This window comes from Streptomyces argenteolus, from assembly GCF_042902585.1.
GTDB lineage: Bacteria > Actinomycetota > Actinomycetes > Streptomycetales > Streptomycetaceae > Streptomyces > Streptomyces argenteolus.
On the sequence record NZ_JBIBEG010000011.1, the window covers coordinates 57,672 to 115,342 of the forward strand.

General features: G+C 70.5%; 32 protein-coding genes and 3 pseudogenes (2 of these 35 cut by a window edge). 12 read left to right on the forward strand and 23 right to left on the reverse strand.

Annotation, left to right across the window (positions count from 1 at the left end; translation table 11 throughout):
* The 5 genes and pseudogenes from ACFY8O_RS30110 to ACFY8O_RS30130 form a co-directional block, all read right to left on the reverse strand.
* Nucleotides 1-1,770, reverse strand: the 5' end (the start) of a protein-coding gene (locus ACFY8O_RS30110) for an amino acid adenylation domain-containing protein (RefSeq protein ID WP_387907914.1). It extends 5,805 nt beyond the left edge of the window; 1,770 of the gene's 7,575 nt are visible here — the first part of the coding sequence; its start codon is at nucleotides 1,768-1,770; its stop codon lies off the left edge, out of view.
* Entirely contained in the window at nucleotides 1,767-16,289 is a 14,523-nt protein-coding gene (locus tag ACFY8O_RS30115; RefSeq protein ID WP_387907917.1) for an amino acid adenylation domain-containing protein, read from the reverse strand. Before ACFY8O_RS30115 ends, ACFY8O_RS30110 begins: the two co-directional genes overlap by 4 nt.
* Nucleotides 16,290-16,683: 394 nt before the next feature.
* Complete coding sequence (locus ACFY8O_RS30120; RefSeq protein ID WP_387907920.1) at nucleotides 16,684-16,902, reverse strand: MbtH family protein; 219 nt, start codon at nucleotides 16,900-16,902, stop codon at nucleotides 16,684-16,686.
* A gap of 1,133 nt (nucleotides 16,903-18,035) precedes the next feature.
* Nucleotides 18,036-18,868, reverse strand: a pseudogene (locus ACFY8O_RS30125) (IS5 family transposase).
* Nucleotides 18,869-19,201: 333 nt separating this feature from the next.
* A complete protein-coding gene (locus ACFY8O_RS30130; RefSeq protein ID WP_387907922.1) occupies nucleotides 19,202-19,879 on the reverse strand; it encodes a hypothetical protein in 678 nt (225 codons plus the stop codon).
* 773 nt (nucleotides 19,880-20,652) lie between these two features.
* Here ACFY8O_RS30130 and ACFY8O_RS30135 point away from each other — a divergent pair.
* From ACFY8O_RS30135 to ACFY8O_RS30145, 3 genes and pseudogenes are all read left to right on the forward strand, one after another.
* Entirely contained in the window at nucleotides 20,653-21,816 is a 1,164-nt protein-coding gene (locus tag ACFY8O_RS30135; protein ID WP_387907924.1) for an amidase family protein, read from the forward strand.
* A gap of 101 nt (nucleotides 21,817-21,917) precedes the next feature.
* Nucleotides 21,918-22,199 (forward strand): annotated as a pseudogene (locus tag ACFY8O_RS30140) (hypothetical protein); the annotation flags it as partial.
* A 543-nt stretch (nucleotides 22,200-22,742) separates the two neighbouring features.
* Entirely contained in the window at nucleotides 22,743-25,031 is a 2,289-nt protein-coding gene (locus ACFY8O_RS30145) for a glycoside hydrolase family 9 protein (protein ID WP_387907927.1), read from the forward strand.
* Between the two features lie 723 nt (nucleotides 25,032-25,754).
* Here the strand turns inward: ACFY8O_RS30145 and ACFY8O_RS30150 are convergent.
* The 6 genes from ACFY8O_RS30150 to ACFY8O_RS30175 form a co-directional block, all read right to left on the reverse strand.
* The gene (locus ACFY8O_RS30150) at nucleotides 25,755-26,717 is read right to left on the reverse strand and encodes a class I SAM-dependent methyltransferase (protein ID WP_387907929.1); all 963 of its coding nucleotides are present in this window, start codon (nucleotides 26,715-26,717) and stop codon (nucleotides 25,755-25,757) included.
* Entirely contained in the window at nucleotides 26,714-27,820 is a 1,107-nt protein-coding gene (locus tag ACFY8O_RS30155) for an NAD(P)-dependent alcohol dehydrogenase (RefSeq protein ID WP_387907932.1), read from the reverse strand. Before ACFY8O_RS30155 ends, ACFY8O_RS30150 begins: the two co-directional genes overlap by 4 nt.
* Entirely contained in the window at nucleotides 27,817-29,226 is a 1,410-nt protein-coding gene (locus tag ACFY8O_RS30160; RefSeq protein WP_387907934.1) for an aldehyde dehydrogenase family protein, read from the reverse strand. Before ACFY8O_RS30160 ends, ACFY8O_RS30155 begins: the two co-directional genes overlap by 4 nt.
* Before the next feature lie 8 nt (nucleotides 29,227-29,234).
* A complete protein-coding gene (locus ACFY8O_RS30165) occupies nucleotides 29,235-29,990 on the reverse strand; it encodes a (5-formylfuran-3-yl)methyl phosphate synthase (RefSeq protein WP_387907937.1) in 756 nt (251 codons plus the stop codon).
* A 612-nt stretch (nucleotides 29,991-30,602) separates the two neighbouring features.
* On the reverse strand, nucleotides 30,603-31,466 hold the full coding sequence (locus ACFY8O_RS30170) for a DNA alkylation repair protein (protein WP_387907940.1): 864 nt from the start codon (nucleotides 31,464-31,466) through the stop codon (nucleotides 30,603-30,605).
* A 309-nt stretch (nucleotides 31,467-31,775) separates the two neighbouring features.
* Nucleotides 31,776-32,297, reverse strand: a complete 522-nt coding sequence (locus ACFY8O_RS30175) for a winged helix-turn-helix transcriptional regulator (protein ID WP_387907942.1) — start codon at nucleotides 32,295-32,297, stop codon at nucleotides 31,776-31,778.
* A gap of 111 nt (nucleotides 32,298-32,408) precedes the next feature.
* Between ACFY8O_RS30175 and ACFY8O_RS30180 the strand changes: the two genes are divergently transcribed.
* The 3 genes from ACFY8O_RS30180 to ACFY8O_RS30190 all read left to right on the forward strand — a co-directional run bounded on the left by ACFY8O_RS30180 (nucleotide 32,409) and on the right by ACFY8O_RS30190 (nucleotide 34,205).
* Nucleotides 32,409-33,203, forward strand: a complete 795-nt coding sequence (locus ACFY8O_RS30180) for an SDR family oxidoreductase (RefSeq protein WP_387907945.1) — start codon at nucleotides 32,409-32,411, stop codon at nucleotides 33,201-33,203.
* Nucleotides 33,204-33,226: 23 nt separating this feature from the next.
* The gene (locus ACFY8O_RS30185; protein ID WP_387907947.1) at nucleotides 33,227-33,586 is read left to right on the forward strand and encodes a nuclear transport factor 2 family protein; all 360 of its coding nucleotides are present in this window, start codon (nucleotides 33,227-33,229) and stop codon (nucleotides 33,584-33,586) included.
* A gap of 445 nt (nucleotides 33,587-34,031) precedes the next feature.
* Entirely contained in the window at nucleotides 34,032-34,205 is a 174-nt protein-coding gene (locus ACFY8O_RS30190) for a hypothetical protein (protein ID WP_387907949.1), read from the forward strand.
* A gap of 288 nt (nucleotides 34,206-34,493) precedes the next feature.
* Here the strand turns inward: ACFY8O_RS30190 and ACFY8O_RS30195 are convergent, their stop codons facing one another.
* Together ACFY8O_RS30195 and ACFY8O_RS30200 are read right to left on the reverse strand one after the other, a co-directional pair.
* The gene (locus ACFY8O_RS30195; protein WP_387907951.1) at nucleotides 34,494-37,748 is read right to left on the reverse strand and encodes a GH92 family glycosyl hydrolase; all 3,255 of its coding nucleotides are present in this window, start codon (nucleotides 37,746-37,748) and stop codon (nucleotides 34,494-34,496) included.
* A 454-nt stretch (nucleotides 37,749-38,202) separates the two neighbouring features.
* Nucleotides 38,203-38,772, reverse strand: a complete 570-nt coding sequence (locus tag ACFY8O_RS30200; protein ID WP_145811017.1) for a hypothetical protein — start codon at nucleotides 38,770-38,772, stop codon at nucleotides 38,203-38,205.
* Between the two features lie 102 nt (nucleotides 38,773-38,874).
* Between ACFY8O_RS30200 and ACFY8O_RS30205 the strand changes: the two are divergent.
* Nucleotides 38,875-39,109 (forward strand): annotated as a pseudogene (locus ACFY8O_RS30205) (hypothetical protein); the annotation flags it as partial.
* Here ACFY8O_RS30205 and ACFY8O_RS30210 read toward each other — a convergent pair.
* From ACFY8O_RS30210 to ACFY8O_RS30240, 7 genes are all read right to left on the reverse strand, one after another.
* Entirely contained in the window at nucleotides 39,087-40,310 is a 1,224-nt protein-coding gene (locus tag ACFY8O_RS30210) for a serine hydrolase domain-containing protein (RefSeq protein ID WP_387907953.1), read from the reverse strand. The pseudogene ACFY8O_RS30205 and the gene ACFY8O_RS30210 sit on opposite strands and share 23 nt — an antisense overlap.
* Nucleotides 40,311-40,908: 598 nt before the next feature.
* Nucleotides 40,909-41,496 carry a hypothetical protein gene (locus tag ACFY8O_RS30215; RefSeq protein WP_387907956.1) on the reverse strand — a complete coding sequence of 196 codons (588 nt, stop codon included), beginning with the start codon at nucleotides 41,494-41,496 and terminating at the stop codon, nucleotides 40,909-40,911.
* Nucleotides 41,497-41,978: 482 nt separating this feature from the next.
* The gene (locus tag ACFY8O_RS30220) at nucleotides 41,979-42,959 is read right to left on the reverse strand and encodes a hydroxyacid dehydrogenase (protein WP_387908155.1); all 981 of its coding nucleotides are present in this window, start codon (nucleotides 42,957-42,959) and stop codon (nucleotides 41,979-41,981) included.
* 95 nt (nucleotides 42,960-43,054) lie between these two features.
* On the reverse strand, nucleotides 43,055-44,011 hold the full coding sequence (locus ACFY8O_RS30225; protein ID WP_387907958.1) for a carbohydrate ABC transporter permease: 957 nt from the start codon (nucleotides 44,009-44,011) through the stop codon (nucleotides 43,055-43,057).
* Complete coding sequence (locus ACFY8O_RS30230) at nucleotides 44,008-44,928, reverse strand: carbohydrate ABC transporter permease (protein WP_387907961.1); 921 nt, start codon at nucleotides 44,926-44,928, stop codon at nucleotides 44,008-44,010. The genes ACFY8O_RS30225 and ACFY8O_RS30230 overlap by 4 nt, the downstream gene beginning before the upstream one ends.
* Nucleotides 44,929-45,204: 276 nt before the next feature.
* Entirely contained in the window at nucleotides 45,205-46,518 is a 1,314-nt protein-coding gene (locus ACFY8O_RS30235) for an ABC transporter substrate-binding protein (protein ID WP_387907964.1), read from the reverse strand.
* A gap of 132 nt (nucleotides 46,519-46,650) precedes the next feature.
* Nucleotides 46,651-47,754 (reverse strand): substrate-binding domain-containing protein, encoded by a 1,104-nt coding sequence (locus ACFY8O_RS30240; RefSeq protein WP_387907967.1) that lies wholly within the window; start codon nucleotides 47,752-47,754, stop codon nucleotides 46,651-46,653.
* A 188-nt stretch (nucleotides 47,755-47,942) separates the two neighbouring features.
* Between ACFY8O_RS30240 and ACFY8O_RS30245 the strand changes: the two genes are divergently transcribed.
* From ACFY8O_RS30245 to ACFY8O_RS30255, 3 genes are read left to right on the forward strand one after another with little or no spacing between them, the layout of a single operon-like run.
* A complete protein-coding gene (locus ACFY8O_RS30245) occupies nucleotides 47,943-50,411 on the forward strand; it encodes a polysaccharide lyase 8 family protein (RefSeq protein ID WP_387907970.1) in 2,469 nt (822 codons plus the stop codon).
* Complete coding sequence (locus ACFY8O_RS30250) at nucleotides 50,408-51,130, forward strand: heparin lyase I family protein (protein ID WP_387907972.1); 723 nt, start codon at nucleotides 50,408-50,410, stop codon at nucleotides 51,128-51,130. Before ACFY8O_RS30245 ends, ACFY8O_RS30250 begins: the two co-directional genes overlap by 4 nt.
* A gap of 39 nt (nucleotides 51,131-51,169) precedes the next feature.
* The gene (locus ACFY8O_RS30255; protein WP_387907975.1) at nucleotides 51,170-52,912 is read left to right on the forward strand and encodes a glycoside hydrolase family 35 protein; all 1,743 of its coding nucleotides are present in this window, start codon (nucleotides 51,170-51,172) and stop codon (nucleotides 52,910-52,912) included.
* A 974-nt stretch (nucleotides 52,913-53,886) separates the two neighbouring features.
* On the opposite strand, the gene ACFY8O_RS30260 is transcribed toward ACFY8O_RS30255, so the two are convergent.
* Entirely contained in the window at nucleotides 53,887-54,321 is a 435-nt protein-coding gene (locus ACFY8O_RS30260) for an Rrf2 family transcriptional regulator (RefSeq protein ID WP_387907978.1), read from the reverse strand.
* A 130-nt stretch (nucleotides 54,322-54,451) separates the two neighbouring features.
* On the opposite strand from ACFY8O_RS30260, the gene ACFY8O_RS30265 reads away from it, so the two are divergent.
* The gene (locus ACFY8O_RS30265) at nucleotides 54,452-55,201 is read left to right on the forward strand and encodes an SDR family NAD(P)-dependent oxidoreductase (protein ID WP_387907981.1); all 750 of its coding nucleotides are present in this window, start codon (nucleotides 54,452-54,454) and stop codon (nucleotides 55,199-55,201) included.
* 544 nt (nucleotides 55,202-55,745) lie between these two features.
* Here ACFY8O_RS30265 and ACFY8O_RS30270 read toward each other — a convergent pair.
* Both ACFY8O_RS30270 and ACFY8O_RS30275 read right to left on the reverse strand, forming a co-directional pair.
* Nucleotides 55,746-56,246, reverse strand: a complete 501-nt coding sequence (locus ACFY8O_RS30270) for a hypothetical protein (RefSeq protein ID WP_387907983.1) — start codon at nucleotides 56,244-56,246, stop codon at nucleotides 55,746-55,748.
* 601 nt (nucleotides 56,247-56,847) lie between these two features.
* The gene (locus ACFY8O_RS30275) at nucleotides 56,848-57,210 is read right to left on the reverse strand and encodes a hypothetical protein (protein WP_387907985.1); all 363 of its coding nucleotides are present in this window, start codon (nucleotides 57,208-57,210) and stop codon (nucleotides 56,848-56,850) included.
* A 450-nt stretch (nucleotides 57,211-57,660) separates the two neighbouring features.
* Here ACFY8O_RS30275 and ACFY8O_RS30280 point away from each other — a divergent pair, with 450 nt between their 5' ends.
* Nucleotides 57,661-57,671 carry the start of a hypothetical protein gene (locus ACFY8O_RS30280; RefSeq protein WP_387907987.1) on the forward strand. The gene runs 343 nt beyond the window's last position, so 11 of the gene's 354 nt are visible here — the first part of the coding sequence; the start codon lies at nucleotides 57,661-57,663; its stop codon lies off the right edge, out of view.

Sequence of the window (57,671 nt, forward strand, 5' to 3'; positions counted from 1 at the left end):
CAGCACACGTATGTCCGGCGTGAGTTGGCGTACCCAGGGGTGCGTGCGCGTGCTGTCGTCGACGATCAGGACGCGCAGGCCGGCCACTTCGGCCACGCTGTTGAGCCGCTCAAGGGGCCAGCGCGGATCGAGCGGCACATAGGCGGCTCCTGCGCGCAGGACGCCCAGGGAGGAGGTGACCGTGGCGGTCGAGCGGGCCACGAGGATGCCGACGCCGTCCTCGAAGCCGGTTCCGAGCCCGGTCAGCGCCCCGGCCAGGTCGTCCGACAGGTCACGGAGCTGCCGGTAGGTCAGGTGCTCGCCCGCACCGGACACGGCTACCGCGTCCGGGTGGCGGGCCGTGCGTTCCGCCACCGCGTCCGGGATGCTCCTCCCCTCCGGCTCGCCGCGCAGTTCGAGGCCGGCTCCCTGGGCGAGCAGCCTCTCGTACTCACCGTCCGGGAGGAGGGAGATGGTGTCGGCGCGGCAGTCCAGTCCCTGCGCCATCACTGCCAGCAGGCGCCGCATGCGGTCGACGGTGCGCGTGACCGCTTCGCGGTCCAGGACGGCAGCCCGGTATCCGAAGGTGATCCTCAGGCTGTCCCCCGGCGCGATGGTGAGGGTGAGGGGGTAGTGGGCCGCGTCCGTGCCGCTGAAGCCGGTGATGGCCAGGCCGGGCAGTCGCTGTTGCGCGGTGCGCAGGGCCTCGTCGTCCAAGGGGTAGTTCTCGAAGACGGTGAGGGTGTCGAAGAGTTCGTCGAGACCGGTGACGCCCCGTATCTCGGTCAGTCCCAGGTGCTGACTGCCGAGGAGACCGCCCTGTTCCTCCTGAAGCCGGTTCAGGAGGGCTGCCAGGGTCTCACCGGGTATCGGGCGCAGCCGTACCGGCACGGTGTTGATGAACAGGCCGACCATCGACTCGATGCCGGGAATCTCCGGCGGGCGGCCGGAAACGGTGGCGCCGAACACGACGTCGGAACGTCCGGTGAGGTGCCCGAGTACCAGGCCCCAGGCCCCCTGGACCAGGGTGTTGAGCGTGAGCCGGTGGGCGCGGGCCGCGTCTCGCAGCCGGTGCGTCGTGGCGGCGTCCAGGTCGAGGACGAGGGTCTCGGGCAGTTCGGCGGAGGCCGAGGCGCCCGTCCTGCCGGGTCCCGCGAGCAGGGTGGGTGCCTCGATCCCGGCCAGGGCCGTGGACCAGGCCGCCAGAGCGCTGTCGCGGTCCTGCTGGGCCAGCCACTGGAGGTAGGTGCGGTAGGGGGTGACGCGCGGCAGGGCGCTGTCATCACCCTCCGACGCGTACAGCTCGAACAGTTCCCGCACCAGGAGGGGCATCGACCAGCCGTCGAAGAGGAGGTGATGGCTCGTCATGACGAGTCTGTGGTGCCGGGGTCCGGTGTGCAGCAGCGTGAACCGCATCAGGGGCGGGGTGGTCAGGTCGAAGCGGCGGGTGCGGTCGGCTGCGAGGAAGGCCGTGAGACGCTCCTCCGTCGTACCGGGGCCCCCCGTTTCGGTCAGGTCCAGTTCCTCCAGCGGAACGGGGACCTCGGCGGCGACGGCCTGTACGGCTTCGTCCAGATCCTCGTGGAGGAAGCCGACCCGCAGGTTGGCGTGCCGGCGCAGCAGGCTGGCGATGGCGGCCCTCAGGGCCCGGACGCCGACGGTTCCCCGCAGTTCGAAGACGAACTGCGCGGTGTAGACGTCGACGGCGTGGGAGTCGTACAGCGCATGGAAGTGCATGCCGGCCTGGAGCGGCGTCAGCGGTAGTACGTCCTCGAGTCGGAACCCGGTCACTTGCGTCCACCCCACTTGTTCTGCAGTCGGTCGATCTGTGCCTGGTCGAGAGAGACCAGGGGAAGGTCGGAGGGCGTGTAGCCGCCCGCATCGGGTCGTTGCGCGTATTCCGTGATGGTGCGCAGCGCGCGGACGAACGCCTCGGACAGGGCGCCGACGTCCTCCTCCTTGAGGAGGTCGCTGGGCCAGGTCCAGCGCGTCACCAGGCGCGGACCGTCGGGACGGTCCTCGGTGTGCGCGTTGATGTCGATGACGTGGTGCACGGGCATGTCCGGGTCCTGGCTCCGTGGTCGGCCGCCGTCCAGCAGGACGTCCCAGTCGGCTCCCTCGCCGTCGCCCGCCTCCTCCTGCGAGGAGACGTACCGTCCCAGGTAGTTGAAGCCGATCTGGGGTGCGGCCGCCGTGGCCAGCCGGGAGCGCGTCGCCGGGTTGAGGTGGCGCAGCATTCCGTGGCCGACGCCGTGGTCGGGCACCGTGCGCAACTGCTCCTTGACGTGCTTGACGGCGCGTTCCACGAGAGCGGCGTCGAAGCGCCGGGGGTCGCGGGCGTCGAGAGGGCCGGGATCGAGCCGGACCGGGTAGAGGCTGGTGAACCAGCCGACCGTGCGGGAGAGGTCGAGGTGGTCCGCGATCTGCTCGCGGCCGTGTCCCTCCAGGTCGAGGAGGACCGCGGTGCCGTGCGGCCGGGGCTCCCCCAGGCGCGCGGCACGTTCCGTCCGCCAGGAGCAGACGGCGAGGGCCAGGCCGGTGAGCAGGACGTCTTCCACGCCGGCGTGGAAGACGCCGGGGACCGTGGTGAGCAGAGACGTCGCCCATGTGGCGGGCAGGTGCGTGACCAGGGTGCGTGTCCGGTCGGCGGTATCCAGGTGGGGGTCGAGCGGCCGGTACCCCAGCTGGGGATCCGGCGTGCTCAGCACGTCCTGCCACAGCGGGAGTTCGGCCTCGCGTGCGGCACCGCGCGCCTGGGACGCGAGGAGGTGCGCCCACGCTCGGTACGGGGTCGTGGCGGCGGGCAGCGCGGTGGCCGGGGCGGGGCGCCCGCCGTCGGCTGCGGCTTGCGTGACCGTCTGCCACGCGCGGGCCAGGTCGGCGGCGAGGATGCGCCAGGACACCGCGTCGACGGCCAGGTGGTGCACGACGAGCAGCAAGCGCCCGCGGTTGTGCGGTCCGGCGTCCCCCCACACGGCCTCGATCACGTTCCCGTCCACGGGCCTCAGACGGCCGCGTGCCTGTTCGCCCGCCTCGGTGACGGCGGCACGGGCGGCCTCCGCGTCCAGGCCGGCGATGCCGACGCGGGCGAAGCGGTGGCGGGCCTGAACGGCGCCGGCCGGCTGGGCTTCGAGGACGGGTTCACCGTCGGCGGAGCGTCCGACCCGCAGCCGGAGCATGTCGTGGTGGTCGATGAGCAGTTGAAGGGCGGCGACGAGTGTGTCCGCGTCGGCCCCGGCGGGTGTGCGCAGTACCCCGGACTGGTTGTAGCCGTCCGTACTGCCGGGCCGTTCGAGGAGCCAGGCGGCGATGGGAGTCGGCGGCATCTCGCCGGTGCCCTGTTCGGCCGGCCCGCCGGAGTCCTCGCCGAGAGCGGTGGCGACGGCGGCCAGGGCCTCGGGGGTGCGGTGGACGAAGACATCGCGCGGAGTGATCCCGATTCCCGCCTCGCGGACACGGCTGACGAGCTGGATGGAGAGGATGCTGTCGCCGCCGAGCGCGAAGAAGTCGTCGTCCGTGCGGACGGCCGGGCCGTGCAGGACGGAGGCGAACACGTCGCACAGCACGCGTTCCTGTGGGGTGCGCGGCTCCCCGCCGGGCCGGGTGACGGCGGAGCGCTTCGGGGCGGGCAGGGCCCTCCGGTCGATCTTGCCGTTGGGCAGGAGCGGCAGCGCGTCCAGCGGTACGAAGACGGCGGGCACCATGTACGGCGGCAGTACCGATGCCAGCCGGGTGCGCAGTTCCCCGTCGGCCGGACCGGCGTCATTCCTGTCGGGGACCGTGTAGGCGACCAGGCGCCGCTCACCGGGCCGGTCCTCGCGTACGGCCGCGCAGGCTGCGGTGATGCCGTCGAGTGCGGTGAGGGCGGCTTCGATCTCGCCGAGTTCTATTCGGAAGCCGTGCAGCTTGACCTGGTCGTCGGCGCGGGAGACATAGGTGAGCAAGCCGTCGGCATCGCGGCGGACGAGGTCGCCCGTGCGGTACATGCGGCTGCCCGCAGGGCCGTACGGGTCGGCGACGAACCGGGCGGCGGTCAGACCGGGGCGCCCCAGGTAGCCGCGGGCCAGGCCGTCGCCCGCGACATGGAGCTCGCCGATGACACCCGGCGGCACCGGCCGGAGCCCGGCGTCCAGGACGTAGGCACGGGTGTTGTCGACGGGGCGGCCGAGCGGCACTCCCCCGTCCCCCACGACGGCGTCCGTCTCCTCGCTGCGGTGGTGGTGGGCGGTGGCGTCGATCGTCGTCTCGGTGGGGCCGTACAGGTTGTGCACCTCGACTCCCCAGTCCCGTCCGGCCCGCGCCGCCAGGGACCGGGGCAGGGGTTCTCCGCCGCACAGCACGGCTCGCAGGGCGGCGGGCGCCTCCTGCCCCTCGGTCTCGCTCAGGATGACCGAGAGGTGCGAGGGCACGAACTGCGCCAGGGTCGCCCCGGCTTCCCGCATGCGGGCCAGCAGCCCGGCCGGAGCGTGGTTGAGCGCGGGCGGCACGAGGCAGGTGGAGCCGCCGTGCAGGAGCGGCAGCCAGGTCTCCCAGACCGAGGCGTCGAAGCTCGGCGAGGTGCGGGCCAGGACGCGGTCCTCGTCGGTGAGGCCCAGGTGGCCGGCCATCCACGCCATGTGGTTGACCAGGGCCGCGTGGGTGACGACGACGCCCTTGGCCCGGCCGGTGGAACCCGAGGTGTAGATGACGTAAGCGGCGTCGAGCGGATCCGCCGCGGCGACGGGCGGCGCTGCGCGTCCGGTGGACCACGTGGCCCGGTCGTCCAGTGCGAGGCGGGGCACGGAGTCCGCGCAGCCCGCGGCGCGCTCGGTGCCGTGGGCGAGGAGCAGCGCCGGGCGGGCGTCGTCCAGCATGTGGGCGATCCGGGCCTCGGGGTATTCGAGGTCGACGGGCAGGTAGGCGGCGCCCGCCTTGACCACCGCCAGCATCGCGACGACGTGGTCGGCCGTGCCCTCCAGGGCCAGGGCGACGAGGCCGCCGCGTCCGATTCCCCGGTCGTGCAGGTGGTGCGCCAAGTCGTCGGAAAGGGCGTCCAGTTCACCGAACGTCAGCCGGTTCGATCCGTCCCGTACCGCGATCGCGGCGGGCGTTCTGGCGCACTGGGCACGGAACGCCTCGGCGGCCGTGCGCGCCTCCACGGGGCGGACCGGGCCGTGCGCGGCCCGGTCCAGGCTCTGTCGTTCCGTCTCGTCCAGGATGCCGACCGTGTGGACGCGCCGCCCGGGGTCGGCGGCGAGCGCGGCGAGCAGACGGGTGAGGCGTGTGGCCAGGGCGTGCGCAGTGGTGGGGGCGAACAGTTCGGTGGAGAACTCCAGGACTCCCCCGAGTCCCGCGGGCCGGCCCGCGCCGTCGCGGGTCTCGGTGAAGGTGAAGGTGAGGTCGAACTTGCTGATCCCGGTGTGTACGGGCTGTTCCGTCACCGTGAGGCCTCGGAGACCGAGGGTGGTGTCCGCCTGGTTCTGGAGGACGAGCATCGTCTGGAAGAGCGGGTGGTGGTTCTGTGCCCGCACCGGGCTGAGGGCATCCACCAGCCGTTCGAACGGCACGTCCTGGTGGGCGTAGGCATTCAGGTCGAACTCCCGCACCCGGTCGAGCACTTCGGTGAACGTGGGGTTCCCGCTCAGGTCGGTGCGCAGGACGAGTGTGTTGACGAAGAAGCCGACCAGGTCGTCGAGGGCTTCGTCGGTGCGCCCGGCCACGGCCGTGCCGAGCGGGATGTCCTCACCGGCTCCGTGCCGGGACAGGAGGACCGACAGGGCCGCCTGGAGCACCATGAACAGGCTGCATCCGCGGGCTCGGGCAAGTTCCGCGAGTGCGCGGTGGGTGTCCGCGTCCACGGGGAAGGCGAACGCGTCGCCGTGGTACCCGGTGACAGCGGGCCGCGGCCGGTCGTACGGCAGAGCGAGCAGGTCGGGGGCGCCGGCGAGTGCGGTGCGCCAGAAGTCCAGCTGGCGGGCGGCCTGGCTGGCCGGGTCGTCCTCGGATCCGAGCAGGGTGCGCTGCCAGAGGGTGTAGTCGGCGTACTGGACGGTGAGTTCCGTCCAGGAGGGCTCCTCGCCGTCGGCGCGCGCCCGGTAGGCGGCGCCGAGGTCACGGGCGAGGGGGGCGAGGGACCAGCCGTCGCCGGCTATGTGGTGGACGAGCAGCACGAGCACGTGGGCCTCGGCTCCGAGCCGCAGCAACCGGGCCCGTACGGGCAGGTCGGCACTCACGTCGAAGGTGTGCGCCACCTGGGCGCTCAGCTCTTCGTCGAGACGGCCGGGGTCGGTGTCGCGGGGCGTCAGGTCGAGGTCGGCCCTCCCCGCGTCGAGGACCAGCTGGCGCGGCACGCCGTCGGTCTCGGGGAAGACGGTACGCAGGCTCTCGTGGCGTTCCACGACATCCGCGAGGGCGCTCTCCAGGGCGTCCGCGTCGAGCGGCCCGTCCAGGCGGAGCACCATCGGCACGTTGTACGTGGCGCTGGGCCCTTCGAGCCGGTTGAGGAACCACAGACGCTGCTGGGCGAACGACAGAGGCAGCGGATCGGGCCTCCGCGCGGCCCGCTCCAGCGGAACCCGGGCCTCCTCGGCACCCTGCACCACAGCGGCGAGGGCTGCGGGAGTGGGGTGTTCGAAGACGGCCCTGACCTGGACCTCCACGGCCAGCGCGGCACGGATGCGTGCGGCGAGCCGGGTGGCGAGCAGGGAGTGGCCACCCAGGGCGAAAAAGTCGTCGTCGGCGCCCACTTCGTCCAGGCCCAGCACGTCGGTGAAGAGCCCGCACACGATTTCCTCGAGCGCGGTGCGGGCGGCACGCCCGCGGACCGGAGGACGCTGCGCGGGCACCGGCAGAGCGCGCTGGTCCACCTTGCCGTTGAGGGTCAGCGGAAGCGCCTCGATCAGGACGAACGCGGTGGGCACCATGTAGGCGGGCAGGGACCGGCCGAGAGCCCGCGCGAGTTCGGCGGCCTCGGGGCGCGCCCCGGCGGCGGGCACGACGTAGGCCACGAGCCGCCGGTCCCCGGGCGCGTCCTCACGGACGACGGCGAGGCAGTCGGCGACGCCGTCGCAGCAGGCCAGCACGGCCTCGATCTCACCGAGTTCGATACGGTATCCGCGCAGCTTCACCTGGTTGTCCGCGCGGGCCACGTAGGCTATCTGCCCGTCGCGCGTCCACCGGACGAGGTCCCCGGTGCGGTACATGCGCCCGCCCTGCGCGTCGAACGGGTCGGCCACGAAGCGTGCGGCGGTCAGGCCGGGAAGCCCCGTGTACCCCCGCGACACGCCGCGGCCGGCCAGGTAGAGCTCGCCCACCACGCCCGGCGGGACCGGGCTCAGGGACCCGTCGAGGACGTACCCCCGCATGCCGTCCAGGGGCCGCCCGATGGGCGGCGGGCCCGAGGGCAGGCCGGCGGTCACGTCGTAACGGGTGGCGAAGGTGGTCGTTTCGGTGGGTCCGTAGACGTGGAGGACGCGCACGCCCGGGGCCGCGCCGGCCACTCGCTGCATCGCGTCCGGGGAGGCCAGTTCACCCCCGGCGCAGACCAGCCGGAGGCCGGCGAAGGCGCCCGGATCGGTCTCGGCGATCACGTTGAACAGGGCTGTCGTCAGGAAGACCGCGGTCACACCGTGCTCCTGGACGGCATCGCCGAGGACGGCGGCCTCCAGGACGCCCTCCGGCGCGACCACGACCCTGCCGCCGCGCAGCAGGGGGGCCCAGATCTCGAACGTGGAGGCGTCGAAGACGTAGGCCGAGTGCATCAGCACCGCATCGGCGGCGCCGCCCTGCCAGGCCGAGTCTGCGGTCAGCGCCACCACGTCGGCGTGCGTGACGCCGACACCCTTGGGCAGACCGGTCGAGCCGGAGGTGAACATCACGTAGGCGAGGGTTCCGGGGCCCGGGACTGGGGCGGGGGCGGGGGCGGGGCGGACGCCTTCCGGCGCGCCCCTCAGGATCCGGCCGAGCCGGTCCACGACGACGACCGGAACCTTCCGCGCCATCGCGGTCACCCACGGGGAGGCGAAGGCGTCCTCGTCGACGACGAGGACGCGCACGGCCGCCACCCCGGCGACCTGTTCGAGCCGCTCGGCGGGCCAGCGCGCGTCCATCGGAACGTAGGCGCCGGCCGCCCGGACCGCACCGAGCGATACCGGGACGAGGGCGGGCGACCGGGTGAGCAGCACGCCGATCGCCGACTCGGGGGCGACGCCGAGGCCCGCCAGGGCGCGGGCGAGATCGGCGGAGATACGGTCGAGTTCGGCGTACGTGAGGGCCGTGCCGTCGCCTGACACGGCCACCGCCTGCGGAGTGCGGTGGGCCTGGGCCGCGAAGAGGGCGGGCAGCGTGGCGTCGTCGGCGGCGGGCAGTCCGCGGCCGGATCCCCACCGGGTGACACGGGCGTGCTCGCTCCGCGTCATGAGGTCGTAGCTCGCGACGGGCAGAGCGGGCTCGGCGGACGCCTGCTCCAGGAGCCGGATCAGGCGGTCCGCGAGTGCCTCGACGGTGGACCGGTCGAAGAGGGCCGTGGCGTACTCGATCCCGGCGGTGAGACCCGCCGCGCCCGGCGTCTCGCCGAAGGCGAAGGTCAGATCGAACTTGCTCAGCCCGTTGTGGACGAGCCGGTCCACGACCGTCAGGCCCGGCAGGTGCGGACGGACGGTCTGCTGGTTCTGAAGGACCAGCATGGTCTGGAACAGCGGATGGTGGTTGTGTGCCCGGACCGGGTTGAGGCTCTCCACGAGGCGCTCGAAGGGGACGTCCTGGTGCGCGTAGGCGGCGAGGTCGAACTCCCTCACCCGTGCGAGCAGGTCGAGGAAGGTCGGGTTGCCCGACAGGTCCGTGCGCAGGACGAGCGTGTTGACGAAGAACCCGACCAGGTCCTCCAGCGCCTCGTCCGTGCGGCCGGCGACGGGCGAGCCGAGCGGGATGTCGTCGCCCGCGCCGTGGCGGTGCAGCAGGGCGGCCACCGCCGCCTGCAGGACCATGAACAGGCTGCTGCCGGACTCCCGTGCCAGATGCAGGAGTTGGTCGTACAGGGCAGGTGGCACGTCGAAGGTGTGGACGGCTCCCCTCGGGTCGGTGAGGGCCGGGCGGGGCCGGTCCAGGGGCAGGTCGATCAAGCCGGGAAGGCCCGCCAGGGCGGTGTGCCAGTGGTCGAGCTGCCGGTGCAGGACGCTGTGCGGTGCGATCCCGTCGCCCAGGGCGGTGTGCTGCCAGAGGGTGTAGTCGGCGTACTGGAGCGGGGTGCCGGGCACGGATTCGCGCTCCCGGCCTGTGAGGCGGGCCTCGTAGGCCTCGCCGAGGTGTCGGGCGAGCGGGGCGAGGGACCAGCCGTCGCCCGCGATGTGGTGCAGGACGAGCACGAGCACATGGTGCCCGGGTGCGGAGCGCAGCAGCAGGGCCCGCAGCGGCGGGTCGGTGACGACGTCGAACGGTTCTCGCACGGCGTCCAGGACGGCCGCCTCCAGGTCGGCGGGCGCCGTGCTCACGACCGGGAGGTGAGGTGTCACGTCGTCGGCCGGAAGAATCATCTGGTGCGGGACGCCGTCGCGTTCCGGGAACACGGTGCGCAGCGCCTCGTGCCGCTCCAGGATGTCGCGCAGGGCGGCGCGCAGGGCGTCCGTGTCCAGGGCGCCGTCGAGTTCGAGGACGAGGGGGATGTTGTAGGCGGAGCTGGGTCCTTCGAGCCGGTTGAGGAACCACAGGCGCTGCTGGGCGAAGGAGAGCGGCATCGGATCGGGCCGCCGCGCGGCGGGCGACACCGGGGGGTGGGCGGGTCCCTGCAGGTCGAGGACGCGGGCCAGGCTCGCGACGGTCGGGTGCTCGAAGAGGGTGCGGACGGCGATCTCGACGCCCAGGACGGCCCGGACGCGGCTCACGACCCGCATGGCGAGGAGGGAGTGGCCGCCGAGGTCGAAGAAGCTCGCGTGCGGGTCCACCAGGGGCTGCTGCAGGACGTCGGCGAAGATGCCGGCGAGCAGGCTCTCCGGAAGGGAGTGCCGCTCCGCCGCGTCGACGGACGCGGGCCCCGCCGACGGCTCCGGGAGGGCCCGCCGGTCCACTTTGCCGTTGGGCAGGAGGGGAAGGGCCTCCAGGATGACGACGGTGCCGGGCACCATGTGGTGGGGCAGGGTCTCGGCGAGGGCGTCCCGCAGGGTGACGGGCCGCACGTCCGGGTCACCGGTGACCGCGTAGGCGACGAGGCGCCCGCCGGCCCCGGCCCCGTGGATCACGGCGCAGGCGGCCGTGACACCGGGGTGGGCCAGGAGTGCGGCCTCCACCTCGCCCAGCTCGATCCGGAAGCCGCGCAGTTTGACCTGGTCGTCGGCGCGCGCCACGTAGTCGAGCAGGCCTTGGCGGGTCCACCGCACGAGGTCGCCCGTGCGGTACATCCGGGTGCCCGCGCCGCGGAACGGGTCGGCGACGAACCGTGAGGCGGTCAGCCCCGGCCGCTCCAGGTAGCCGTGGGCCAGATTGGGGCCCGCCAGGTACAGCTCTCCGGTGACACCGAGCGGAACGGGACGCAGCCGGCTGTCGAGGACGTGGGCGCGCATGGTGTCGACCGGGCGGCCGATCGGCACGGTCTCGTACGGCGTGACCCCCGCCTGCCCGCTGTTCTCCCGGCCGGTCACGCGGTGGACGGTCGCGTCGATGGTCGCCTCGGTGGGCCCGTAGAGGTTGTGCACCTCGGTCCGCCACAGCTCGGCGACCTCGTCGGCGAGGGCGCGCGGCAGCGGCTCGCCGCCGCACAGCACGGCGCGCAGGCGGGGCAGCGGCGCGGCCTGGGCCGCTTCGGTGAGGACGAGGGCCAGGTGGGAGGGCACGAACTGGGCGAGGGAGACGCCGAAGCGGCTCATCCAGGTGACGAGGGTGAGGGGTTCCGTGTTCGCGCCCTCGGGCAGCACACAGACTTCCGCGCCGTGCATCAGCGGGAGCCACACCTCCCACACGGAGGCGTCGAAGCTGGAGGAGGTCCGTGCGAGGACCCGGTCCTCCGACGTGATGGCCAGGTGCCGTGCCATCCAGGCCATGTGGTTGGCCAGGGCCCCGTGCGAGACGATGACGCCCTTGGGGCGGCCGGTGGAACCTGACGTGTAGATGACGTAGGCGGGGTCCGCCGGGCCGGGTGGGCCGGGGAGCGGGCCGGCGGGGCCGGTGGACCGGGCCGCCCGGACGTCGAGGGCAAGCCACGGCAAGTCGTGGGCGGGCAGGCCGGCGTGGATCTCGCCGGTGGTGAGCAGCAGGACCGGACGGGCGTCGTCGAGCATATGGCGGATGCGGGCGGGCGGGTACTGCGGGTCGACGGGCACATAGGCGGCGCCGGCCCGAAGCACGGCCAGCATGGCGACGACGGTGTCCACGGAGGGCGGGGCGGCGATGGCCACCCTGGTACCGCGGCCCGCGCCGCGCTCGCGCAGGACGTGGGCGAGGGCGTCGGCGCGGGCGTCGAGCTCGGCGTAGGTGAGCCGTGCGTGCGCGTCGCGGACGGCGACGGCATCGGGAGTGCGCACGGACTGCTCCCGGACCTCTTCGGGAGCGGTGCGGGCGGGCAGCGGCACCTCCGCGCCGCTCCCCCGGGCCAGGAGGCTCTCCCGCTCCTGCGGGGACAGCGGGTCCAGGTCACTGACGGCCCGGCCGGGGTCGGTCACGGCCAGGGTGACGATGCGGGCGAGAGCGCCGCACAGGGCACGGGCGGTGGCGGCGTCGAAGAGGTCGGTGGCGTACTCCAGGTATCCGCCGATGCCTCCGGCGCCGTACCGGGTCTCCGTGGGTGCACACCCCGCAGGGTCACTGGTTGCGCCGGGTCCGGAAACCTCTGCGGGACTCCCGACCGGTCTCTCTGCGGCCCCGCTGACTTCGGTGAGATCGGTGAGCGAGAACGTGAGGTCGAACTTGCTTCCCCCACGGTGGCGGGACCTGTCGTGGACGGTGACACCGGGCAGATCGAGGACCGCCCGGTCCTGGTTCTGGAGCACCAGCATGGTCTGGAAGAGGGGGTGGTGGCTGCTGGACCGCTCGGGGTTCACGGCCTCCACGATCCGCTCGAACGGCAGGTCGCCATGGCTGAGGGCGGCGATGTCGAATGCCGTCACCTGGTCGACCAGCTCACGGAACGTCAGGTCGCCTGACAGGTCGGCACGCAGGACGACCGTGTTGACGAAGAACCCGACCAGATCGTCCAACGCCTCCTCGGTGCGCCCGGCCACGGCGGTCCCGATCGAGATGTCGGAGCCCGCTCCGTACGCCCGCAGCGTCACGGCGAGTGCGGCCTGGAGCACCATGAACGGGGTGCAGCCGGCAGTGCGGGCGAACTGGATGAGCGCGGCGTGCGTAGCGGCGGGCAGCTCGAAGGGAACGGCCGCACCACGATGACTGGGCACGGCCGGCCGGGGCCGGTCGAGAGGCAGGTCGAGCAGATCGGGAGCACCGTGCAGCGCACCCTCCCAGAACGCGAGCTGGGTCGCGGCCAGGCTGTCCGGGTCACCGTCGTCGCCGAGCAGTCCGCGCTGCCAGAGGGCGTAGTCGGCGTACTGCACGCGCAGCGGGGCCCAGTCGGGTGTACCCGTGCCCTCGCTTCTGGCGCGGTAGGCGGTGCCCAGATCACGGCAGAGCGGGCCGAGCGACCAGCCGTCGGCGACGACATGGTGGAGAACGAGGGCCAGGACGTGGCGGGCGGGGCCCAGGCGGAGCAGATGGGCGCGGACCGCGAGGTCGGCCGTGAGGTCGAAGGGCCTGGTGGTCAGGCGTCGCAGCGTTGCGCCGGCCCAGGTGTCGGCGGCCTCGTCGGCCGGGGGCTCCTCGACGACGAGAGGGGCGAGCGCTGCGGCTGCCTCCGCGTCGAGGATGACCTGACGGGCCACACCGTCGTGTTCGGCAAAGACGGTGCGCAGGCTCTCGTGGCGCGCCATCACGTCGGCCAGGGCACCGCGCAGCGCATCCGCGTCCAGAGGGCCGTCGAGTTCGAGGACGAGCGGAACGTTGTACGTCTCGCTGGGCCCCTCCACCCGGTTGAGGAACCAGAGGCGCTGCTGCGCGAAGGACAGGGGTACCGCTTCGGGCCGTTGCTGCGGGGAGAGGACGGGCCGGGTGCCCGCCGTGGAGTCCAGGACCGCGGCCAGTCGGGCGGCCGTGGGGTGGTCGAAGAGCGTGCGCAGGCCGACATCGGTGCCCAGGGCGGCCCGCACGCGGCCGATGAGACGCGTGGCAAGGAGCGAGTGACCGCCCAGGGAGAAGAAGTTGTCGTCGACTCCGACCGCGGTCACGCCCAGGATGTCCGCGAAGAGGCCGGCCAGGACCTCCTCGTGCGCGGTGCGCGGTGCCCGGCCCGTGGTCGCGACGGCGCGGGGGGCGGGCAGGGCGGGGCGATCGATCTTGCCGTTCGCGTTGAGGGGCAGGGCGTCAAGGGTGACGAACGCGGAGGGCACCATGTACGCGGGCAGCGTGCGCCCGGCGCGGCGGGCCAGGTCGGAGCCGTCCGGCCTGGCGCCCGGGGCGGGCACGACGTAGGCCACGAGCCGGCGGTCGCCGGGTATGTCCTCACGGACGACGACGCAGACGCCGTGCACCTCGGGTTCGGCGAGCAGAACCCTCTCGGTCTCGGCCGGTTCGATGCGGAATCCGCGGAGTTTGACCTGTCCGTCCGCACGCCCCACGTACTCGATGTGGCCGCTGCCGGTCCAGCGCACGAGGTCGCCGGTCCGGTACATGCGGCCGCCGCGTGTGCTGTACGGGTCGGCGACGAACCGGGCGGCGGTCGGCGCGGGGCTCCCCTGGTAGCCGCGGGCGACGCCGCGGCCGCTCACGTACAGCTCCCCCACCACGCCGGGCGGCACCAGGGCGAGGGAGTCGTCCAGCACGTACAGACTGGTCCCGTCGAGGGCCCGGCCGATGGGCGGCACGCCCTCGGTGCCGGCGGCGACCGGGTGACGGGCGGTGAACGTCGTGGTCTCCGTGGGCCCGTACACGTGCAGGACGAGCGTCGCGGGCGCCGCGGCGGCCACCCGCTGCATCAGCCCGGGAGATGCGGCCTCGCCGCCCGCGGCGACCATGCGCAGCCCGGCGAACGCCTTCGGATCCTCTTCGGCCACCACGTTGAACAGCGCCGTGGTCAGGAAGAGCGCGGTGACACCGTGCCGGTGCACCATGTCGTGGAGCGTCCGCGCCTCGACGACACCGCTGGGCGCGACCACCACGCGTCCGCCGTTCAGCAGCGGAACCCAGATCTCGAACGTGGAGGCGTCGAAGACGTACGCCGAGTGCATCAGCACCGCGTCGCAGACCCCGTTCTTCCAGGTGCTGTCGGCCGCCAGCGCCACCACGTCGGCGTGCGTGACGCCGACGCCCTTGGGCAGGCCGGTGGAGCCGGAGGTGAACATCACGTAGGCGAGCCGGTCCCCGCGTGTGAAGGAGGGCAGCGGGCCCGGCCGTGGCGGAGCGCCGCGTAAGACTCCGCCGAGAGCGTCGACGACGACCAGCGGCAGGCCGGCGGCCGCCTCTCGCACCCAGAGCTCATCGGCCGCCGCCTCATCGACCACGAGGGCACGGACGTGCGCAGCCTCGGCGACGCGGGCGAGCCGTTCGGCCGGCCAGCCGGGATCCATCGGTACGTACGCCGCTCCCGCACCGATGGCGCCGAGCGTGGCAGCCACCACCGCCGCCGAACGACCCACGAGGACGCCGACGCCGTCCTCGGCGCCGACACCCCAGCCGGCCAGCGCACCCGCCAGGGCCGTCGCCTTCCGCGCCACGTCCTGGTACGAGAGCGTGGTGGCGCCGTCCACCACCGCGGGGGCGTCCGGCGTCCGGCGTACCTGGGCGCCGAACGCCTCCGGCAGGGTCGCGGGCGCGCAGTCCGACGGGAGCGTGGCGCCACGCCCCTGCGCGAGGAGGGCCGTTGCGGTGGTCTCGTCGAGGTAGGGCAGGTCCCCCACGGCGGTGCTGGACTCCGCCTCGGCCAGAGCCGCCAGGAAGGAGAGGACGGCCTGCTGGTGCAACCGCACGTCCTCGGTGCGGTACAGCTCCGGGTTGGCGTCGAAGCCGATCAACGGACCCGTCCCCTCGGCCCGTTCGGAGACGAAGAAGGACAGGTCGTCGACGGGGCCGACGGACAGCACGCGGGAGGCTCCGGGGCTGCCGGCGAAATCGAGGTCGTAGTCGTAGCCCATGATGTTGACGACGACAGCGCTGAGGCGGGCCGGGTCGTCGGCCATGTTCAGTTCACGGGCGAGCTGTTCACGGGAGAAGCGACGGTGGCGCAGGGCCGCGCGCATCTCGGCCGCGACGGCGCGGACGAGGGTGCCGACGCTCATGTCGGAGGTGACGGTCAGGCGCAGCGGCAGGATGTTGGCGGTCATCCCGACGATGTGCCGCAGTCCGCCGTGCCGGCCGTTGGATGCCAGGCCCACGGTGACTTCCCGCATTCCGGTGACCCGGCCGACGTACGCGGCAACCGCGCTGACGAGGACGGCACTCCAGGTGGTGCGGTGGGCGGCGGCGAGGCGGCGCAGGCTGTCGAAGACGGCGACGGGCAGCGTCTCTCCGGTGTGGAGCTGGACCTCCGGCCCGCCCGGGGCCGCCGCGGACGGGGCATCGTTGCGCCGCCGGATGAGCGGCCGGCCGCCCTGCGGGTCCTCCTCGTCCCCGGCCTCGGCCGGGCCCTCTCCGCGGTCGGCGGCCCGGTCCGCGAACCGGCCGGTCCAGTAGGCACGGTCTGCCTCGTACCGGTCCGATCCGCGATAGGCGATCTCGTCGGCGACGAGATCGCGCAGAGGCGCGGCGGGCAGCTCGGCCTCGGCGAGGTTCTCGCCTCGCGCTGCACGCCCGTAGAGATCGGCCACGGTACGGGCGAAGACGGCACCACCGAGGCCGTCGACGACTATGTGGTGGAAGCGCACGTACCAGTAGTGCAGTCGGGGGCCGAGACGCAGCAGCGCGAAGTGGTGGTGCGGAGCATCGAGCCTGTGGACGGCGGCCATGTCGTCGGCCAGGTAGCGCTCGGCCTCAGCGACGGGGTCGTCGGCACGGGACAGGTCGACCAGGCGTAGCCGGCTGATTCCGGCCTGGGGGCGACGGACGACTCGCTGGCGAACGGTCTCGTCCCTGACCTCGAACTCCACGTTGAGGCTGTCGCACAGCGCCACGGCCCTGTCCAGGGCTGCGGCGAACAGCGCTTCGTCGAGGCCTCCGCGGATCTCGAAGCACTCTCCGATGTTGTATTTGGGACTGTCCGGATCGACCAGCAGTCCGTACCAGACGCCTTGTTGTGCCTCGGTGATCCCAAAGGACTCGTCGGGAACCGTGTGCGAGGAGGGGAGGGAGTCGTTTTCGCGCATTCCGAGTCACACCTTTGGGGAGAGGTTTTTCGGGGAGTGGGGAAGCGAGGAACGCCGGCCGGAGCGGGGCACGCCGAAGCAGCGCCCGGCCCCGGCAACGGGCCGACCTCATAACGGGGGTGTATCCGGCGCCCATGGCAGCGGGCATCACCGGAATCCCTGCCGGGTCAGGCGCCCGGCAGGATACTTGACCGTCTTCGCGAATCACCGACGAATGACGCAGCGGTCCGCCGATGAATCACGACAGCAGAACAATTCATGGCCAAGACATGACCGATTAACACTCCCGCCTGATCGGTTCTGCCCATTTGAGAGCGAACTCGATCAGACGGAAGCGTCCCAACCTGCATGTCAGCTCACGAGGAGTGGCACCCTCTCGACGAACCGGAAGCCCTTACCCGGTGCCGGATTCCATCGCCCGGACCAGGCTGGAGGGCCGCATGTCCGTCCACGCCGCCTCGATCGCATCCAGACACTCCTGGCGCGACCCCTCCGGCCCACCCACACTCCAGCCGCCAGGGATATCGATGTGCGCCGGCCACAGCGAGTACTGACCCTCGCCATTCACCAGCGTCACGAACTGCCCCGACTCGTCATCAAAAGGATTGCTCACGAACGCCCCCTGACTTGTTCTCACTCTATCTACGACATGTTCATCAGCGGTTTTCAGGCAGCTGGCGCACATTAATTCCCGACACTCCGACGCCGAGCCATCCGCGCCTCGCGGTGCCCTCTCGGCCACGTGGCGGAAATGCATCAGCCCTGAAGATCTTGAGATATCGACGTCACACCAGCGGACCTACCAAGCTTTCCCCGGATCCGCCCGACCACTCCAATCACAATAGAGGGCCCCGCCGACCAGAGATGCAACTTCAGCCCATTACTTGAAAGTAGCCAATGAGCCGACGAGGGAGCAAGTCGCCCGAGACATATGCCAACGCGACCAGAACAGATATATCCAGCCACCCCATGCCCCTATTGTGTGCGTATCACTGAATTCAACCCGCGAAAATCCGGATAGCACCGGCGCACGCCAGCAGAGTCTGAGGCATGGTCAGATCAGGAAATGCGCCCCCATGCGCCGGTCAAGCGCCCCACATCTACTGATGCGGGCCCTGCCTGTAACTGCCCGCGGTGGGCGGCGGGGGCGGGTCTGGGGAGAGTTGGATCCCGGCTGTTGGCCTGACTCGGCGCCGTGCCCGCCGCCCGCCTCGGCTCCTCCTGCACCAGGGGCGGCGTCGACTTCACGCCGGTGCGCGAGCAGGCCCGGACCGCCGCCGCCTCGGCAAGGCCGGCTGATACCGGCCGCAGATGCAGAGGGCGGCGTGGTGCCCGCTTCTCACCTGTTGTCGGCGTACACGTGATCGTGTCTCTGGCAAGATTCTCGTAGCCGATGCGGCCAGCTCAGCGCGTGGTGCCACAGCCGCTATGTACGGCACCTCTCCGACACCTCTCTCGGAGGACGGGCTCTACGCATCGACGTGTCCGTACGCCGCCTGTACTGCGAAATCCCGACTCGCCCGAAGGTGACTTTCGCCGAGCAAGTGCCAGGGTTGACCGTGCGCTGCCAGCGGCGCACCCCACAGTTGCAGCGCCTGGTGGAGGCTGTCGGTGTGATACCGGCCGGCCGAGGCGGTGCCCGATGCTGGATACTGAACATCACTCGCTCGCGGTGCACCGTCTTGTCCCAGCGCCTGGGGTGCTGGGGGGCGACTTCGCGCTCCACGGCGGCACTTAGACCGTGTCCTATGCGGTGAGTCGGAGGAGTCGTTTGTAGCAGCAGAGGGCGGCGGCGAGGCCGAGGAAGGCCAGGTAGTTGCGGGGCTGGCGTTCGTATCGGGGGTTGAGCCTGCGGTAGCCGGTCAGCCAGGACATGGTGCGTTCGACGGCCCATCGTCGGTGTCGTAAGCATTCGCTGGACTCGACTCCCTTGCGGGCGATGCGGCCGCCGATGTGCTTGCCGAATAGCCATTTCCACAGGTGGGGAACGTCGTATGCTTTGTCGGCGTGGAGTCGCTGGGGCGCGAAGTGGCGGCCGCGGTGGGGGTCGTGTCTCGTTTGGTTGCCCATGATCATGGGCTTCAGCGCGAGGCTGTCGTGGGTGTTGGCCGCGGAGAGGCCGACGAGGAGGGGCAGTCCGTTCGCGTCCGACAGGGCGTGCGTCTTGGAACCCGGCTCACCCCGGTCCACGGGGCTTGGACCTGTGAGTTCGCCCCCTTTTAGCCCTCACGTGAGCGGAGTCGAGCACGGCCCGCGGAGGTCGAGGAGGCCGGCATCGTCCGGGCGGTGCGGGATCTCCTCGTGCAGCCGGCCCCAGGCGCCGGCCCTGGACCAGATCAGGAACCTGCGGTGGGCCGTCGACTTCGATTCCCCGAGGCGCGATGGCAAGGCCCGGCAGCCGCATCCGCCGACCAGGACGTAGATGACCGCGGCGAACAGCGTCTCATCAGGCGTGTCCTGCGTCCCGCCGCCCTTCGGCCGCACCTTCGACGGCGGGATCAGCGGTCCGCGATCTCCCACAGCCCCTCCGGAACAACTCCACGCCCCCGCGCCCCATGACGAGCCCAACGAGCGAGCACCACATAGGACACAGCCTTAGCCTCGGACCGCGGCGACCGCCTCGTCGAAGGCGTCCTCCACGCCGATGGCGCCGTCGCTCTCGACCCAGGTCTCGAGAGCGACGTCCGAGCAGGCCAGGCATCCCGCGACCGCTCGGCCTGGAGCAGACGGACACCCCCGGCGGCCGTCCGCGGGGAGCTGCAGGCGGAGCTTGGTCGAGACCCACTCCCCCCACATACCGGCACTGCGCCTCCGGGGACGACGGCATCCAGTCGGCCAATCCTGGTCGGACTTCTGCCGGTCCATGGCGGCGCTTTCTGCCAGGGCCGCCCCTCGCGCTGCGGCCTGTGGGATCAGCGGCACCGCTCTCCTCCCTCGTCTTTGGGACGCCGTCTTTGGCCCTGCGGAGTGAAGGTGAGGCTGTCAGCGAGATCACCGTCACCGCATCGCACGGCCAACAGCAGTGGCTGTTGGTGGCTTGGCCAGTCGTCGAGTCCGGGGTCGGTGCCGTTCCACAGGTGGAAGGTCACCATCGGCTGGGTGAGATCATTGGTCAGGTAGCAAAGGGTCTTGCCGTAGCGCGGATTGGTTCCCCCGATCAGGATTGAAGGAGGGCCGAAGGCCGCCGTGACGTCTGCCCACGATCGGTCGTGTTCGGCCCACCGTCCGGCTTCGTCCCGAAGCGCGGAGTACGCCTCACCGTCCAGCACACGGTCGCGCTGCAACCAGCCTTCCCGACGTGCGAACTCGGCGTAGACGGAGGCCTCGCTGTACGTGTGATCGGCCGGGAAGTAGCGAGCGAACACGCCCCGTGTCGCCGTCGAACTCCACAGTCTTTGTCGTTGCCAGCGGTCCTTCTGCTCCTCCCACACCTCGGGTCGGCGCTCGAGGACGAGGAGATGGTTGATCAGGAACCACATACTCAGCCCCAGTTCCCCGTACATGCCCACCCTGCGGAGCGCGAGGTTCAGCTCGTCCACGAGATGGGTGTGCATGTCCTCGGATGTCGCGAGCGACCGGTCGGTAGTCATTCGAACAGTGTTGCGCAGCACGTCGAAGACCCTCGCGAAGATTCGAGCGAAGGGGACGGGAGAGTGCGACCGGGCATTTTCCGCTGCTACGGCAGGCGACATTCACTCCGGGGCGACGCCCGGCACGCACTCTCGTCGAGCCGGACGCCGCCGGCGACGTCAGCAACTGGTCAGCACTCCTCCAGGGCGGTCCAGTGCCTGGGCCGATCGCGCCGGCAGGATGGTCACCTCAGCCGCCAGGGCAACAGGAGCGCCTGCCCCCGAAGATGAGTACTCAGTCCCGGTCAAGGGCTTGTCGACCGGCCCCCACCCGATGCCGACGAATCGATCGAGCGGCTCTGCGCACTCGCCCGGCGGGGGCCGACCAAGCCCGAAAGAGCACGGGCCGGCGACACCGACGAAATGAACGACGCGTGCCGGTCCAGTGGGTGATGCCCCCGCGCTCGGGTGATGTCGAACATGGTGCGGCCCCCCGGGTGTCGTATACCGGTTCCGCCGATCAGACAGGTGACCTTTCCTGACCGGCCGGCCGTTTACCGGCCACCCACGACGATGAAACCGCGCCGATACACACCCCGCCTAGCGTCCATCACCGGCATACGAGATGAGGGGTGCGCCAGATGTGGACGAACCGGCGGTCGATTCTGGGACTCGCGGCGGCGGCAGGGGCAGGGGCACTGGTCTCTTCCGTAGGACAGCCGGCGTTCGCGGCGTCGCGAGCCGGCAGGGAGCCGGCACCGGAGACCCGTGCGTCCGGGGAGCCCGATCCCACGGTGTGGAGAGAGCTCGGCGACCCGCTGGTGCCCGCGACGGGATTCGGTCCGCTGGCCGGACTGACCGTGGCCGTCAAGGATCTGTTCGCCGTCGAGGGGCATCGGGTGGGCGCGGGCAACCCTGAGTGGCTGGCCGGGAGCCGTCCGGAACCCACCACCGCTCCGGCCGTTGCGGCGTTGCTCGCGGCGGGCGCGGCCGTCGTCGGAATCGCCCGTACCGATGAGTTCGCGTACAGCTTGGCGGGCACGAACGGGCATTACGGTACGCCGCCCAACCCGGCGGCTCCGGAGCGCATTTCGGGCGGCTCGACCTCAGGTCCCGCCAGTGCCGTCGCACTGGGACAGGCCGACATCGGTCTCGGCACCGACACCGGAGGCTCGATCCGCATCCCCTCCTCCTACCAGGGCCTGTACGGAATCCGCCCGAGCCACGGCGCGGTGTCCACCGAGGGCCTGCTGCCGCTCGCTCCGTCCTTCGACACGGTCGGCTGGATCACCCGTGAAGCCAGGGCCCTGCGCGCCGCGGGGCGTGTTCTGCTGCCCCCCGACGGCGGCCCGGCTCCGTCGGGTGTCGTACTCGCGCAGGAGATCATCGACGTGGCCTCACCGGAGGTCGCCGCCTCCGTGCGCCGGGCGGTGGGCGGCTGGCGCGCTGCCGGGCTGCCGCGCATCCGGGGCGTACGGTTCGACGCTGGTGTCCTGCCCGGCTGGGTGCGCGCCTTCCAGACCAAGCAGGGGGTGGAGGCCTGGCGCCAGTGGGGGCCGTGGGTCTCGCGGCACTGGGAGTCGCTCAACCCGGATGTCAGGTCCCGGTTCGAGACCGCGTCGAAGTACACCCCGGACGATCTCACGGCGGCCGAGCGGGTGCTGCGCGAGGCACGCGCCCGTGTCGACGACCTGCTCGGCAACCGCATACTCATCCTGCCGTCCGCGTCCTCGGTGGCTCCCACGCGTGAGGAGGCCGCACTCGGCGGCCCTGTCATCGAGCAGGCCAGGGCCCAGACCTTCCAGCTCACCTGTCTCGCCGGCCTCACGGGCCGCTGCGCTGTCAGCATCCCCGTCCGCAGCCGCACCGCCCCTGTGGGCCTGTGCCTGGTGGGCCCGCGCGGAAGCGACCGCCACCTTCTGGACCTCGCGGTCCGCTTGGAGGCGGCCCGCGTGTGAGCGTCGCCTCCTGCGGGCGCTGTCTCTCAGGTCCCGGGGCCGCGTGGGGTGAGATCCATTCGGCGCCGGCACGGGTTGCGCGGCCTGGCCACGAGGGGGACCTGCACCGCCGTGGGGGGCCGTCGGCCCCCCACGTCGACGGCCGCACTACGGCGTCGTGGGAACGTCCCAGAGATGACGCTCCCACCACCGGGCCCGCTCAGGCCCCTTCGCAGTCTCAGGCCGACGCCGAGCCCGTCAACTCGCGGTCCTACGTCCTGACCGCCGGCCTCATTGGCACGACGATCGAGTGCTACGACTTCTACGGCTACGCGACCGCTGCGGTCCTGGTCTTCCCGAAACTCTTCTTCCCGAGCAGCGACCCGGCCATGGCCCTGCTCTCCGTTGGTTCCGCCCAGGACGAGCACGGTGACGACCACGTCGTCGGAGGGATGCTGGGACGTCGAGCACCGTGACTGTGCTGGTCCATCCGGCCTGGTGCATAGCCAGGGCGACCGCGCCCTGCCCCGGCAATTCCCTTCTCTCCTTACGCGCCCCGTTGACAGGGCGGGCCCCGCGCTGGCTTCATGAGCACGTCCGTGGAAGCGCTCCCACGCCCGTCGCGCCGGACATCGCGCCGGGCTGCCGACGCTTCCGCGTGGGCCGGTGCCACCCCGCACCGGCCCGTCGCACGAGCCGCACTGTCTGCACCGCTCAGCACCCGCGCACGCCGCACTTCCGCACGAGCCGCCCCACCGCCCCGTCGGCCCGGTCCGGCATGCCATTCGCCGGTCCGGTACGACCACGGGCACCCCACGCCGCCCGCCGCCCCGAAGGACGATCCGTTGCGACTGCCCTCCCTCCCCCGCGCGTTCCACAGATCGATATCCCGCCACTCTCCGCCGAGCACGAACGGCCGCTCCCGCCTGGGAGTCACCCTCGCCGGCGTGGCCGCGCTGCTCGCCGCCGGACTCATGCCCCTGGCCGCCACCCCGGCCCAGGCAGCACCGGCGTTCGCCTACGGCGAGGCCTTGCAGAAGTCGCTCTTCTTCTACGAAGCCCAGCGCTCGGGCAAGCTTCCCGAGGACAACCGCGTCTCCTGGCGTGGCGACTCCGGCATGGACGACGGCAAGGACGTCGGGCTCGATCTGACCGGCGGCTGGTACGACGCCGGCGACCACGTGAAGTTCGGCCTCCCGATGGCCTACAGCGCCACGGTGCTCGCCTGGGGCGGTATCGAGCAGAAGGACGCCTACGCCGCGTCCGGGCAGCTGGCTCGCCTGAAGGACAACCTGCGCTTCGTCAACGACTACTTCGTCAAGGCCCACCCCTCCGCCAACGTGCTCTACGGGCAGGTCGGCAACGGCGGCGACGACCACAAGTGGTGGGGCCCCGCCGAAGTGATGTCCATGGCCCGGCCCGCGTACAAGATCGACGCTTCCTGCCCCGGCACCGACCTGGCCGGGCAGACGGCCGCCGCGATGGCGTCCTCCTCGATGCTCTTCGCCGACGACGACCCGGCGTACGCGGCGAAGCTCCTCACCCACGCGAAGCAGCTCTACTCGTTCGCCGACACCTACCGCGGCAAGTACAGCGACTGCATCACCGACGCGAAGTCGTACTACAACTCCTGGAGCGGCTACCAGGACGAGCTGGTGTGGGGCGCGATCTGGCTTCACAAGGCCACCGGTGACGCCTCCTACCTGGCCAAGGCGGAGACGTACTACGACGGGCTGTCGACGGAGCCGCAGACCTCCACACGCTCCTACCGATGGACGCTCTCCTGGGACGACACCTCGTACGGCTCGTACGTGATGCTCGCCAAGCTCACCGGGAAGCAGAGGTACATCGACGACTCCAACCGCTGGCTCGACTGGTGGACGACCGGGGTGAACGGCGCCAAGGTGAAGTACTCCCCCGGCGGCCAGGCCGTGCTGGACTCCTGGGGATCGCTGCGTTACGCGGCGAACACGGCCTTCGCCGCGCTCTCCTACAGCGACTGGCTCTCCGGTGACGCGACCCGCAAGGCCCGCTACCACGACTTCGCGGTACGCCAGATCAACTACGCCCTCGGGGACAACCCGCGCAAGGCCAGCTATGTCGTCGGCTTCGGCGCCACCCCGCCCACCAAGCCGCACCACCGGACCGCGCACGGGTCGTGGACCGACCAGATGACGAACCCCGTCGAGACCCGCCACGTCCTGTACGGCGCACTCGTCGGCGGGCCGGGCGCGGCGGACGACTCCTACACCGACGACCGGCAGAACTACGTCAACAACGAGGTCGCCACCGACTACAACGCCGCCTTCACCGGTGCCCTCGCCCGGCTCTACGCCGAATACGGCGGCGCCCCGCTCGCCTCGTTCCCCAAGGCCGAGACACCGGACGGGCCCGAGGTGCTGGCCCAGGCGTCGGTGAACGCGTCCGGGGCGAACTTCACCGAGATCAAGGCCTACCTGGTCAACAAGTCGGCCTGGCCGGCCAGGCCGCTGACCAAGGCCTCGCTGCGCTACTACTTCACCCTGGAGCCCGGGGTCTCGCCGGCGGACATCACCGTGACCACCAACTACAACCAGTGCGGCACGGCCTCCGGCGCCAAGCAGTACGAGGGGAACGTCCACTACATCAGCGTGGACTGCTCGAACACCGTGATCGCCCCGGCCGGTCAGTCGGCCTACCGCAAGGAGGTGCAGTTCCGGGTCGCCTCCTCGGGCGCCTGGGACCCGTCGAACGACTGGTCGTACGCGGGCCTGCCGACGACACCGGGCTCCACCCCGGTGGACGCGCCGAGGCTGGTACTGCTGGAGGGAACGTCACAGCAGTGGGGTGAGCTGCCCGACGGCGATACCGGTGAGTCCCCCTCCCCGACCCCGACCCCCACGCCGACCATGACTCCCACCCCCACGCCGACTCCGTCCGCCGGTGCCGCCTGCTCGGTGACCTACAAGGTCGGCTCGTCGTGGGGCAGCGGGTTCACCGCCGACGTGACCGTCAGGAACACCGGCAGCACATCTGTGGACGGCTGGCGGCTCAACTGGACCTTCAGCGGTTCCGAGAAGGTGACCGGCGCCTGGAACGCCACCGCCACCCAGTCCGGAGCTGTCGTGACCGCCACCGACGGCGGCCACAACGGGAAGGTCCCGCCCGGCGGTTCGGCCTCGTTCGGCTTCCAGGGATCGGGGACACCCGGTTCGGCGCCCACCGGGTTCGCACTGAACGGCGTCAGCTGCTCCTGACCGCCGGAAGCGTGCGGGGCGGAGGCCGTCGCCCTCCGCCCCGCACGATCGCAGTCTCCTGCGGCCGTCCTCCTTGGGTGGCGTGGAAAGCGGCGGGCCGCAAACGCCTGGAAGCTTCCGCCGACAGACGAGGTCCACGGCCTGGTGCACGGCAGAGGGGGAGAAGACCAGCTCGGCCCTGTCGGTGGCCTCGGTTCGCATGTCCGTCACCTGTCTCCTGCGGTCCGTGCATCCCGGACTCGGCTCAACGAGTGCTTCTACGTGCCCTCCTGGGGGGAGAGGCGTGACGGTGTGGAGGGCCTTCGCTACCAGAAGGAGTGACGTGCCGACAACCAGTTCGTACGGCCGGGCCCGGACACCTCGTGCGGCGAGACCCCGCCCGCTCTTCGTCTCGCTGATGGCGGCGATCGGCTTCGCCGAGGCGAACATCCACGCGCTCTTCGACGCATTCGGCCCGGACGCCGAGGACCGCATCATGGTGACCACGCGGGCCAGGGGCATCGAGGACTACCACGCCCCGGCTCCGAGCGGGATTCCGGCTGACCGACTGGTGGTGTCCGGGCCGTCTGACACGACCCGGACATGCGGCGTTCCGTGGCGGCACGTGCCACCACGGAACGCCGCGTGCCGGCACCGACACTCGGCTCTCCGCACGCGCACGGGCGTCGGCCCCGTACGGTCACGGCGGTGCCGGACCCGTGCGGACGTCGTCGTGGGTGGACGTCAGGGGCGGGGCTTGTGCGCGAACACCCACCGGTTCCCCTCCAGCGCGTCGTTCGGCTCGGGAAGAGGACCACGTCCCCGCAGCCGGGTGAACTCGAAGGGCGTGTGCATCGAGGTGGACCAGCCCTTCGCCGTCAGGTCACCCGCGGAGTCGGGGCGCGGCCCCCTGTCGAAGAGACCGAGCAGATCGATGCCGATCTGCTCCCGCGTCGCCACGTAGATCGGGCTGTCGCGGTATGCCAGCAGGTCTTTCTCCAGCTTGGCCTCGAAGGCCAGGGCACTGCCCCCGGTGGTGAGCCGGTCCACCGTGTCGATGAGGTACGTCTCGGCGGGACCCGGCAGGTAGAAGAGCAGTCCTTCGGCCAGCCAGACGCTCGGTGCGGCCGGATCGAAGCCTGCGGAGGTCAGCGCGGTGACCCAGTCCTCGCGCAGGTCGACCGGCACCTGGACCCGCTTCGCCCTCGGGGCGGCCGACAGGTCCTTGAGCACCTGTTGCTTGAAGGCCAGCACACCCGCCCTGTCGATCTCGAAGACGACGCAGTCGGACGGCAGGTCGAGCCGGAAGGCCCGCGTGTCCAGTCCCGCTCCCAGGAGGACCGCTTGCCGGACGCCCGTACCGACCGATCGCTGGAGGAACTCGTCGAGGACTGCGGTCCGCAGGCCGAAGTAGCGGGCGAACCTCCCCCACAACTGGTTGTCGTCCCCGTCCGGGACCTGCTGGATGCTTACCGGCCAGTCCGCGCAGGCGGGGGCCGCGCGTACGAAGTGTTCCGCGTAGACGTCCTGGGCCAGGCTGTCGGGGCGCCGGGTCTCGATCGCCCGTGCGGCGGCGACCAGGAGGGCGGTCAGTCCCACGCCTGCGTCCACGCCTTCCGCGCCGGTCGGCCGCGTCTCCGTGGCGGAGAACTCGGAAGGGTCGCTGCTGGGATGGCGGGGGTCTTCGGTGGTGGACGGTTCACTCATCGTTCTCTTCTCTCCGGCAGCAGGACAGGCTTGATCACGCGTCCGGCGTCACAGTCGCGTTCGGCCTCGTTGATGTCGGCCAGCGGGTAGGTGCGGATCAGTTGGTCGAAGGGGAAGCGGCCGGCCTGCCACAGACCGATCAGCCGGGGTATCAGCAGTTCGGGCACGGCATCCCCCTCGCAGATGTGCCGGATGCTGCGGCCTCCGTCGAGCGTGCCCGGTTCGAGCGACAGGGCCGAGTGCAGACGTGCCACGAGCCCGAGAGTGCCGGTGGGGCGCAGCGCGCGGAGCGCATCGTTGATGAGCGGGGCGGAGGCCGTGGTGTCCAGGGCGTACTGTGCGCCGCCGTCGGTGTGCCGGCGGATGCGTTCGGCCAACCCGGCCGTGGCGGAGGACAGCGGGACCGCTCCGAACCGCTCGGCCAGCTCCAGGCGCCCGGGATGCCTGTCGACGGCCACGGTCCGTACACCGACGGAGGTGGCCGCCATGAGCGCGGTCAGGCCCACCGCTCCCGCGCCGAGTACGACGAGGGTGTCACCGGGACCGGCACGGAAGGTGTTCAGTACGGCCCCGGCACCGGTGAGGGCGCCGCAGCCGAGCGGAGCGAGCAGTTCGAGCGGCAGGGCGGGGTCGACCCGGACGGCGTTGCGCGCCGGGACGAGGGCGTACTCGGCGAAGGAGGACTGTCCGAACCACCGGGAGGCCAGTGCTCCCCCGGCGACGTCGGTGAGCCGTGACGCGTTCTCCTCGCGTCCCCCGAAGAGGTTGAGTGAGGCGAAGGAGTCGCAGTAGGCGGGAGCCGCGCCACGGCAGTTCCTGCAGCCGCCGCAGGAATCGAAGCTCAGCACGACGTGGTCACCGACGCCGATCGCGCTGTCCAGGCTGTCGCCCGCCGCCACCACCACTCCGGTCCCCTCGTGGCCGAGGACGGCCGGCAGCGGAGGGCGGCCGGCTGATCGCCGGACCGCGAGATCGGTCCGGCACATTCCGCATCCCGCGATCTCGACGAGAATCTCACCGGCGGCCGGGCCGGTGCCCAGAACTACCTCCTCGACCGCGAACGGGGACTCGTACGAGCGCAGCACGGCGGCGCGGAACTTCATCGTTCTTCCTCCCGCGGCCGGTGCACTACGAACGGACGGAGGTTTCCGTAGAGGCCCCACGGCCCGCCCGCGACACCGACCCCGCTGTCCTTGACGCCTGCGAAGGGCTGGGCGAGGGAGAGTTCGGCGTGGTGGTTGATCCAGGCCGTGCCGCATTCGAGCCGGTCGGCTGTCGCCGCCGCCCGGTCGAGATCGGTGCCCCACACGGAGCCGCCCAGCCCGAAGCCGGTGCCGTTGGCCGCCTCGACGGCTTCGTCGAGGCGGCGGTACGGCAGCACCGGAAGAAGCGGTCCGAACTGTTCCTCCGTCACCACCGGGTCGTCGGGAGGGACGTCCGTGAGGATCGTGGGTGCGAAGAAGTAGCCCGGCCCGTCGAGCCGGTGACCGCCGGTCGCCGCGCGGGCGCCGGCGGCCAGGGCCTGTTGTGTGACCCGCTCGACCCGGGCCAGCTGGTGGGCGTTGTTGACGGGCCCGAGCCGGGTGTCCGGGTCCAGGCCGGGTCCGACGACGACGGTCTTCGCGCGGTGCGCGAGGGCCTCGACGACCTCGGCGTGGAGCCGGGCCGGTGCGTAGACGCGTTTGACCGCCATGCAGACCTGCCCGCAGTTGCGGAAGGCGGCCCAGAACAGCCGGTCCGCGATCCGGTCCACGTCGACGTCGTCCAGGAGGACGGCCGCGTCGTTGCCGCCCAGTTCCAGGGTGATCCGGGCGAGGGAGGTCGCCGCAGCTCCGGCGACAGCCCGTCCGGTCGGCACCGAGCCGGTGAAGGTGACGTGGCGGAAGCCCGGATGGGAGGCGAGGTGGGCACCGAGAGGTTCCCGCCCGGTGACGACGGTCAGGACGTCCTCAGGGAGAGCCGTGGCGAGGACGGCACCGAGCAGTCGGGTGGCGAGAGGGGTGTAGGGGGACGGTTTGAGAACCACGGTGTTACCGGCCGCGAGTGCGGGCGCGAACTTGGCCGACGCGAGCTGGAGGGGGAAGTTCCACGGCACGATCGCTGCAACAGGCCCAAGAGAGCGCCAGCGGATTTCGCTGTGCACGGGCCGGCCGTCGTCGATCCGGCGGGTCCGGGGGGCCAGATCGGCGAAGTACCGCAGCCGGGCCGCCGTACGGGCGACCTCGGCGTACGACTCGGCCAGAGGTTTGCCCTGTTCCCGGGTGAGGAGCGGAGCGAGGTCGTCCCCGGCGGCCTCCACGGCGTCGGCGGCGGCTTTCAGTCCGGTGGCACGGGCGGCCCGGTCGGCGCGCCATCCGGTCCAGGCGCGCCGGGCCCGGTCGACCGCGTCGTCCAGCTCCTCCGGTCGCTGGTCGGGGGTCTCGTCGAAGGTCTCCCCGGTGGCCGGGTCGATGACGGCGAGGCGTGGGGCACGGTGTCCGACGGCCCGTTCGGCTTCGGGCGCCGGCATCCAGGCGTTCAGTTCAGGGCCGGGGCGTCGGCGGCGTGCTCCTGGGCCTGCCGGTCCATCTCCGCCCGGAAGGCTGCGACCAGGTGCGGCTGGATCCTTCCGGCATTGCGGTCACCGCCCGAACAGACCGCTCCCCGCACGCCCACGATGTCCGTTCCGATACGGGTCAGGGGACCGAGGTCGGCCTGCTTGACGCTGCCTGCGAGGGCGGCGAGCAGACCGGCTGCGTGGGCGCGACGGACGAACTCGCCGCAGACGTCCGGTGGAACGTGGTCGAACAGCCGCGTCCCGTCCTTGATCGCGGTGTCCAGCATGGCCGCGTCGGCACCGGCGCGGGCCGCGATGTCGGGCAGGGCGAGCGGATTGACGCAGCCCACGCGGTGGGCGTCGGCATAGCCCGAGGCGACGACGAGCGCGTCCGGCCGGTGGTCCTTCACGGCCCGGACAACCGCCCGCATGACCTCGACGCCCTGTTCAGGAGTGGTACATCCGTACAGGCCCACCTTGATGTACGTGGCACCGGAGACGGCCGCGCCGAGCGCGGCCTGCGCCACGGTTCCCGGCTTGTACGGCACGTCGCCGACGGTGGCGGACACCGGTTTGTCGGCCGGAACCGCGGCGCGGATCTCCCGGATGACCCAGGGGAAGTTGGCGCCGAGAGATCCCTCGTCGGGCTTCTTGACGTCGACGATGTCAAGGTGTTCCGCCGCTTTCGCGCAAGCGAGCGCTTCCTCGACGCCGTCCGGGGAGATGAGAAGCAACACCGTGAACTCCTTCCGCCGCGAGTCCGCCCGGCCAGGGCACGGGGAACTGCGGATCACCTGGTTCATGTGCGGTGTGCTCATCATTTCCGCTGCTCGTGCGGGGCGGTAGGGCGTGCGGGGTTCCCCGGGCGGCGTGCGTGCGTACACGAATGACTCGGAGTGCACCGGCGCGATGAGCCTGAGGGCGCCTGTTCGACCGTGTACCTCCTGACCGTGCAAGCCGGAAGTGGCTGACTCCGGAGTCGGGCCCGGTGACAGCTCAAGTGCGGGTTCGAGTGGGGCGAGCGCGGAGCGGAGCAGGTCTGGTAGCGAGCCTGACGGCACGAGGAGCCCACCGCTTGCGAGGGGTGCGGCCGGAGGTTGAAGCCACTGCCGAAGCGCGACCCGAAGTGCAACGGCCACGCTCGCCGCGAGCACGCGGGGGGCGTGCCGGGGTGGCCGAGTCGCTGGTCGATCGCGGCAGCGAGGGATGTTCTACCGCATCCGCGCGGCCAGAACGTCCAAGGACGGCGACAGGCCGGCAACCAGCCGGAAGGAGATCGCCGCGTACTCCCACAGGCTGGCCGTGCAGGCCGCAGGGCTGCAGGTCCGGCCCTCCTGATGGACGGGGGGCTATCCAGCGGAGCCGAGTGTGAAGGACACCTTGTTGTAGGGGTGTCCGTTGACCTGGAGCTGGATGGCATGGGCGCCTGGGTAGTAGCGGCGTGTGCTGATGGGACGGAAGGAGTGGCTGCGCCCCAGCTCGGTCGTCTCGCCGGGGAACAAGGCGCGCTTGGCGAGTTTGAAGACCTTGGGGGCCTGCTTGCCGTTGGCCTTCAGATGGTGGACGACGTAGTCGATGGCCAGGGTGACCGGCTTGTCCGAGACGTTGGGGATGCGTGCGGTGAAGTCGAGTGCGCCGCCCAGGAGGATGCCGGTTCGCTCCAGGAGCGGGCCCTCCACCGTGAAGTCGGTGCGGTCGCCGTGGAAGCCGACCAGTTCCAGCGCCGCGGGGTTCCCCTGTTTGACAAGGGTGCGCATGGCGTGGCGGATCAGCGCGGGGCTGGTCGGTGCGGCGCCGTCCGCCCAGCGGGCGGCCTGGGCGGTGGCGAGATCGGGGTCGAGGCGGGAGATGTCGTTGAGGTGGTTGGCGACCGAGCGGCGCACGGTGTCGGAGGTGTCGGTGTGCAGCCGGTCCAGCAGGAGGAGGGTGGCGGCGGGGTTGCGGGTCAGCTCGGGGACCTGGCGGGCCCAGGGGAGTTTGGGGCGGGTGCCCTCGCTGGCCAGCCGGCGCACCGCGGGGTCTGGGGAGGCGGTCCAGGCTGCTGCGGTGGCCAGCGTTCTGGACGGGTCGGCGTTGAGGAAGGTTCGCAGCGCGAATTCCGCGGTGAGACGGGGCGTGAGCTGGGCGAGGAGGTCGAGTCCGTCGTCGAAGTCCGCGTCGGAGGAGGATGTGGTGGCCGCGGAGGCGACGGCCTCGGTGAGCGGCCAGACCATCCAGCCGGTGAGGTCGTCGCTGGTGAGGGCCGCTCGAGTCTCACGGGCGAGCTGGGCGTAGTTGTGGCCGGTGTCGGCCAGGAGTGCCTCGCCACCGCACGGGCCCGCTGGCTGAGGGAGAGCGGGCCGAGGGTGGCCGCGCTGCCGGCCACGGTGCGCCAGCGCAAGGCGGTGGGGGACGTGCCGCGCAGGACGGCCGTCAGGCCGCGGATGCTGTCGGGGCTGATCAGTTCGTCGGCGGTGGGCACGGATCCTCCGGGGACGGGCACATCGAGCGCGTGCGGCTCGCGCGGCGGGGTGGCGTGTGCGTCAGCTGGTGCGGGCGGGTGCATCAGCGGCGGTCTCGTCGCTGAGGGGGTAGCGGGCCCGCATGGCGGGGCTGGCGGCAGGGCCGGCGGCGAACACGTAGGCATGGCTGTCATCGAGGCGGCGGCCCGATGTGGCATCGACGACCACGGGTTCGACCTCTTCGCCGCTTGTGGTGTCGATCAGGATCATGCTGCGCTGCTCGGGGGTGAGGCGGGAGTTGCCCCACGCCGCCAACGTGATGATCACGGGGCGCAGGGAGCGTCCCAGGTCGGTCAGGACGTACTCGTTGCGGACGGGATTGGTCTGGTAGGGACGGCGCTCCAGCAGGCCGTCCGCGACCAGCGTCTTGAGGCGTGCGGTGAGCATGCTGGTGGAGATGCCGAGGTTCTCCTGGAACTGATCGAAGCGGGTGTACCCGTCGAAAGCGTCGTGGAGGAGCAGCAGCGTCCACCATTCGCCGACGTGCTGCACGGTCGTGGACAGCGGGCATTCGAAGTCTTCCGCCCTGATCCGGCTTGCCAAGTTGACCACCTCCGCAGAGTTACTGCTAATGTCGAAGTTACTTGCTTCTATTCTAGCAGTAACGACGGGTGCGCCCCCCTCTTCGGTCCACACCCGGGAACGGAGCACATCATGGCCACCCCCATCGGCGAAACCGGCGACTCCCTGGAGGGTCGACGCGCACTGGTCACCGGCGGCACGAAAGGCGTCGGTGCGGCCGTCGCCCGGCGCCTGTCCCAGGCCGGCGCCACCGTGCTGGTCACCGCGCGCAGCCGCCCGGACGACATAGCCGCCTCGGACATCATCACCGCGGACCTGGCCGCTCCCGAAGGGGCTGCCACGGTGGTCGACGAAGTCCTCCGCCGCCTCGGCGGCGTCGACATCCTGGTCAACAACGTGGGCGGCTCCAACGCCCCCTCGGGCGGGTACGCGGCCCCGACCGAGGACGACTGGGCCAACGAGCTCAACGTCAACCTCCTCGCCGCCGTCCGCCTGGACCGCGGCCTGCTGCCCGCCATGGCCGAAGCCGGACGCGGCGCCATCGTGCACGTCTCCTCGATCCAGCGCCGCATGCCGCTATGGGACGGCACCCTCGCCTACGCCGCCGCCAAAGCAGCACTGACCACCTACAGCAAGGGCCTGGCGAACGAGGTCGCTCCGCTCGGCATCCGGATCAACACCGTCAGTCCCGGCTTCGTCCGGACCACCGCCGCCGACCAGCTCGTCGCCCGCATCGCGGAGAACGCCGGCACCACCCACGAAGCGGCACTGAAGCAGCTCATGGACTCCCTCGGCGGAATCCCGCTGGGCCGCCCCGCCCACCCCGAGGAAGTTGCTGAACTCGTCGCCTTCCTCGTATCCGACCGCGCCTCCGCCATCGTCGGCGCCGAGCACGTCATCGACGGCGGCACCATCCCCACCGTCTGATCCCCGAACTTCTAGGAGTGCTCATGTCCACCGACCAGCCCCAGACCATCGCTCCCGAGGCTCTGCCCGAGGCCGTCACGGGCTTCCTGAAGGCCCACCGCGCCCACGACGTTGCCACGGCACTCAGCTTCCTTCACCCGGACGCCACCGTGACCGACGAGGGCAAGACCCATCAGGGAGCCCCGGCGATCGAAGCCTGGATGACCCGCTCTGCCGGCGAGTACACGTACACGAGCGAACTCACCGGCGCACAGAAAACCGATGCGGACCGCTACGTCGCCACCCACCACCTGGAGGGCGACTTCCCGGGCGGTGTGGTGGATCTGCACTTCCGCTTCAGCCTCGGCGACGGCCTCATCGGGGACCTGCGAATCGAGCCCTGAGCCAGGCGAAGCGAACCGGCGACCTCGCGGGGCTGGGCGGCATCCATGGAGACGCCGCCCAGCCTCGTTCTTTACCGCTGTACCGACGTTCCCCAGTTCAAGTCGCGGCCGACCAAGGCGGTGCGCCGGCAAAGGGAACGAGCGGCCACAGGGACGCGACTCCTCCTCCCCCACTGCACACCCCGACTCGTGAGAGTTGACCTGTCGGCAACCGGCTCAATCTGGCCGGAGCAGTAGCCACCCGCTACGACAAGCGCGGCTACGTCTTCCTGGGGACCGCAACCGCCGCAGCCCTCGTCATCTGGCTCCGTGCATGACCGGCCGGCCAAATCCTAGGGCTGTGACCGCTATGGTTCGCCGGGCCGAGAGGGGGGTCGGGGTGTTCGTTGAGATCGTGTTCGTGGGGCTGCCGATCGATCGTGTCGAGGTCGAGGAGGCTGTTTAGGTGGCGTTCGAGCTCGACGGCGAGGTCACCGGCGCGGGCAGCGGCATGGGGCGCTGCCATCTTGACCTCGACATCGCGGAGGACTCGGAACCGGCTGCGGCCTTGGCCCGGCTTCGGGCGGTGCTGTCCGAGCTGGGGGTCTCGGAGTGCGCGACCTTGAACGTCAGTGAGTGACCAAGCCGCGATTCGCGCCCGTCCGGCCCAGCGGATGCCCTTTTCGCTGCGGCCCGGGCGCGTTCACGACGCTCTGCTGGTCGGTGCCGGGCCGGACAGGGTGCCGGGGCCGGCGGTGATCGAGCGAAGCATGGGGTGTGGTGATCACGGCATCGGAGCCCGTAGGGACGGCGCCTTACTGCGGGCCGAGTGGCCCCGGCGCTTGCGCGCCGGGGCCCTGATGAGAGGGATGCGCCGATCCGGAACGGCGCACCGTCGGCTGGGTTTCGGCGGTCCGCCGGTCCCTCTCTAGACGAGCGTCATCGCGTAGATCTCGACGCGGGAGTCGTCCGGCAGGGAGACCGATCGGACCGTCTTGCCACGGTCGAGCTCAGCGGCCGTACCGAAGAGCCGAATGGACGGCCCGTCGACACCGCTCCCCCGCTTGATGCGGTGCGGCATGTCGAGGACGACCGTGCTGCCGTTCGGCGCGGAGCCCGCCCAGTCACCGAAGGTCACCGGTGCCTCCGTGCTGCTGCCGTCCGCGTAGTGCACGGTCAGTGTGGTGGTCACCGGACCGTTGTGCGCCGAGCCGACCAGCCGCAGCGCACCGTGCTGCCCCGCGGGCAACAGGAGCGCCTGCCCGCTTGCTTCGAGGAAGTTGTTCGCCGTGCCGGTGGGGTCCGGCGCGTCGTACGTCACCTCGTCCCAGGTGACCGGCCCCGCCTTGGGCAGCAGGTCGCCGTCATAGCTCCAGCCATGCCCGTCGAAGTCGCCCTCGCCGGGGTTCGCCACCGTGGCCGTACCGTCGTGGCCGAGTTCTGCTCGCAGGTCCACTGCGCACTGCCCGTTCACCTCACTCGCGCAGGTCGTGGCGGCTCCCACCGTGACGGTGGCCTTGCGGGTGACGGAGTTCGTTCCTCGGCCCGCGACCTTCACCTCCACCGGGTAGGACCCGGCCGCGACGCCCGGAGGGACGGTGATGTCGAGCGACACCTTCTTCTGCACCGGGAGGTGACCGGAATCGATCACCAGTGGAGAACGCTGTGCCGTCGTGGCCTTCCAGCCGCCGGGCACCTTCGCCGTGACCGAGACGTGCAGCGTGCCGGGAGCCTGCCCGAGGACGTCCAGCGTGAACTTCGCGGTCTGCGCGGCGTCACCCGTGGGGACGACCGCCGAGGCGGGACGCAGCGACGCGTCGACGTGCTTGCGGCGGTCGGGAGACGCCTGGTTGACGGAAGGCGGCTGAGCGCCCTTGCCCGTGCCCCAGGAGGAGGGGGAGGTCCCGAGCCGGTGGGCAAGGGTCCCGCCGTGCGCGAGCTTGTTCCAGCTCAGCCAGGTCTGGGGTACGTCCCGGCCGTTCAGGGCAACGCTCTGCACGTACCGCTTCGTGTCGCTCGCTCCGGGTGCTTCGATGGTCAGCGTGCCGCCCTGGCCCTTGGTGCCGGACGCCTTGGGGTAGCCGCCGATCCGGACGGTCGCCGATGGGAACTGCGGGCTGGACACGGCCAGGAAGTCGCCGCCGCTCATCGTCGGGTAGAGGCCGAGGGAGGAGAAGACGTACCAGGCCGACATGGTGCCCAGGTCGTCGTTGCCCGTCATCCCGTCCGGCCCGTTGGTGAAGAGCGTCATCGCCGCGCGCACCACGGTCGCGGTCTTCGCCGGGGCGCCGACCCAGTTGTACATGTACGGGGCGTGCAGGTCCGGCTCGTTGTTCGGGTTGTACGTCGGCTTGCCGTAGTAGTCGTACGGCTGCGAGATCCAGTCGTTCCGGGCGGTGCCCGCCGGGTCGGTGAGCAGCTTGTCGTGGACGAAGAAGGAGTCGAGCCGCTTCTCGGTCGCGCTCCGGCCGCCCATCAGGCTGACGAGGCCGGCCGGGTCCTGCGGTACCAGCCACTGGTACTGGTACGCGCCGCCCTCATGGAACTGGTGCGCCGCCTCGACCGGGTCGTAGGGCGTGAGCCAGGTGCCGTCGGCCGTCCGCGGCCGGAACTGCTGGATCGAGGAGTCCCACAGGTTCCGGTACCACTGGCCGCGCGCGGCGAACATCTTGGCGTCCGACTTGTGTCCGAGCCGGTCGGCCATGAGCGCGAGCGACGCATCGGCGGCGGAGTACTCCATCGTGGCCGACGCCGGGTGCTTGCAGTCGTTGTCGCCGCCCTTGTCCGCGCAGTCCTTGCCGAGCTCGAGACCTGACGGGATGTAGCCGCGCTCGGTGTAGTGGTCCGATCCCGAGCGTCCGTTGTACGGCGAGTCGGCGGGCGGGGTGCTGGTCGCGTTCTTCTTCAGCAACGCGTAGGTCTCTGCCTCGTGTCCGGCGAGCAGACCCTTTGACCAGGCCTCTACGAGGAAGGGCGTGACCGGGTCACCGGTCATGATGTTGGTCTCGCTGTTGGCGAGCGCCCAGCGGGGCAGCCAGCCACCGTCCCGGCCGGCCGCGACGACCGACAGCGCGACGTCCCGGGCGACCTTCGGCTCCAGCATCTGCAGAAGCTGGTTCTGCGGCCGGTAGGTGTCCCAGAGCGAGAAGTTCTGATACGGCGTGTAGTCCTTTGCCGTGTGCGTCTTGTTGTCGAACCCCTGGTACATCCCGTCGACGTCACCGGCGAGGTTCGGGTGCAACTGGCTGTGGTAGAGGGCGGTGTAGAAGGCCTTCTGCCGGTCCGCCGCGCCTCCGCCGACCCGGATGGAATCCAATTGCTTCTTCCAGGTGTCCTGCAACGCCTTGCGCGTGGCGTCGAAGTCGAAGGACTCCTTGGTCTCCGCGGCCAGGTTCTTACGGGCGCCCTCCACGCCGGTGTAGGAGAGCCCCACCTTCAGGACGGCGTCCCGGTCGGTGGTCGCGTCGAAGGTCACCCAGGCGCCGTTGGCGCCGCTTCCCTCCGCGTCGCGGGTATCGGGCCTGGGGGCCTCGCCGTCCCACGTCCCGTGGGCCTTGAAGGGCCGGTCGAAGGTGGCGCTGAAGTACACCGTGTGCTCGTCGTGTCCGGCGCAGAAGCCCCCGGCGTGCACCCGGCCCTCGATGGTGCGGTCACCGACGACGTGCACCTCGGAGTCCAGCACGGACTGGTTGGCCTTGCCCGTGTTGAACAGGACGTTGGCCGAACCGGTGGAGGGGAAGGTGTAGCGCTGCCACCCGGTGCGCTCGGTGGCGGTGAGTTCCGCGTCGACGCCGTACTTCTTCAGCCCCACCCGGTAGTAGCCGGGACTGGCCTGCTCGTCGTCGTGGCTGTACGGGGAACGGTAGGCGTTCGGGTCCACGGAGTCGACCACGCCCGTGGTCGGCATGATGGGCAGCTCGCCCATGACGCCACAGCCGACGCCGGACAGGTGCGTCTGGCTGAATCCGTAGATCGAGTCCTGCTTGTAGTCGTAGCCGCCCTGGCCGCCGGTGTCCGGACTGACCTGGACCATGCCGAACGGCGCGCTGGCCCCAGGGAAGGTGTTGCCGAAGTTCTGGGTTCCGACGAACGGATTGACCAGATCGATCGGTTCCGCCTCCGCGGCGGCGGTGGCCGGCTGAGCGATGCCGACCACTCCACCACTCGCGAGTAGGGCGGCCATCAGACCGGCCGTTATACCGGAAGCACGAGGACGGAACGGTCTGAAAGCAAACCGCATGGGGTAGTTCCTTTCGATCCCTGACACGTGACAACGTTGTCACGCTGTCGTTGGCACCGTAACCCCCGCCGCCCCAGATGTCACTGGGGAGTGAGGGGCAAATCCTGACGCGATCAGTCGACCGTCCCGCGTAGGGGCAGTGAGCGGCGTCGGCCGGTGGCAGCCATGTGGCGGGGTCCTTGTCGGACTTGGACCGGTTGCTCTGCGCGCTGACCGGCACCAAAGACTGCTCGGCGCCGAGGTCGTTGACGCAGGCCTGGGGGCGCTCGGCGGTCCAGTCGTGGACGCCGTTGTCCCAGGCATCGCGAGATGACGCACGCGCATGAGCGCGGCACGGGCAAGCTACCCAAGGCCCTCGGCCCGGGAATCGAGCATGACTACTGAGCCGACGGGCAAGTCAGGACGCGGGCTGACCTGCCGGCTGCTGCAGGTCAAGGTCGCATCGCATCGCCTCGCGCAGGGCGACCAGGCCGGGCCAGAGGTCATCGATCTGCTCCTTCAAGGCGTCGACGCTGTCGCTCGGACTCTGCCAGCCGGTGTCCAGGCGCTTGACGAGCCCGTGGATCTTGCGCAGCGCCCCGTTGACGCGGCCGACCGCGCAGAGAACCTCGTCGGAGGCAATGATGTGGGTTTCGGCGTGCTGTGCGACGTAGGCGTCCCAGCGCTGCTTCAACTCCTCGCGACGCGTGTCCTCCAGAGTGCCTGCACGCCGCATGTCGTACATGCAAGCCGCCAGGGCGTCCCGAGCTGTGCGGGCTGCAGCGCTGAACCGCACGTAGGTGGCCTGCCGTTCCTCGAGTAGACGGCTCGCCCTGGCCCGTTCCAGATCCTCACGCCGGTGGCGCTCGATCCGGTCCTGCTCCCGCCGGTGTACCTGCTGCGTAAAACGCTGCGTCACCAAGACCGACACCAGCGACACGGCGCTGCCGATCACAGCCGCCGACAACGTCAGCACTGCCCCACCCATGCCCCGCCCCTCCCCGAGACTACTGAACGCACCGTATACAGGGGCCCCCACCCTCTGTATGCGCTTCTCGTTCTTTGTCCACGAAGCGGAGCTGATCTCCCCAGGCGGGGCGTGCGCATCGCTCGCAAAGGCATTGATCCCAGCGAACGGTGGGGCCGCCGCAGCTGGGTGATCGAGCGGACGATCTCGTCGCTGTCCGGCTACCGCCGAACCGGCCCACGCTACAAACGCCACCCCCGCAACTACCTCGCCTTTCTCTGGGCTCGCCACAGCCCTGCGCTGCTACAGGCGACTGGTCCGCCTCGCCACCCTGTCTAAGACTTGTCGCGCGGGGTGATCCCCCCGGCGTACACGTTGTCCGGTGTGACGACGGACGTGACGGCGCGGGCGACGAGGGTCGACGGCTCCTGGCCGTCGACGAGGGAGTCGGTGTTCAGGATGAGGACCAGGGTGGCCTTCTGCGAGGGCAGGTAGACGGTCACGGTCTCGTACCCGGGCAGGGAGCCGTTGTGCCCGATCCAGCCGTTGGTCCGCAGGATTCCGAGACCGTAGTCGGTGCCGGGGAAACCGGTCGGCAGCACCTTGAGACGCTGCGCCTGGGTCTCGACGCTGAGCAGCTTTCCGGTGGCGAGGACGGGGGCCCAGCGGCGCAGGTCCTGGAGGTTGGAGATCATGCCGCCTGCCGCCCAGGCCCAGCTGGGGTTCCAGTCGGTGGCGTCCGCGACGGCGCCGGTCAGCGTCTGATCGGTGTATCCGTGCGCGTGGGGCTCGGGAAACTCGGCGCCCTTGGGGAGGAATGTTCGGGACAGACCGGCCGGGCGGACCACCCGGTCGTGGATGACGTCGGCGAGCCGCTTTCCGGTCACCTTCTCGACGACCAGGCCGAGCAGCACGAGGTTGGAGTTGGAGTACTGGAACCTCGCGCCCGGCGCGAAGGTGTTCGGGTGCCGGTAGCCGTAGGAGAGGACCTCCCACGGGTTGAACGGGCGTCTCGGCGCGCTCAGCAGGTCGTGGTCGAAGTCGGGGTCGGCGGTGTACGGGAACAGGCCGCTGCGCATCTCGGCGAGGTGGCGCAGCGTGATCTTCTCGCCGTTCGGGACCCCTCGGATGTAGTCGTCGATCGGGTCGTCGAGCCTGACCTTGCCCTCGTCGACGAGCTGGAGGAGCGCGGTGACGGTGAAGGTCTTGGTCTCGCTGCCGATGCGGACGTAGGTGTCGGCGAACATCGGCCGGCCGGTGTTCTTGTCTGCGACGCCGGTCGCGCGGACGTAGCAGCCCTTGCCCGGCATCCACAGGCCGACGACGAGGCCGGGGACGCGGGCCTGCTTGCGGACCGCCTCGACGGTCTTGTCGAGTCGAGTGGTCAGCTCGGGGCCGAAGCCGTCGGCAGGGCAGTCGTCGCCGCCGTGCGGACCGGCGGCCGTGGCGGGGGCGTGCGGGTCCGGGACGGCCGTGGCGGGAACGGTAGCCAGCGGGGCCAGCACGGACGCCGCGAACAGCGTCGCCGCGAGCAGTCGACGGGGGGTGGTTCGTCTCATGGTGGGGGGCGCCTCTTCCAGATCATCGACGCGGACGGCGACAGATCAGCAGCAGATACGTCGCGAACGGCAGACCGCCCGACCGGGCCCCGGCGAGTCCACTCGTTCGGCGCCCCCGCTCCCGGACCGCCGCCCGCTGCCGCTCAGCACGCCACGGCCGCCGGGCACCCGCTCTCTCTGCTCCTCTGCCGACGCCTTCTCCGTGTTCAGCGTCGATTCTGTCGCCCACGCCGACGTCTTCGCGATCCCGGACTTGCCGAGGAGCGCAGTGGTGACCAGCGCCCGTGGCCCGGACAAGGTGATCAGTTTGCGTCCGACGCGGCGAGCAGCCGGCGCCGCGACTGCCCCAGCGAGGCGAGGGGGACGACGCCATCGGTGGTGGAGATTTTGACCCGGTCGGCGATCTTGTGTGCGAGCTGCGCCCCAAGTCACGCTGGTCCATGGGCATGGCGAGATTCTTGTCCACCGTGCTGCCCTTGACGTTCCGGTCGTGGCACACCCGCTGGGCCTCCTCGACGCTCAGGTCCCCGTACAGCCCCACCGGGACCCGTACGTCGCGGAGCTGCTCGGTCGTCAGCGCAGTCTTCCGGCCCTGCGGTTAGCGGCGGCTGTCTGGTTTACGCTTGCTGTGCCGCAGTGCGCGACGCTGCTTTCCTTGCAGGGTGGTGGCCAACTCGCCCACCAGGCAGACGTCGTGGGGCTTGCCGTCCCGGTTGCCCCGGCACCACCACACCGGTGGGCCGACCGTGTCCGCTTCGCCCTGGTACCAGTCGTCAGTGGCCCCTGCGGGACGAGGGTGCATTCCGGTCTTGTGTTCCCGGCAGAGTGGCCAGACCTGCCAGAACAGCTCCATGATGGTGGCCTGTGCCGCATCCGCGACCACGGTCAGGACCGTCGCCGCATCATCCGGCTCCGGCGGGTCGCCCTCCTCCAGGTCACACGCATTCACCGCGTTACCGTGCCAACGGCCGTCCGGCATCGCCACGTAGACCTGCCCCCTGTCGATCCCGCTCGGGGGCAGAGGCTGCCAAGGCGGGACAACCATCAGTATCAGCGCGTCCTGACCCGGCAGGGTCGCCAGCAGGTCGCGATTGACCACAGCGAGTGCAGCCTCCAACTTCGGCCACTGGCCGGGCTCGGCCTGTCCGGGCTCCGGACCGATGCTGGAATACGAGAAGTCGTTCACCTGGGCATCGTCCCAGCCCTCCGTCCTCCACCATGGCTGAGGGTGAAATCAGCTCGCTGCTTCGCGGGCAGTTCGTTCAGCTCTCCGGCCAGCGGGGGTGTGGGTTCCAGGCCGAGTAGGTCGAGCAGGTGGAGCTGGATGCCCCGGGTGATGGCGATGACGGGGCGAGTCGGTGGCGCTGCCCACTCGTAGCCGCAGATCGGGCAGGGGGTGGAGGGTCCTCCGGCCGGTGAGCCTGACCTGCGCCTTCGCCGAACGCCAGATGGTGGTTCATGGCGGCGCGGCACGCCGCCATGAACTCGCCTATGCGGAGAAGGAGTTACGTGCTGAGCTCATTCCCGGGGGCGCGAGGGAGCGACCGCGGGTGAGGACCGTCAAGTGATCGCCGGCGTCGTCTGCACGGTACGGACCGGGATCTCCTGGCGTGACCTGGCCGAACGCTGCGGGCCTGGCCTCTCATCGGAGTGTGGAAGACGAGGCCGTCACGCTGTCCGGGTCAGGTCCTGGGGCTCCACGCTGTGGGCGAAGGGCATGCCCCTGGCGTAGCGGGCGATCTCGGCGGCTGCGTAGTCGGCCATGCGGCCTAGCTCGCCGCCCAGCGAGCCCGCGATGTGCGGGGTGAGGAGCACGTTGGGCAGCTGGAACAGCGGGGATTCGGGGGGCAGTACCTCGGGGTCGGTGACGTCGAGGACTGCGTGGATGCGTCCGGACGTCAGGTGGGTGATGAGCGCGTCCGTGTCGACCAGGGAGCCGCGCGCGGTGTTGATCAGTGTGGCACCGTCGGACAGCAGCGCCAGGCGTCTGGCGTCGAACATGTGGTGGGTCTCGGGCAGTTGGGGTGCGTGGATGGAGACGACCTGGCTGAGCCGGGTCAGTTCGTCGAGTCCGACGAGCCGCGCGCCGAGGAGGGCCGCGCCGGCGTCGTCCAGATAGGGGTCGTGGACCAGAACGGTGAAATCGTACGGCCGCAGCAGTTCGATCACGCGCCGGCCGGTACGCGAGGCGCCGACGATGCCGACAACCCGACGGTAGTTGCCGTGACCGGCGAAGTAGGGCAGCAGTGGGTACGCCGCGTGCCGCTCACGGTAGGCACGGGCGCTTTCCAGGATCCGCTTACCGGTGAGGAGGATCGCGGCCAGCGTGTACTCGGCGACCGGCAGTGCGTTTGCTGCCGCGGCGCTGGAGACCGTTATGCCGCGCTCCCACACGGCGTCGGTCACATGGTGCTTGACGGACCCTGCCGCGTGGACGACGGCCCGCAGCCGGGGCATCGCCGCGAGTACCTGCTCCGTCAGCTGCGGGCAGCCCCAGTGGGTGATCAGCACCTCCGTCCGGCCGAGGGTCTCGGCGACGGAGGGGTCTGCGAAGTCGGTGACGAGCAGGTCCGGATCGAGGTCGGCCGCCTCGCGGAACAGGTCGATGGCGCCCTCGTCACGCAGGGCGTCGCGGGTCTCCCGCGACATCGCGAGGACTGTGCGGGGACGCCGCGGACGCGGTCCGGCCGCGATCGGGGAGAGGGCCTCGGCGGTCGGCGCCGTGGTGTGCCGTGCGGTCATCTTCACTTCACCGCGCCCGCGGTGAGCCCCGAGCGCCAGAAGCGCTGGAGGCAGACGAAGGCGATGATCAGGGGAAGGACCGAGACCAGGGCCCCCACGATCGTCAGCATGTAGAACTCCGGGTTCTGCTGGGAGGACTTGCTCCAGATGGCCAGGCCGAGGGTGACGGGGTAGAGCTTGTCGTCGCTCAGCATGTACAGCGGCAGGACGAAGTTGTTCCAGCTCGACGTGAAGGTGAAGAGGAACAGAGTGACGAAGCCGGGAGCCATCATCGGCAGGCCGACCGAGCGGAAGACGCGCCATTCTCCCGCGCCGTCCATCCGGGCGGCCTCGATCACCTCGCCGGGAATGTACCCCTCGGAGAAGACCCGGGCGAGGTAGACGCCGAAGGGGTTGACCAGCAGGGGGACCAGGACGGCCCAGTAGGTGTTGTCCAGGCCCGCCTTGCCGGCCAGGAGGTACTGGGGCAGCACGAGGACGGCGCTCGGGACGAGGACGCCGAGCAGCACCAGGCCGAACAGCTTCTCCTTGTGCGGGAAGTCGTACTTGTCGAAGGCGTAGCCGACTGCTGTGCTGACGATTGTGGAGGCCAGGCAGCCCAGGCCGAAGTAGAGGATGCTGTTGAGCAGCCAGCGCCCGTAGATTCCGTCGCCGTAGGTGAACAGGTCCCCGAGGTTGGCGAAGAGGTTGAAGTCGGCGAAGGTGAATCCACCGGTGCCGACGAGATCACCGTGGTCCTTCGTGCTGGCGACCAGGAGCCAGGTCAGGGGCATCAGGGTGTAGCAGGCGAAGAGGGCCAGGAGTCCGTTGACGACGGCCTTGGAGGTCCACGAGCGGCTCGGACGGGCGCGGTCTCGCCGGTCCGGGCGTTGGCGGGGCTGTCGGGTTCGCACCTTCGGTCCGCTCCCCTCGCCGGCCGTGCGGGGGGTGGGCTGCCCGGTGACGGTGTGCGTGGTCATGCTGCCTTCCAGCGGTTGCCGAGCTTGGTGACTGCGTAGGACAGGAAGCCGGCCAGGAGAGCGACAAGGATCGCCGCTGCGGAGGCGAGGCCGTGCTGGTGGTCGACGAACGCCGTCTTGTGGACGTACATCACGGGTGTCCAGTCGCGGTTGATGGCCTCTGACTGGGTCGTGAGCATGTAGGGCTCGTTGAAGAGCTGGATGGCGCCGACGCAGGTGAACAGGAGGCTCAGGACCAGGGCGGAACGGATGTGTGGGACCTTGATCCGCAGCGCGGTGCGGATCGCCCCGGCACCGTCCATCGTGGCCGCTTCAAGCGTCTCCCGGGGAATCGCCTGGAGAGCCGCGTAGAGGATCACCATGTTGTACCCGACGTAGTGCCAGGTCACGATATTGACGACCGAGGGAACGGCCAGCGGCGCGGAGAAGAAGTCCACGCTGACGCCCGCCGAGCCGAACCAGTCCATGAGCGGGCTGAGACTCGGGGAGTACAGATAGACCCAGATGATCGCCGCGATGACGGTGGGCACCGTGTAGGGCAGGAAAAGGGCGAGCTGGAACAGCCGCTTGGCCCGTGCGACGGTCGAGTCCAGCAGCAGGGCGAGCAGCAGTGCCGCGCAGGTCATGAGCGGGATGTAGATCGCCACATAGGCGGCGACGTTCAGGAACGAGGCGCGCAGGGCGGTGTCGCCGAGTGCGTCGGCGTAGTTGCCGAGGCCCACAAAGACGCTGTCGGTGCCGCCGAAGCCGAGGCCGGAGGACTCTTCCTTGAACAGACTCGTCCAGAGCGCGTAGCCGATGGGGGCGACCATGACGAGCGTGAAAAGGGTGAAGAAAGGTATGAGGTAGGCCGCGGCGGCGCGCTGTCGGGTGCGTCCGGTCGAACGGCGGGCAGGGGCTGGGGCTGGAACTGTCATGGATTCTCCTGACCGGGGCGCCCGGGGCGGCGGGGCCGGAACAGTGGTGGATCGGGTGGCACGGCGGCCGGGGCGGGGTTCCGCTGGGGGGTCGCGCGCGTGCGGGTGCCGGGCGCGGCGGCTTCTCGTGGTGTGCCGGCGTGGGGTGGACCGGCTTCCGCGGCACTCGCCGCCGGACCGGTCCACCAGGCGGGCACTTCCGTGGAGCCCGCCCCGCGTCGAGTGGCTACCGCACCAGGTCGAGCGCCCCCGCGTCACAGGTCCGCCGGTGTGCGGTCAGCCGACCGTCTTCAGTCCGCGGTCGTCGAGGGCCTTCAGCGCCGCCCGCTGGGCCGCTGCGAAGCCGGCCTCCCAGCCGCCCTCGGGCACGGCGCTCTCGAACGCCTCGTTCACCGAACCCTGTACCGGGCCCCAGGTCCAGCCTCCGACGACGGTGTCCACCTGGCCGGCGGCGACCTGGTAGAGGTCGTTGGCGAAATAGCCGTCGGCGGCTCGGGCGAACTCCGCCGCCGCGACCTTCTGCAGACCGGGGGCTGCGGGCAGGACACTGCTCGGTGCCTCGGCGTCCGCGAGCCGGGCCTTCATCGCGGCCGGGTCGGTGGTGAGCCACTCGATGAATTCGGCCGCCCCCTCGATGTGGTCGCTGCCCTTGGGTACGGCGAAGGAGGTGCCGCCCCAGGTTCCGGTGGCCGGTGTGCCGTCCCACGTGGGAAGGGGCGCCACGGCCCACTTGCCCTTCTGCTCCGGCGTCTGGGAGATGAGGCCGGCTCCGCTCCAGGGAGCGCCGATGAAAGCGGCGACCTGATCCTTCTTCTTGGCGGTGCTCTCCTCCTCGCTCCATGCGGGGTGGTTGAGCACCAGATCGTCGCGTACCAGGCCGTCCCAGAACCGGGCGACCTTCCGGGCGGGCTCGTCGTCGACGGCCACCGTCCAGGCGTCGCCCTGGACGCCGAAGCCCTGCGAACCGGCCTGCCATGCCAGTCCGTTGATGAACGGGATGTCGCCGCCCTTGGGGATGTTGAGGATGCGGGCCCCCTTGTCAGCGGCCTTGATCTTCTCTGCGGCCTTCTCGAATTCCGCCCAGGTTCCCGGGACCTCCACGCCGGCCTTCTCGAACAGGTCGGTCCGGTAGTAGAGGAGCTGTGGGGTGACATCGAAGGGAACGCCCCACGTACGGCCTCCGGGGGTCACCAGCGACTGGAGGTTCTCGGGGAACGACGTGACCAGCTTGCCGGAGTGTTCGGTCAGGTCTTCCAGGTTCCCCTGGCTGGCGAACTCGGGGAGCATCGCGTACTCCATGCCCACGACGTCCGGTGCGTTGCCGCCCTTGATCGCGCTGTCGATCTTGGAGTAACCGTCGGTGCCGGCGGTGATCTCGGTGTACTCGACCTTGATGTCCTCGTGGGTGGCGTTGAACTTCTCGACGACCTCTTCGGTGCCGACCATCCAGGACCACATGGTGAGGGTGACCGGCTTGCCCTCCGAGGCCTCGGACGTGCCGCCGTCCCCGCCGCAGGCGGTGGCGAGGAGGGCCAGACAGCCCAGGGATGCTGTGAGAGCGAGGCGGGGTATGCGGTGGGCGGGCTTCATCTGCACTGGCTCCTCGGTGAGCAAGGCGCCTCGCGAGCGGAGGCGATTTCGCTCATCTTTTGTGCAGAACGATCGCCCGTCAAGAGCAAACGACCAACTCGATCAAAACAATCAAGTACCGGGTGCCTGGGATCACCGGGGTGGAGCGCTGGACGCCCGCACCATGAGCCGGGGCACCAGTGAGAGGTGCCGGCTCGGTGCCGCAGCACCGGGGCCCCCTGCGAGCCGGGCGAACATCATCTCGACGGCGCTCTCCCCCACTGCCTGCCGCGGCGGGGCCACAGCGGTCAGCGGCACATCGGCCAGCGCCGCCATCTCGTCCTCGTATGCCACCAGCGAGATGTCGCCCGGGAGGGAGAGGCCGCGTTCGCGCAGCCGTTGCACCACGCCGATCGCGGTCTGATCGTTGTGGACGATCGCGGCGGTGACCCCGCCCTTCGCCACCGACCGGTACAGCGACCGGGCCGCCTCCTCCAGGCCGGCCGGGTCCTCCGGGTCGACGTTCACGAGCGGAGGCACCGGGAGTCCACGCGCCGCCATGGCGGCTTCGTACCCCTCCTGGACCTGCGGTGACGTCGGGTTGTCCTGGGCGAGCAGGGAGATCCGCTCATGGCCCAGCCCGGCGAGGTGGTGAACTGCGACGGCGGCACCGAGCGCATGGTCGGAGCGCGCGCTGTCCAGTCCGGCCAGCCGGCCCCCGAGAGGGACGCGCCGGTCCACCAGGACGGCCGGGACCCGGAGCGCCAGCAGCTGTTGCTCCTGCTCAGGGCTGGGCACGCCGCGTTCCCAGCTGGGCTGGATCAGCAGGCCGTCGACACCACCGTCGAGCATCCGTCCGATCTGCGCGGTGTCCTCCTCGGACCGCCAGTGGGCGATGCCGAGCACCAGTCGGCCGCCTCGCGCCGCGACGGCGTCCTGAGCGCCCTTGACAAGCTCCGCGAAGTAGTGCTCCATGCTGGGCACCACCATGCCCAGGACCACTCCCGTGGGCGCCGACGGCACGGAGGCGTCCATGCCGGCGCCGTCGGCGGCCGGGCCGGAGACGGGCGGCTCAGGGCAGGTGACCGAGCCGTGCAGCCGCATCAGGCGCCCCTGCTCGGCCAGTGTCTCGATATCGCGCCGCACGGTGACGGCCGAGACTCCGAGTTCCTCCGCCAGCTCCGTCACCCGCAGTCCGCCTCGCCTGCGCACGATCTCCAGCACCCGTTCGTGGCGCTGATTGACATGCGACCGCATCTGTCGTCCTCCTGACGATCCCCCAATTGGTGCACGTCCCACCGTACTCTAGTGATCGATTCTTATGAGTCTTACGTATTGAGCATCTTGTGCGTACCGTGCTAGAAACCCACCACCGCACTCGTGCTCCTCCCTCTTGCGTTCCTCCTCCGGTCTTCCCCCTTCTGTCCCTGTCCTTGGAGACGCCCATGCCCACACCTTGGTCCCGCCGCGGATTCGTCAAGGCGACGGGAGGCGCAGCCGCCGCGCTGGGTCTCCCCGCAACCGCCTCGGCGACGGTCCTGACCACCTCCGAGCCCGCCCACGCCGCGTCGGGCGCGCCCGCCTCGTCCGCCGCGTTCGAAAGCCTCAGAGCCACCTGGCGCGGCCTGATACTCGGCTCCGGTTTCAGCCCCACCGCGGAGCCGTTCGCCTCCAAGCTCGCCCGGCTGGGCAGGGACGCTGCCGCCTGGCGGACCACGATGGTGCCCGCGCCGGGCTCCCTGTGGCCGGGCATGATGTGGCTGGACCCGGATCCCGACACGGACACCGAGTCGTACACCTACTCCGCGCAGATCCAGCTCACGTTTCAGCGGTTGCGTTCCATGGCGGAGGCCTATGCCCAGCCCGCCACGGGTCTGACCGGGGACGACGCCTTCGCTCGCGATGTCGTGGCCGGGATCCGGCACGTGGTGACCGACGTCTACCACGCAGGTCGAGCCCGATACGGCAACTGGTACAACTGGCAGATCGGCGGGCCGCACGCGCTGCTGGACGCGGCGACCATCCTTTACGAGCACCTGGACGCCGACCTGATCGCCACGATCACCGAAGCCGTCCGCGCGTTCGTGCCGGACAGCGCGGTGGCCTCGTACACGGGTACCTCGACCGGCGCCAACCGCGTCGACCTGTGCCGGACGATCGCGCTCAGCGGTCTGGTCGGAGAGGACGCCGATCGGCTCGCCCTCGCGTCGAGGGCCCTGTCCCCGGTCTTCCCGTACGTGACATCCGGGGACGGCCTCTACCGTGACGGCTCCTTCGTCCAGCACACGTGGGTGCCCTACGCCGGGTCCTACGGCGCGGATCTGTTCACCGGCCTCAGCCTGCTGTGCGCGCTGCTCGCCGACTCCCCTTGGGAGATCACCGACCCGGCCCGGGAGAACTACTTCGACGCCGTCGAACGGGCCTGGGCCCCCTTCCTCTACAACGGCCTGTGCATGGACGCCGTCTCCGGACGCGCCGTCGCACGGGGCCTGCCGCCCGGCGATCCCGGCGGCGCCAACGACGACCATCTGCGCGGCCACTCGATCATCGCCTCGATCGTCGCCCTGGGCCGCGCCGCGAGCCCCGAGCAGAACGCGCGCTGGCGCGCCCTGGCCAAGGGATGGATCCAGCGGGCGTACTTCAGCCCTCCGCACACCAACCCTATGCTCGGCGTCTACAAGCTCGCCCAGCTCCAGAGCGTCGTGGACGACGCCGCGGTCAAGCCCCTGCCCGAGCCGGTCGCACACCGGCTCTTCCCGTCCCAGGACCGGGCGGTGCACCGCCGCCGCGGGTGGGCCGCCTGCCTGTCCATGGCCTCCGACCGGATCGCGCACTACGAGTGGGGCAACGGGGAGAACCTTCGCGGTTACCACACCGGAGCAGGCTGGCTGTCCTGGTGGGGGGACGACTTCGCCAACGAGCAGTATGCGCAGACCTTCTGGGCCACGGTGGACCCCAATCGGCTGCCCGGCATCACCGCTTCCAGGAAGCGGCTTGCCGACGGCCAGGGCGGCCAGTGGGGCGCCGAACGCCCCGCGGTGCAATGGGTCGGCGGCACCACCGACGGGACGTACGCCGCGGTGGGCCAGCACCTCAAGGGTCTCGCCTCGACGCTGGAGGCGCGCAAATCCTGGTTCTTCCTGGACGAGGGCATCGTCTGTCTGGGTGCCGGCGTCACCGCGACGGACGGCGAGGCGGTCGACACCGTGATCGACAACCGCCGCCTCGGCCCCACCGGCACCCAGGCGCTGACCGTGGACGGCCGCCGCAAGCCCGGCGCCCAGGGCTGGACGGAGACGCTGAGCGACCCCGGTTGGGCACACATCGCCGGACACGGCGGCTACGTCTTCCCGGCGGGCGGCCGCATCACGGCGCTGCGCGAGGAGCGCACCGGCCGATGGAGCGACATCAGGACCGGCTCGTCCACCGCCCCCCTCACCGACCGCTACCTCACCTTGTACGTCGACCACGGCATCGATCCGGTCGACGGCGCGTACGCCTACGTCCTGCTGCCAGGCGCCAGTGCCGCCCGTACCGCGGCCCACGCAGCGAGCACGCGAGGGCTCCTCAGGACACTCGCCAACACATCACGGGCCCAGGGCGTCCACGCCCCCTCCCTCGGCGTCACCGCTGTCAATTTCTGGGCGGCGGGGACGGTCGGTGACCTCACCGTGAGCGCCCCCTGCTCGGTGCTGATCCGGCACCGGGCCGACGGCACCGCGGTCGTCTGTGTCTCGGACCCCACCCGTACCCTCACCACGCTCACCGTGACGTGGCGGCGCCGGACCACCGCAGTCGTCTCCCGCCCCGCCACGGTCGAACAGGCCGTACCCGGAAGCACGCTGACCGTCACGTTCGGAGATCTCACCGCCGAGGCAGGCGCCACGCAGAAGATCACGGTGAGGACAGCATGAGGGCGACGGTACGACGTTCCATCGCCGTGCCGGCGGCGCTGGCCTGCCTCCTGGTCTCCGCCACCTCGGCTCGCGCGGCAACCGTCTGGGACGGTGACGCGGCAGGCGGCACCCGGGTGTTCGGGAGCGTGGAGTGCGCCGAGCCCGGCAGCCTGGTCACCACCGCCGACCCGAACGGCCACGGGACCATCTTCCGGTTCACCAAGCCCGGTGGTCTCGTCCGCTGTGAGTCCCGGGGCATCTCGGTGGGCGGCACCCGATACGCCTTCGCGCCCGGCTCCACCTACTGGCTGGGCTGGGAGTCCCAGCTGTCCACCGTCAGCGGGGACTTCGTGGTGTGGCAGTGGAAGTCGTATCCCGACGCGGCGCAGAACTACCCACTGATCATGACGGTCAAGGACGGCTCGGTACGCCTTTTCCACGTCAGCACGGACGCCACCTGGCACCTGATCTGGTCGGCGCCGGTCTCGGCCGGGGCGTGGAACCGGTTCGCCCTCGGCATCCACACCTCTGCCTCGGCCGAATCAGGCTGGGTGGAACTGTCCTTCAACGGGATCCGGCAGACCTTCTCCGGCGGGGGCTACCGCTATGCCGCACGCACCTGGGACAGCGCCAACGAACCCAAGTGGGGCATCTACGACCGGGACGCCCCGCAGAGCGATGTCGTGAACCGACTGGACCGGCTGCGTGTGGGCACCGAGCACACGGACGTCGGTTGAGCTGCCGTGCACCACGAGAGAGACAGAGGTGAACCGTCGATGAGCACACGGCCGGCGGACGGCGTCTTCACCGTGACCGACAGCGGATTCGCCCTGGACGGCCGCCCTGTGCGGCTGCTGTCGGGCGCCCTGCACTACTTCCGGGTGCACGAGGCCCAGTGGGCGCACCGGCTGGAGATGCTTCGAGCGATGGGGCTCAACTGCGTCGAGACGTACGTGCCCTGGAACCTGCACGAGCCCTTTCCCGGACAGTACCGGGACGTGGAGGCACTGGGCAGGTTTCTGGACGCGGTACACGCAGCGGGCCTGTGGGCCCTCGTCCGGCCCGGTCCCTACATCTGCGCCGAATGGGAGAACGGCGGGCTGCCGCAGTGGCTCACCGGCACCTTGGCAGGGCAGGTCCGCACCAGGAACCGGGCGTACCTGGAGCCGGTGCGCCGCTGGTTCGGCCACCTGCTGCCGCAGGTCGTGGAGCGCCAGGTCCACCACGGCGGGCCAGTGATCATGGTGCAGGTCGAGAACGAGTACGGCAGTTACGGCTCCGACCAGGAATACCTGCGCGAGCTTGCCCACATCCTGCGCGAGGGCGGGGTGACGGTGCCTCTGTTCACCTCCGACGGGCCCGAGGACCACATGCTCACCGGCGGTTCGCTGCCCGGTGTCCTGGCCACCGTGAACTTCGGCTCTCACCCAGCCGAGGCCTTCCGGACCCTGCGCCGTCACCAGCCCGCCGGCCCACTGATGTGCATGGAGTTCTGGTGCGGCTGGTTCGCCCACTGGGGCGCCGGTGAGCCCGAGCCGCGCGAAGCCAGGGACGCGGCGGCAGTACTGCGCGAGATCCTGGAGTGCGGGGCGTCGGTGAACATCTACATGGCGCACGGCGGGACGAGCTTCGGCGGCTGGGCGGGCGCCAACCGCGCCGGCGACCTCCACGACGGCGCCTTGCAGCCGACGGTGACCTCCTACGACTACGGTGCCCCCGTCGACGAACGGGGCAGGCCCACGGAACTGTTCCGGCGCTTCCGCGAGGTACTCGCCGACTTCGCCGACGCCGCACCGCCTCCCGTGCCGGCAGCCCCACCGGTCCTCACGGCGCCGGTCACCGCCGTGCTCGACGCGTGGACGCCGCTGGACGAGGTGATGGACACACTCGGCGGAACAGAGGGAGTCTTTGGCACGGCGCCGACTTTCGAGGACCTCGATGTCGACCGGGGCCTGGTGCGATACCGCGTCGGTGTTCCCGGCCCACGCCCGCCACTGCCGCTGTCCCTGCCCGGCGTACGGGACCTGGTCCGGCTGTCCGTCGACGGCATCGACACCCCGGTCGGCACGGCGGTCGCGGGCCCTGCCGAGCTGGAACTCTGGGTGGAGTCCCTGGGACGCGTCAACTACGGTCCCCGCCTGGGCGAGACCAAGGGACTGACCGGTGGGATCCTGCACGAGCGGCAGTACCTGCACGGCGTGAGCGCACGCGGCCTACGGCTGGACGCGTTCGACGACGTGAAGGCGGTCGCCGCGCTGCCGTCCCGCCTCCCGGAGCACGGCGAGCCGGGCCTCTACCGGGGCAGCGTCGACGTATCGAGCCCTGGGGACGCGATGCTGGAACTCCCCGGCTGGAGCAGGGGCTTCGTCTGGGTCAACGGATTCTGCCTGGGGCGGTACTGGTCCAGGGGACCCCAGTCCGCCCTGTTCGTCCCCGGCCCCGTACTCCGTCCCGGGGTCAACGAGGTGTGGGTGCTGGAGACGGATCGAACCGATGGCAAGCCGGTGCGGCTCGTCTGAGGCGGTTCCCCCTCCTCCTGCGTCGGCGGTCGCGAGCTCCCGGGAACCGCCCGCCTGGCCGCCGGCGGACGGCAGCCAGGCCCAGGGCGCCCACGTTGTGCATCGTCTCGCTGTGGGCGGAGGTCAGCAGCCAAGCGGCGGAGACCGCCTGGACGAAGACGGTCAGAGTCTGCAGGGCGGTCGATATCCGCAGGAACGAAGAGGTGCGCAATGTGCGCGCGGTCGCTTCGACTGCCATGGCATGGTCTGGTCTCCCTCGGCTCGTGGGCAGGAGGAGCAGGTGTGCGTATGGCCAGATCGGCAGCTCTGGCTCTTGAGCGCCTGCGGTCTGCGTTCGGTGGGTCCGGAGGTTGTTCCCGCACCGTGGCGCTGGGTGCTACCCGGGTGGGTCAAGGCGGCTTCCGTCAGCACAGGAAGTCCAGCAGCCGGTCGTTCAGCTCCTCGGGTGCGACGGGGGGCAGGGAGGGGTGGGTGGCTCCGGGAAGTACGGTCACTGCGAGGTGCGGGAGTCGTGGCGAATCCGGGCCGCGACCTTGGCCGCGTGGTGACCGCGGCTGTGCGGGGCGAGCAGGACCAGGACCGGCATGTGCAGGCCGGTGGTGTGGGGGCGAACAGAGCATGATCCGAGAAACAGTGCCTTTGGGGCTGCTCAGAATCCTGGCTGTCGGCCCAGAGGTCGAAATCCTCGTCGCTCAAGAAGAATGCCCCGGACGGGTACGAGGAGGTACACGAGCGCTTGCGCAGGCCCACTCCTCACGCCAGGGCCGGGTCGAACACGGCATCGCCCACCTGAAGAACTTGCGGGCACGGGCCCGCCGCCACGGCCGCCGAGAGCGCATGGACGACACTGTCCAAGCCGTCGCCGGACTGTTGTCCCAGCAACAGACCGCAGACGGGAGGCTGGCTCGGCAGAGGTGAGCGCCCAAGTCCTACCGACCCCTTTGACGTCCCACCGCTAACTGTGCACGAACTCGTCAGCGAGGTGTCGCGAGTACGTCCCGGAGTACGCTCTCGAGTGTGACGCGGGCCAGTTCCTGTCTCAGGGTCTCCTCGATGCCTTCGTAGATGCCCTGCATCGTCGGCTGAATGCCGTAACCCACCACACATCCCTGGTCCGGGGTGGTGCGGTGCATCGCGAACAGCGGGCCGGGTTCCACTGCCTCGTACACGTCCAGCAGGGTCATCGACCCCAGCTCACGCGCCAGCGACCAGCCCGCGCCCACACCTCGCCGGGACTCCACGAGCCCGGCCCTGCGCAGTTCGCCGAGCAGCCGCCTGATCACCACGGGGTTGGTGTTCGCACTGGTCGCGATCTGCTCGGAGGTGGCGACCTCATGACCCTGGCGCTGATAGAGACCGATCCAGGCCAGCGCGTGAGCGGCAAGGGTCAGCCTGCTGTTGGCACTCATGAACCCCTCCTCTCGGCCGCAACGCTTCATGTTACGACAGCGCAGTCGTAACAGCAAAGGTTGCAACAGACTGTCGTAACCATTAGCGTTACGACAGCCGAACGGGTCAATCAACGAGGTGAGAAGAAGAATGAGCAAGCCACTCACGGGCAAGGTCGCCCTGGTCACCGGGGGGTCGCGGGGACTGGGAGCCGCGACCGTGCGCCTGCTGGCCGAGCAGGGCGCCGACGTCGCCTTCACCTATGTCAGCTCCGAGAAGCAGGCGCAGGCCGTCGTCGACGAGGTGCGCAGCAAGGGAGCGAAGGCCGTCGCCTTCAAGTCCGACCAGGCGGACACGAGTCAGGCGCCGACGCTGATCGACGACGTGGTCGCGCACTTCGGCGGCCTGGACATCCTCGTCAACAACGCGGCGATCTCCGCGGCCGGCACGGTGGACGATCCGAATGCCGACATCGACGCACTGGACCGGATGCACGCCACCAACTACCTCGGCGTGATCGCTGTCATCCGGGCCGCCTCCCGAGTGCTGCGCACGGGCGGCCGCGTCATCACGGTGAGTTCCGGCCTGGGCTCTCGGGTCGGAGCTCCCGGCCTCGCCGACTACTCGGCGACCAAGTCCGGGATCGAGAGGTACACCATGGGTGTAGCACGCGACCTCGGCCCCCGGAACATCACGGCCAACGTCGTTGAGGCCGGACTGATGGAGGGCGGCATGCAACCGCCGGACCCCGAGACCCTCAAGGCCCTGGTCAGCTCGCTGTCCCTACAGCGCATGGGCCACCCCGAAGAAATCGCTGCGGCGATCGCTTTTCTGGCGAGCCCCGCCGCGTCGTACGTCACGGGCGCGGTGCTGGACGCCCACGGTGGCTACAACGCCTGAACCGGAACCCCTGCCGCGTGTTCCCCGTGCCGCCCCGCATGCGCGGAGCGGCACGGGGACCGGTGTGATCAGCAGGTGACAGTCAGCGAGCGAACCGAAACGGTCGCGCCGCCACCGGCGTTGACGATGAAGTAGAAGTATTAGCTTCCGGCTCCATGGTCGGACCAGATCCCGTCGAAGTCGGCCAACTGCCGCCGAAGCACTGCGTGAACGCCGCCCAGTCAGTGTCCGGAAGGGCCGAGACGACCCTGTACAGCGTTACGTTCACGACGGTGTCAGAGGCCGAGCATGCGGTGAACGTGATCTTGGTGCCCGTGGACGTGCTCGGGGCGTACCGCTGGACCATTCCCGCATGCGCGGGGAGCCGACAGTCCGGCGACAGCGGACGGCTTCCGTAAGGGGACATCCGCGTAGGCAAGGTGCAGCTCGCGACACCAGCCGAGGCCTCGGCAGAAGGTGGGGCCATCGCCCGAGTCCACAGAGAGCAGGGCCTTACAGCCCTGCCTCCGAATCAAGTTGGGGTGGGGGACTGTGCGGCGCGGATTCAGTAGTTGCCGTTGGAGAGCAGCTCGCCGTCCTTGTCATAGACGGTGACGAGACCGTTGTCGGAGTCCTTCCAATCGGCGAACGCGGAGGCAAGTAGCTTGCCGTCACCCTGGTGCGGGCCCATCAGACCGCCCGCGTAGTCGGTGTAGACGTCTGCGGCGTCGAGGATGCCGTTGTCACTGTCGGCGCCCTGCACCTTGAGGATGTGCTCTGCCGCGGCCTTCTCCGCCGGAGTGCCGTGCTCGGCGATGAACGCTTTGAACTCGTCGGCCTGGGTGAGTTCTTTCTGCTTCGGGACGGGCTCCTCCGTCGCCTCCTTCGCGGGGGCGTCCGGCTCCGTGCCGGCCTCCTTGGCGGGCTTCGCATCAGGTGCATTGCTGGGGCTTGCCGCGACAGTGTCGGATGCGGTGCTGCTGGGGTCCGAGTCGCCGCCCGCGACCACGCCGATGATGACGACGAGAAGGAAAAGGAAACCGAAGAGGCCACCGATGATGGCCAAGGCAGTATGCCGCCCGGTCCAGGACTTCCCCTGCGGAGGGATGGGAGCGCCTGAGTATCCGCCAGGTGCACCCATGTACGGCTGCTGCCCCGGGTACGGAGCCTGGCCTGGGTAAGGGCCCTGGGGCTGCTGGTTCGGGCTGTGCGGGTACTGGTGGGACACGGGCTACCTGTCTGACGTGAAGGGATGCCGGACGGGTGGGGTCACGCCGACATGTGAACAAAATGTGTGACACCTGTGGAGCCAAGATGGTTGCAACCGGCGGTTGTTATTCCATGTACGACGAGGGGGCAGGCCAGTGCTCGTGGTGGCGGCGAGGATCTGATGCTGCGGCGTGGGCCATGCGCTGGCAGGCGAACGTTTACCGGATCACCGGGCCATCCCCGCATGCTGCGGGGAAGTTCCGCCTTGCGGGTGTTGGACGCGAAGTGAGGACGATCCCCGCAGATGCGGGAGCAGGTCCTCGTCCGTCACCAGCCGATCGAACGGCGCGGGACCATCCCCGGATGCGCGGGGAGCCGTGCCCTGAGCTGTACCGACTCCCCTGGCACGCGGGCATCCCCGCGTGCCAGGGGAGCTGTCACACGTGCTGCCACGGGTTCTACAGAGCGAGGATCGCCCAGAGCCGGCGCCCGTCGTCGGCGGTGTCGGTGCCGCACGCCACCGCGCCACGGGCGGTGAGCTCCGGAAGGACCGCCTCGTCGGCGACGGCGAGGCCAGGCTGGTGGGACAGTGCGACGATGAGCGCCTGTCGGTCCTGGTCGGCGAGGTGGACGGAGACGCGGCGACCGCCGTCCGCGACGGCGGTGCGTACCAGGAGATCGGTCAGGTCGGCTGCGACCTGGTCGGCTTCCTGGTAGCCCCATTCATGGAGCCGGTCCAGGACGTGTCCGGTCGCCTTGCTCACGGACCACGGGGCGGCCTCCAGCGACCAGTTGGCGCTGCGCCGGTTGCGGATCTGCATCCGGGCCCTGGCCGTTCCTTGCAGGCTGGTCTCCGGGCGTGGTGGGGAGAGCGGGCGCCTCGGTGGGGGTGGGGTCCTGGGCGGGTAATCCGGGGTGTGCTCAGCCATATCCACCTGAACTCCCAGCATCGGCGCAGACCTTCATCATAAGGCGGGGATTCGCACCGAGAAGGGAGTTCGGGGATGCGCTACTCCTCCGGCACCTCTCGAGGGCGGTCCGTACTCGACCACACTGCCTGGGGCACTGCAAGCGCCCGCCCTCGGCTGATCACTCGGTCTCGGTCCCGTCACGGCCCTCGCTGGCGCCCACGTCCCCGTGACGTTGAGCCATTCGCCCAAGAAGAATCGATTCGCCGATTCCCCGATCGAGGGAGACCGCGTTCAGCCCCTGCCGGCTGGGGCATCTGTGGCACCGACCCAGATGATCAACCAGGAACAGGACGGTCCATCGTGTCTCTTCG

Bases quoted from the DNA above. Each gene is read 5' to 3' on its own strand.
- ACFY8O_RS30225 (WP_387907958.1), bottom strand. From the start codon at position 44,011: ATGACCACGCACACCGTCACCGGGCAGCCCACCCCCCGCACGGCCGGC.
- ACFY8O_RS30185 (WP_387907947.1), top strand. From the start codon at position 33,227: ATGTCCACCGACCAGCCCCAGACCATCGCTCCCGAGGCTCTGCCCGAG.
- ACFY8O_RS30275 (WP_387907985.1), bottom strand. From the start codon at position 57,210: ATGCAGATCCGCAACCGGCGCAGCGCCAACTGGTCGCTGGAGGCCGCC.
- ACFY8O_RS30265 (WP_387907981.1), top strand. From the start codon at position 54,452: ATGAGCAAGCCACTCACGGGCAAGGTCGCCCTGGTCACCGGGGGGTCG.
- ACFY8O_RS30250 (WP_387907972.1), top strand. From the start codon at position 50,408: ATGAGGGCGACGGTACGACGTTCCATCGCCGTGCCGGCGGCGCTGGCC.
- ACFY8O_RS30200 (WP_145811017.1), bottom strand. From the start codon at position 38,772: ATGGGTGGGGCAGTGCTGACGTTGTCGGCGGCTGTGATCGGCAGCGCC.
- ACFY8O_RS30230 (WP_387907961.1), bottom strand. From the start codon at position 44,928: ATGACAGTTCCAGCCCCAGCCCCTGCCCGCCGTTCGACCGGACGCACC.
- ACFY8O_RS30240 (WP_387907967.1), bottom strand. From the start codon at position 47,754: ATGCGGTCGCATGTCAATCAGCGCCACGAACGGGTGCTGGAGATCGTG.
- ACFY8O_RS30255 (WP_387907975.1), top strand. From the start codon at position 51,170: ATGAGCACACGGCCGGCGGACGGCGTCTTCACCGTGACCGACAGCGGA.
- ACFY8O_RS30260 (WP_387907978.1), bottom strand. From the start codon at position 54,321: ATGAGTGCCAACAGCAGGCTGACCCTTGCCGCTCACGCGCTGGCCTGG.
- ACFY8O_RS30245 (WP_387907970.1), top strand. From the start codon at position 47,943: ATGCCCACACCTTGGTCCCGCCGCGGATTCGTCAAGGCGACGGGAGGC.
- ACFY8O_RS30115 (WP_387907917.1), bottom strand. From the start codon at position 16,289: ATGCGCGAAAACGACTCCCTCCCCTCCTCGCACACGGTTCCCGACGAG.
- ACFY8O_RS30155 (WP_387907932.1), bottom strand. From the start codon at position 27,820: ATGAAGTTCCGCGCCGCCGTGCTGCGCTCGTACGAGTCCCCGTTCGCG.
- ACFY8O_RS30220 (WP_387908155.1), bottom strand. From the start codon at position 42,959: ATGTCGCGGGAGACCCGCGACGCCCTGCGTGACGAGGGCGCCATCGAC.
- ACFY8O_RS30170 (WP_387907940.1), bottom strand. From the start codon at position 31,466: ATGGTCTGGCCGCTCACCGAGGCCGTCGCCTCCGCGGCCACCACATCC.
- ACFY8O_RS30180 (WP_387907945.1), top strand. From the start codon at position 32,409: ATGGCCACCCCCATCGGCGAAACCGGCGACTCCCTGGAGGGTCGACGC.
- ACFY8O_RS30235 (WP_387907964.1), bottom strand. From the start codon at position 46,518: ATGAAGCCCGCCCACCGCATACCCCGCCTCGCTCTCACAGCATCCCTG.
- ACFY8O_RS30130 (WP_387907922.1), bottom strand. From the start codon at position 19,879: ATGACTACCGACCGGTCGCTCGCGACATCCGAGGACATGCACACCCAT.
- ACFY8O_RS30150 (WP_387907929.1), bottom strand. From the start codon at position 26,717: ATGAGTGAACCGTCCACCACCGAAGACCCCCGCCATCCCAGCAGCGAC.
- ACFY8O_RS30160 (WP_387907934.1), bottom strand. From the start codon at position 29,226: ATGCCGGCGCCCGAAGCCGAACGGGCCGTCGGACACCGTGCCCCACGC.
- ACFY8O_RS30195 (WP_387907951.1), bottom strand. From the start codon at position 37,748: ATGGCCGCCCTACTCGCGAGTGGTGGAGTGGTCGGCATCGCTCAGCCG.
- ACFY8O_RS30210 (WP_387907953.1), bottom strand. From the start codon at position 40,310: ATGAGACGAACCACCCCCCGTCGACTGCTCGCGGCGACGCTGTTCGCG.